This is a genomic window from Sphingomonas liriopis, assembly GCF_024211255.1.
GTDB classification, from domain to species: domain Bacteria; phylum Pseudomonadota; class Alphaproteobacteria; order Sphingomonadales; family Sphingomonadaceae; genus Sphingomonas; species Sphingomonas liriopis.
In genome coordinates, this window is record NZ_JAMLDY010000008.1 from 109,152 (window position 1) to 164,929 (window position 55,778).

Sequence of the window (55,778 nt, forward strand, 5' to 3'; positions counted from 1 at the left end):
AGCTCGACGCGCATACGCTCTACATCGGCGCCTCGGTCGGCCTGGCGATCGGGCCGCGCGACGGCCGGACCTCGGAAATGCTGATCCGCTCCGCCGATCTCGCGCTCTACCGTGCCAAGGATGCCGGTCGCGGCGTCTATCACGCCTACGAACCCGAGCTGCACGTCCAGGCGGAGGAGCGCCGCGTCCTCGAAATGGCGCTGCGCCAGGCGCTCGAGAAGAACGAGATGCACCTCCACTACCAGCCGGTTGTCGATGCCGGCACCGGCAACCTCAAGGGGTTCGAGGCGCTGCTGCGCTGGCACAATCCGCAGTTCGGCAACGTCTCGCCGGTCAAGTTCATCCCGCTCGCCGAGGATGCGCGGCTGATCCAGCCGATCGGCGAATGGGTGCTGCGCACCGCCTGTGCCGAGGCGGCGCAATGGCCCTCGGAGGTGCGCATCGCGGTCAACGTCTCGCCCGACCAGCTGCAGAACCCCAATTTCGTGACCGTCGTCACCTCGGCGCTCGCCAGCTCCGGCCTGTCCGCCGAACGGCTGGAGCTGGAGGTGACGGAAAGCGTGTTCATGCACGAAGGCCTCGGCGCGACCAAGGTGCTCGAACGCATCCTCGACCTCGGCGTGCGGCTCAGCCTCGACGATTTCGGCACCGGCTATTCGAGTCTCGGCTATCTCAGCCGCACGCGCTTCTCGTCGATCAAGATCGACCGCAGCTTCGTCCAGGGCGCGTCGCAGGGCGTCAAGGAAGCGATCGCGATCATCCGCGCCGTCGTCGCGCTCGCGCAGAGCCTCGGCATGGCGACCACCGCGGAAGGGGTCGAAACCGAGGCCGAACACCGGATGGTGCAGGACCTCGGCTGCACCAAGGTGCAGGGCTATTACTTCGGCCGCCCGCTGCCGGTCGAGGAAGCCCGCGCGCTGGCCAGACGCGGCTGGGATACCTCCGCCGCAGCGTGAGGGAGATCGGGGCAGGCCCCCGCCCAATCCCTCCGTCACCCCGGACGTGTTCCGGGGTCCACCCCGCGGCGAGGCGCACGGCTGGAGATTGCAGACATACGCCTGCGGCACCGTGGACCCCGGAACAAGTCCGCGGTGACGAAGATTGACAGGAAGACGCCCCTCACTTCTCCGGGTCGTGGCCCCAGTTCATCAGCGAATAGCGCCAGTCGCTGTGCGCCTTGTCCCTGGCGGGGCCGCCCTGCGCCAGATGGCGGCGGACATAGGCGACCACCTTCTTCATATGCGCATAATCGTCGTCGGTCAGGTCGGCCTTCTTCGTCCGCTTGATCGTAACGATGCGCTTGCCCGACTTGTGGCCGACGCTCTCGCCCGATCCCTGGCCGTCCTCACCCTTCCACCCGACGCGCTTGCTGTCGTCGGTGTCGAGGAAGCGTTCGAGTTCGGCGGGCGCCATGTTCACTACCTCGGCGAAATCCTGATAGATCGTCTCGTGATCGTCGGCCATCGCATCGCTCTCCTGTCCCACCGCCAACGATTGCGCGGAACCGTGGTTGCGCGTCAGCCGAGCATCCCGGCATAGGTCTGTGGCGCGACCGGCAGGATCAGCCGCGCTGCGGTCCCGGCGGCCAGCACCATCAGCAGCGCGATGCCGATCGCCCACCCGCGCGGGCGCCGGCCGAGCACCACCCAGCCGATCGCCACCGCGGTCATCGACCACAAATGATAGCGCAGGTCGGACGCGATGCTTACGACGGCGAAGCTCGCCTCCTGCGCCAGCGCCGATGCGAACAGTGCGGTCGCGAGGCGCGCGCCGCCGCTTTCGCCGGGCAGCGCCGCCACGAACCCTGCTACGCCCAGCACGACCCACAGGATCGGCCAGCCGAGCGGCGTTTCGATCAGCCATGCCGCCAGCCGTTGCCAGCGCCGCGCGCGCGGCCCCGGCTCGCCGAACCGATAGGCATTGGCCTCGCTCGCCTCGGGCGGCGCGGCGCCGTACCAATGCGCCGGCACCAGCCACCGTTCGGTCGAGTTGAGATGCGCCAGCCGATGCGCGGCATAGGCCAGCGGGTGATGCAGCGCCGCACCCGCCCACAGGCCGTAGAGCGTCCCGACCGACATCGCCCGCAACCCCGCCACGCCGGTCGCGCACGCTCCCGGCCCGCCGAGCGGATCCCAGAAGAACGGGCGGACGCATCGCCCGGCGCGCAGCCGGTCCAGCGCCGGCGCGGCGATTCCCGTCGCGGGATCACCGGTGCGCACGCCGATACCGGCAAGGTCGTAGATCGCCTGCGTCCGCTCGACCCCGCTCGGCGCGGCGCCAAGCAGGCGATGGTTGACCGGCCCGGCAAGGCCGATCGCCAGCACGACACCCGCCGCGGTAGCGAGCAGCCGCGGCCACCATCGGGGCGTGCGACAGGCCAGCATGACGACGAGCGGCACCACCGCGAACGGTGCATTGGCGCGGACGAGCAGCGCATAGCCGAACGGCAGCGCCGCCACCGCCCACGCGCCCGCCGGCACCGCGCGCTCGCGCAGCAGGAACCAGCCGACGATCCCCGCCCCGGCGAGCAGCGCTGCCAGCATCTGCGTGTCCTTGAGCACCACCGCCTGCCAGCCGAGCAGCGGCGGCCACAGCGCGACGATCAGGATCCCGAACGCGGCATGGCGTCGCCTGCGCAAGGTCAGCGCCACTGCCAGCGCGCCGAAGCCGGACCAGTAGAGACCCATCTGCACAAGCAGCATCGGCGCCGGCCCCGCCGCGCCGAACAGCGACCACAGGTGAGCCATCACCGGCGGATGCCAGTCGTCGTACCGCCCGCTCAGTGCCTGGTGGTATTGGGCGAGGCTGTCATAGGCGACATAGCCCGGCCAGAAGAGCGCGAGCGACGCGGCGAGCAGGACGAACGCCGCAAGGGCGACGCGCGTCGCTACAACACGATCGAGAGGGCCCGTCACCCTCACCCTTCGCCGCCTGCGGCGGCTCTTCCCTCTCCCGCCGGGAGAGGGAGGGAGCGGCAAAGCCGCGGAGGGGTGAGGGCGAGCGCGAGACGCCTAGAAATGGATCGCCCGGCCATAGGCGCTGAGCGTGCTCTCGTGCATCATCTCGCTGAGCGTGGGATGCGCGAACACCGTCTCCATCAGCTCGTGCTCGGTCGTCTCCAGCTGACGCGCGATGACATAGCCCTGGATTAGCTCGGTGACTTCCGCGCCGACCATGTGCGCGCCGAGCAGTTCGCCGGTCTTGGCGTCGAACACCGTCTTGACGAAACCCTCCGCCTCACCGAGCGCGATCGCCTTGCCGTTGCCGATGAAGGGGAACTTGCCGACTTTCACGTCATGCCCGGCTTCCTTGGCCTTCGCCTCGGTGAAGCCGACGCTGGCGACCTGCGGACGGCTGTAGGTGCAGCCCGGGATGTTCCACGTCTCGAACGGATGCGGATCGCCGCCCGCCAGCTTCTCGATGCAGACGATGCCTTCGTGGCTCGCCTTGTGCGCCAGCCACGGCGCGCCGGTGACGTCGCCGATCGCGTAGATGCCCTCGACGTTCGTCCGCCCGAAGCCGTCGACCTTGATCTGGCCGCGCTCGGTCTCGACGCCCAGCGCCTCCAGCCCGATATTCTCGGTGTTCGGCACGATGCCGATCGCGACGATCGCATGGCTGAACTCGGTGCTCGTGACCTTGCCGTCGGCGCCCTTGATCGCCGCGGTGACGCCGTTGGCGCCGGGCTCCAGCTTCTCGAGGCCCGACTTGGTGAGGATCTTGATCCCCTGCTTGGACAGCGCCTTGGTCATGAACTCGCTGACCTCGGCATCCTCGACGGGCAGGATGCGGTCGAGCATCTCGACGATCGTCACGTCGGCGCCCATGTCGTTGTAGAAACTGGCGAACTCGACGCCGATCGCGCCCGATCCGATGACCAGCAGCTTGGTCGGCATCACCTCTGGCACCATCGCGTGGCGATAGGTCCAGATGCGCTTGCCGTCGGCCTTGGCGAACGGCAGGTCGCGCGCACGCGCACCGGTCGCGATCATGATGTGCTTGGCCTCGAGGTCGAGCGTCTTGTCGCCCTGCGTGACCTGCAGCTTGCCCTTGCCGGTGAGCGCGCCGACGCCCTCGAAGACCTGGACCTTGTTCTTCTTCATCAGCCCCTTGACGCCGGCATTGAGCTGGCCCGCCACCTTGCGGCTGCGATCGACGATCTTGCCCAGGTCGAAGCCGACATTGTCCGCCTTCAGCCCGTACGAATCGGCGTGAGTCATGTAATGATAGACTTCCGACGTGCGCAGCAGCGCCTTGGTCGGAATGCAGCCCCAGTTGAGGCAGATGCCGCCGAGCCGCTCACGCTCGACGATGCCGACCTTGAGGCCGAGCTGGCTCGCCCGGATCGCCGCGACATAGCCGCCCGGGCCCGAACCGAGGATGAGAAGGTCGAAGGTGTCAGCCACGTTTGGAGGTCCTTACCGGGGGAGGTTCAACAGGAATGTCAGGGCAGCGGCGCGACGCGGCGGGGCGCGCGATCCGCGTCGGTGGCGACGAAGACGAAGCGCGCCTGCGTCACCTTGCACGCCGAATCGAGGTGACGCGCCCGACGCCATGCCTCGACCTCGATCGTCATCGACGTATTGCCGACCGCGACCAGCCGCGCATAGACCGACACCTCGTCGCCGACGAGCACGGGAGCATGGAACTTCATCGCGTCGCAGGCGATCGTCACCGCCCGGCCGCCGGCATGGCGCGAGGCGACCGAGCCGGCGGCGAGATCCATCTGCCCCATCAGCCAGCCGCCGAAGATGTCGCCATAGGGATTGGCGTCGGCGGGCATCGCCGTGACGCGGATCGTCGGCGATTCGTCGGGCAACGCGGTCATGCGCGCTGCCGATCATGCGCGCGGGCGCGGCGCAGCGGGCCGACGCCCATCAGCACCGTCGCCACCATCGCGCCCGCACCGCACCACCAGATCACGTCGCGCCCGAGCGGATAGGCCCAGGCGGCCGCCCACGTCATCGCCGCCGCGACGACGAGGCCGGCGACGATGTGCAGCGTCTCGACCGCCGTCCGTGGGATTGGCGTCCGCGCCACGTCGCGCCTCAGGCGAGCATGCCGAGCGGATTCTCGACCAGCGCCTTGAACGCCTTCATCAGCTGCGCGCCGTCGGCACCGTCGATCGCGCGGTGGTCGAAGCTGCCGGTCGCGGTCATCACCGTCGCGACGCCCAGCTCGCCGCCCACGATATAGGGCCGCTTCTCGCCCGCACCGATCGCCATGATCATGCCCTGCGGCGGGTTGATGACCGCCTCGAACTGCTTGATCCCGAACATGCCCATGTTGCTGATCGACGCCGTGCCGCCCTGAAATTCCTCGGGCTTCAGCTTGTTGTCCTTGGCACGCGCCGCGAGGTCCTTCACCTCGGTCGAGATCGCCGACAGGCTCTTGCCGTCCGCACCGACGACGATCGGCGTGATGAGCCCCGACGGCGTCGACACCGCGACCGAGATGTCGGCGCGCGTGAAGCTGATGAGCTGGTCGGGGGTGAACATCACGTTGCACTTGGGCACCGCGATCAGCGCGGCGGCGAGCGCCTTCACCAGCATGTCGTTGACCGACAGCTTGACGCCGCGGCTCTCCAGCGACGCGTTGAGTTCGCCGCGCAGCTTGAGCAGCGCATCGAGCTGGATATCCACCGTCAGGTAGATGTGCGGCACCGTCTGCTTCGATTCGGTCAGGCGGCGCGCGATCGTCTTGCGCATGTTGCTGAGCTTGGTCGCCTCGTGCGGAATATCCGGCACGGCGGCGGGCTTCGCCGCGGGCGCCGGGGCAGCAGCCGCGAGAGCAGAATCGCTCTTGGCGACTGCCGGGGCAGCGGCGCCCGGCTTGGCGCCCTCGACGTCGGCCTTGACGATGCGGCCGTTGGGACCCGATCCGGTCACGCCCGACAGGTCGACGCCCTTGTCGGCGGCGATGCGGCGCGCGAGCGGGCTCGCCTTGACGCGATCGCCCGCTTTGGGCGCCTCGCCCTTGGCGGCCGGCTTGCCGTGATCCTCGGCCTGCTCGGCCGTACGCTCGGCGGGCTTGCCCTCGCTGCCGGTCTTGTTGGGATCGGCGGCATCGGGCTTGGCCTCCGATTCCTTCGCGGCGGGTTCGGGCGTGTCGCTCTTGCTCGGCGCCGACACGGCAGAGGCATCCTCGCCTTCCTCGGCCAGGATCGCGATCACCGCGCCGACCTTCACGCCGTCGGTGCCCTCGGGAATCACGATCTTGGCGATGACGCCCTCGTCGACCGCCTCGAATTCCATCGTCGCCTTGTCGGTCTCGATCTCGGCCATGATGTCGCCGGACTTGACGCTATCGCCTTCCTTGACGAGCCATTTGGCGAGCGTACCCTCTTCCATCGTCGGCGACAGCGCGGGCATCTTGATCTCGATCGACATGCAGGTCCTCTTGCCTGGGGAGCAGCCTGCTCCTTCGCCCCCCGAGCGCGGGGGGTCAAGCCTTGCGCGACGTTCGACCGCGCGGCACGTAGCGCAAAAGGGGCGAAGACATGCGTATCTATCTGGTGGTGGTGGACGACAGTCCCGAAGCGGAGATCGCGCTGCGCTTCGCCGCGCGGCGCGCGGTCAAGACCGGCGGCGGCGTCGAGATCCTGACGCTGATCCCGCCGCAGGAGTTCATCGCGTTCGGCGGCGTCCAGGCGACGATCGAGGAAGAGGCGTTCCTGCACGCCGAAGGTCTGGTCGCGGCGGCGGCGGGCACGCTGATCGCCGAATCGGGGCTGAAACCGGCGATCACGGTGCGACAGGGCGACGGGCCCAAGATCATCCGCGAGATCATCGCCGCCAATCCAGACATCGCCGCGCTGGTGCTGGGCGCGGCTCCCGGCGGCGCGCCGGGCACGCTGGTGTCGCATTTCGCCGGCACCGATGCGGGCGCCTTGCCCGTGCCGATGATGATCATCCCGGGTTCGCTGACGCGCGAGGCGATCGACCGGCTGAGTTGATCCATACCGGATTTTTGATTGCAATCGTTACCGATATACCGCATTTTTCGGGCATGCCCATGAACCGGTGCGTTTCGTCGCAATATTTCACGACGCTCACTCTCCTCAACCAGGCGCTCGATGCACTCGACGAACTGGGCGAGGGCATCGCGGCGGCGCATCTGAGCAGCGTGATCGATCTGGTCGCGGCGCGCATCGGTGAACCCAGCCGCTCGCAACATTGACCCCGCGCCGGTCGCGCCGGCGTATCTTTCGCGATGACAAGCACTTGAGCCGCACGACGCATCGCGCCACACGGTTACGATGCTGACCACCCTCCTCCTCGCCGGCGCCGCTGCGGCCACCGCCCCTGCCGTGCCCACCCCCGATCCCGCCCAGCTGCGGGCGAGCGTCACCGCGCTCGTCGGCTTTGGCACGCGCCATACCCTGTCGTCGACGACCGATCCGAAACGCGGCATCGGCGCCGCGCGCGACTGGGCGGCCGGCCAGTTCGCGGCGATCGGCCGCAGCTGCGGCGGCTGTATCAAGGTCGAGCGGATCAGCCGCCGCTTCACCGGCCCGCGCGCGCCGGACGGCGTCATGGTCGAGGACGTGCTCGGCATCCAGCCCGGCCGCGATCCCAACCGCGTCATCATCATCGGCGGCCATATCGACAGCCGCGTCAGCGACGTGATGGACGCGACCAGCGACGCGCCGGGCGCCAACGACGATGCCTCGGGAGTCGCGCTGGTGCTCGAAACCGCGCGATTGCTGTCGAAGCGGCGGTTCGACGCGACGATCGTCTATGTCGCCTTCTCTGCCGAGGAACAGGGGCTGTGGGGCGCCGAACTGCTCGCCGATACCGCCGCGACGCGCGGGTGGCAGGTGACGGCGATGCTCAACAACGACATCGTCGGCAATTCGGTGGGCCAGGGCGGCGTGCGCGACGCCGGCCGCGTGCGGGTCTTCTCCGAAGGCATCCGCGCATCGGAGGACCTGCCCCAGCAACAGCGCCGCCGCGGCGAAGGCGGCGAGGACGACGGCCCCAGCCGCGCACTCGCCAAGACGATCGATGGTATCGCCGATGCGATCCCCGGCGGCCTCGACGTCGCGATCGACCGCCGTCCCGACCGCTTCGGCCGCGGCGGCGATCACGAACCGTTCCTGAAGCGCGGCTATCCGGCGGTACGCTTCTCGGTGGGCGCAGAGAATTGGGACCGCCAGCATCAGAACCTGCGCACCGAGAAGGGCGTCGTCTACGGCGACACGATCGAGGGCATGGACTTCGCCTATCTGGCCAAGGTGACCGCGATCAACGCCGCAACGATCGCGCGGCTGGCCGCAGCCCCGGCGGCCCCGGCGAGCGTCGGCCTGGTCGGCGACCTGTCGCGCGACACGCAGGTCAGCTGGACGCCGGCGCCGGGCGCCACCGGCTATCGCATCCGCTGGCGGGCGAACGATACCGCCGCGTGGGCGAAGGCGCGCGACGTGCAGGGGACCAGCGCGACGCTGGCGCAGGTGCCGGTCGACGACACCTTCTTCGCGGTATCGTCGCTGGGCCCGGACGGCAGCGAGAGCCTGCCGACCTTCGGCGGCCGCGCACCGCGGCGGTGAGGTGGTGGTGGTTGGGACGGACGCCGCCATCGCCCCCCAAACAAGCAGCCGTCACCCCAGCGAAAGCTGGGGTCTCCCAGTGGGTCGGTTGCCCTTCCCTCGCGGAAGACCCCAGCTTTCGCTGGGGTGACGCCTGTTGGAGGGGTGTAAGGGGGGAGCCGTAAAACCAGCACACCCGCACTACCCCCCCTAATCCGCCGGCGGCCCCTCGCGCCCGCCGCCCAGCCATTCCTCCAGCGTATCCGGAATCGCCGTCTCGCGCCCGCCCGTCGCAAAGCCCTCGGTCAGCATTTTCGCCACCCGCCGATCGCGCAGCTGGATCGAGCGTTCGCCGATCACCACCGCGATCAGCCGCCGATGCCCGCGCTTTGCCGACGCGGCGAGCGCGAAGCCGGCTTCCGCGGTATAGCCGGTCTTGATCCCGTCGGCGCCGGGATAGGCGCCGAGCAGATGGTTGTGGTTCTGCACCCGCCGTCCGCCCCAGCTGAACGACCGCGTCCCGAACGCCGCATAGCGCCCGGGATGTTCACGCAGCAGCGCCAGCGACAGCCGCGCCATGTCCTGCGCGGTGGTTAGGTTCGCGCCCGGCAGGCCGGTGGCATTGGTGAAGGACGTGTCGTCGAGGCCCAGCGCGCGCGCCTTTTCGGTCATCATCCGCGCGAAGCGGTTCTCGGTGCCACCCACCGCCTCGGCCAGCGCCACCGCGACGTCGTTGGCGGAGACGACCGCGACGGCGCGGATCGCCTGATCGACCGTCATCGTCGTACCGGGACGCAAGCCGATCCGCGACGGCTTCTGGCTGGCGGCGTAATGCGAGATGCGGATCGGATCACCGGGGCGCAGCTTTCCCGCATCGAGCGCGTCGAAGGTCAGGAACAGCGTCATCATCTTCGTGAGCGACGCCGGCCGCCGGACGATGCCGGCATTTTCGGCATACAGGATGCTACCGTCGCGCGCGTCCATCAGGATCGCCGACACCGGGCGCGCCACCGCCTGCGCGGGCGCGCCGGTCATCTCGCACAGCAGGGCCAGGGCACCGCCCCACAAAGCGGCGCGGCGCGTCACCGTCGTCATCGCCAACGCGCCTTATTGCGGGGCCGGGTCGTTCGCCGGCTGATCGGACGGCGGCACCTCGTCGCGGGTGACGCGCGCGGTCATGCCCGTGGCGTCGGCATCGTCGAGCACCTGCACGTCGGGCTTGACCGGCGCTTCGGGCGGGACGTCGATCGCGGCGGTGTTGGCATCCGGCAGCGGCGACGGCTCGGCGACGGGCGCCTCGACGGGTTCGACCTCGGTCGCCGCATTGGCCATCGGTTCGACCGATTCGAGTGTGTTCGTGTCCTCGACCGGCTGTTCGGGCTCGGACCGCGAACAGGCGGCGAGCAGGACCGGGGCGAGCAGCAGCGCCGCGATCGTCTTGGTACGCTTGGTCATCGTGTCCCTCGTCATCGTGCCGCCAGTGCCTGTCGCGCCGAACGCGCCTCGATCTTCGCCGCCAGCGTGGCGTCCCAGCCATAAGGATCGTCGCGGAAGTTCATCTGGCCGTTGCCGCTGGCGAACGCGGTCCAGTAGAGCAGATAGACGGACACCGGCTTGGGTAACCGCGCGCGCACCGTATCGCCCTTGTCGACCGCCGCGGCGATCCCCTCCGGCGTCCAGGTCGGATCGCCCTTCAGCAACAGCTCTGCCAGATCGGCGGGCTTCTCCAGCCGCACGCAACCGTGGCTGGCGAGCCGGCTGAAGCTCGCGAACTTCGCGCGCGACGGCGTGTCGTGGAGATAGACCGAAAAGGCGTTGTCGAAGTCGAATTTGTAGCGGCCGAGCGCGCTCTGGTCGCCCGCCTGCTGCTGCAGCCGGGTGCCGCCGATCACCTTGAACCCGTTGCGGCGCAGGTAGCCCGGGTTCTTCTTCTCCTTCGGCCACAGTTCGTTGGTCGCGATCGAGGTCGGCACGTTCCACGGCGGGTTGATGACCACCGAATGGATCGTCGAGGACAGCATCGGCGTCTCGTCGCCCGGCCGGCCGGTGACCGCGCGCATCGACATCACCGGCTGGTCGCCGTCGAACACGGTCAGCACCGCGGCGGCGATGTTCACCTGGATACGATCCTTGGGCAGCTGCTGCGGCAGCCAGCGCCAGCGTTCCATATTGGCCATGATCTGGCGCACCCGCGCGGTCGCCGGCACGTTGAGCGCGGCCAGCGTCTGCGCAGCGAGGTTGCCCGTCGGATTGAGGCCATAGCGCCGCTGCGCCCGCCGCACCGCCTCGAGCAGCGTCAGGTCGAAGCGGTCACCGGTCGTCGCGACGTCGCGATCCTCGACCGCCAGCCGCTGGCGCAGCGCGATCACCCGCTCGCCGGTCGCGCCCAGCGTCAGATCGGGGCCGGTGGCGAGCACCGGCCAGCCGCCCGCCGCGGCGATCGCGCGATAGCGTTCCAGCCCCGCCTTCAGCCCGTCGTAGCCGGCATAGGGCGGCGGCAGCGCGGCGAACCAGGCGGCGATCCGGTCGCGCCGCACCGCGTCGGCGAAGCCCGGGAGCGGATCGAACGTCGGCGGCCGCAGCCCCCAGTCGCGCTGGAAATCCGCCTCCGCCAGCCGTCCGGCATGGACGGCGCGGGCATGGTCGAGCGCATCGCGGACCAGCTGGTCGCGCGCCGCGGCGGTCATCGGCGGCGGCGTCGCGAGCGTCAGCCCCTGCGCCAGCGTGTCCTTCGACAGCAGCGCGGCAAGCTGCGCCGCCTGCGCGTCGGTCAGCTGCGGCAGGGCGAGCGTCGGCAACGCCGGCGGCGCGAGCTGCGGCACCGCCACCACCGGCGGCGCCAGCTGCGCCGCAGCCGGCATCGCCGGCAGGAGCAGGGCCGCTATGGCAACCGTCGCGATCGTTCGTGTCATGCTGTTCCCCTGGGCGGATCGACGCCCATTCACGCTATGCGGCGCTGTCGCACCGGCCACCTCGCTCTAGGCTGAACGAAGGACTGCTGCCACCGCCAAGCCACAGAAATTTTTGCTGGATCGGGTTACCCAAAGCCCCCGTCACCCCGGACTTGTTCCGGGGTCCACTCTGCGGCGAGTGACAGCCCGGGCGCTTCGAGCCGCCGCGCTTGCCGCGCGGTGACCCCGGAGCAGGTCGAGGTCTCTGCGAAACCTCCAGTGCTCCCGCGCAGGCGGGAGCCCAGGAGTCCCGAGCCCCATAAACCGTTGTTTTGCTTGGCTCTGGGCTCCCGCCTGCGCGGGAGCACTGGAGGGGATGCGGACGTTCGCAGAGGCCTCGAACACGTCCGGGGCGACGGCGGGAGTAGGGCGAGGTTGAACGCGCCTCAATACCCCGCGTAATCGCTGAACTTGGTGATCGTCGGATCGAACTTCAGCACGACCTTGCCGGTCGAACCGTGGCGCTGTTTCGCGACGATCAGCTCGGCGAGGCCGTAGACGCGCTCCATGTCGCTCGCCCAGCGGGCGTGATCCTCGAAGACCTTGGCCTCGTCGCCTTCCATCGGGCGCTTGGGTTCGCGCTGGCCGGTGTAATAATCCTCGCGGAACACGAACCAGACCATGTCGGCGTCCTGCTCGATCGACCCCGATTCGCGCAGGTCGGAGAGCATCGGGCGCTTGTCCTCGCGGCTTTCGACCGCACGGCTGAGCTGAGACAGCGCCAGCACCGGCACGTTCATGTCTTTGGCCAGCGTCTTCAATCCGCGCGAAATCTCCGAGATTTCCTGGACGCGGTTTTCCTTCGACCCCTTGCCGCCGCTGGTCAGCAGCTGGAGGTAATCGACCACGACCAGCCCGATCTGGTTGTTGTGCCGCCGCTGCAGCCGGCGAACGCGGGTATGCAGCGCGCTGATCGACAGGCCGCCGGTGTCGTCGATGAACAGCGGCAGATTCTCGAGCTCCGCCGCGGCGGCGGCGAGCTGGCCGAACTCGGCCTTGCTGATCTTGCCCATGCGCAGCGATTCGGAACTGATTCCCGATTGTTCGGCGAGGATACGCGTCGCGAGCTGGTCGGCGCTCATTTCGAGGCTGAAGAAGACGACCTTGGCGCCGACCGAATCGGCGGGCGCGATGCCGTCCGCCTGATCGCGCATCCAGCGCCGCGCCGCGTTGAACGCGATATTGGTGGCGAGCGAGGTCTTGCCCATGCCGGGACGGCCGGCGAGGATCATCAGATCGGAATGGTGCATGCCGCCGATCTTGGCGTTGACGCTGTCGAGCCCGGTGGTGACCCCCGACAGATTGCCGCCCGAATTGAGCGCGCGTTCGGCCATCTTGACCGCCATCGTCGTCGCCTGCGCGAAGGTCTTGGTCGCATTCTCCGCGCCGCCGTCGCCGGCGACCTTATAGAGCTCCTCCTCTGCCGCCTCGATCTGTGCGCGCGGATTGACCTCTTCCGATGTGTCCATCGCGCGTTCGACCAGCGTCCGCCCGACGCTGACCAGCGCGCGCAGCATGGCGAGGTCGTAGATCTGCGTCGCGAACTGGCGCGCGCCGATCAGGCCGGCGCCCGATCCGGTCAGGCTGGCGAGGTACGACGGCCCGCCCAGCTCCTTCATCCCCTCGTCCGCCTCGAACATCGGGCGCAGCGTCACCGGCGTCGCCAGCATGTCGTTGACGCGCAGCGTCTTGATCGCGGCGAAGATGCGGCCGTGAACGGGTTCGTAGAAATGCGCCGGCTCCAGCCGGTCGACGAGGTCGTCGGCGAGGCGGTTGTCGATCATCATCGCGCCGAGCATCGCCGCCTCCGCCTCGACGTTGCGGGGCAATTGCATCGGTTCGGCAGGAGCCGCCGGAGTCGGGAATGCGAGAGTGGCCATGGCCGCCGCTATAGCGCCGGCGCGCGCCTGCCGACAAACTCGGAATTGTAGTGGAAGGGTTAGCCCTATATCGGACGACGATGGCCGACCCGCGGATCATCGACGTGCACCTCGACGAGCACAGCATCGGCTGGCGCTCGGCCGACGTCGAGCAGGAGCGGCGGATCGCGATCTTCGACCTGCTGGAAGGCAATCATTTCGCGCCCCAGCGCGTCCATGCCGACGGCTATGCCGGGCCGTACCGGATCAAGCTCGAATCGGCCGAGGGGCGATTGGGCATCCACATCCATCGCGAGGACGACAGCCACCTCGAGACGCTGGTGCTGGCGCTCGGCCGCTTTCGCCGGTCGATCAAGGACTATTTTGCGATCTGCGACAGCTATTACCAGGCGATCCGCGCTGCGACCCCGCAACAGATCGAGACGGTCGACATGGCACGCCGCGCCGTCCACAACGATGCCGCCGAACTGCTGCGCGAACGGCTGGAGGGGAAGATCGAGGTCGATTTCGATACCGCACGCCGCCTGTTCACGCTGATCTGCGTGCTGCACCTGCGCGGCTGATGGCGTACGGCGTCCTCAAGGCGGCGGGCGTGCTGGTCGCGGCCGGAGCGCTCGGCATCGGCGGGTGGAGCTTCGCCACCGGCTGGCATCCCGCGCCCAGCCAATATCCGTTACAGGGCCTCGACCTCGGCGAGAATCCGGGCGCGATCGAATGGGGCACGGTGCGCGCGCGCGGCGCCGACTTCGCCTATCTCGTCGCCACATCAGGCGCCGATCGCCGCGATCCGGGGTTCGAGGCGAACTGGGCGGCGCTGCCCGAGGCGGGGCTGCGGCGCGGGGCGGTGCATCTTTTCTCGCTGTGCCAGCTCGCCGCGGACCAGGCCAATGCCTTCAACGCCTTCGTACCGCGCACCGCCGACGCGCTGCCCGTGGCGGTCGACATCGGCTTTCGCGCCGATTGCACCGCGCGGCCCGATCGCGCGGTGCTGGTCGGCGAGGTGCAGACCTTCGTCCGCATGGTCGAGGCGCATACCCGCAAGCCCGTGCTGCTGCGGCTGACCAAGGCGGTCGAGCGCGAATATCAGCTGTCCGGCGCGATCGACCGCCCGGTGTGGGCGATCGGCAATCTGTTCGTTCCGGCCTATGCCGCGCGGCCGTGGCGGCTGTGGCGGGCGAGCGATATCCGCCGCATCGACGGCATCACCGGCCCCGTAAACTGGAACGTCGTCGCCCCATGACCGATACCGCCGTCTCCCCTGCCGACCTGATCGCCGCCGCGCGCGCGGCCGCCCGCCATGCCCACGCGCCCTATTCGCGCTTCGCGGTGGGCGCGGCGCTGCTGATGACCGACGGCACATTGGTGACCGGCGCCAATGTCGAGAATGCGAGCTATGGCCTGTCGCTGTGCGCCGAGACGGTGGCGATCGCGACGGCGAGCGCAGCAGGGCGGCTGCGCGAGGTGGTCGCGGTCGGCGTGATCGGGGGCGCGATGGATGCCGATGGCCGTGCGACCGGCACCGCGCCGGTCTCCCCCTGCGGGCGGTGCCGACAGGTGCTCAACGAAGCGGCACAGCTGGGCGGGCGGGACCTTGCCGTCCATTGTGGCGCGGCGGAGGGGGATGCGATCGCCAGCTATCGATTGTCCGAGCTGCTACCGCAGGCGTTCGGACCGGCGGATCTGGGGATCGGCTGAAGCCGATCGCCCTCACCCTCACCACCCGGCTGCGCCGGGCGGGCCCCTTCCCTCTCCCGATGGGAGAGGGAAAAGACACCGGAGGCGAAAGGGTGAGGGTGAAGGCCGGTTCGGCCAGATACCACGACGCCGCCCCGCACGCTCGCACAGGACGGCATCTGCCCCCGGGGTAACCGATCAGCCGATCAGCGGCACGCGCACTTGGGTGCCGGGCGCCACACGCGCTTGGTCTTGGTGTGGACCACGGGCCGGCGGGTGTAGGTCACCGCATCCTCGTAGATTTCGGTCGTGGTCGTCGTCACCACCGGCGCGGTCTGCACGACGACGGTCGTGGTCGAGGCACCCGGATAGTAATAGCCGCCGCGATAGTAACCGCCGGCGCCGTTGGTGGTAGTCACCGTCGTCGTGCCGTCGGCCGAACGCCACGCCGGATTGCCCGGCGCATAGCCGACGGGCGGCGGCGGAGGCGGCGCATAGGCCGGCGCGACGGGGACGTCATAGCCACGATCGCCACGATAGACCGGCGGAGGCGGCGGGGGACCGCGGCGATCCTCGGCCTTGTCGATCGCATAGCCCGCGGCCGCGCCGACGCCGGCGCCGATCAGCGTGCCGCCCAGCCGGTTGCCCCGCCCGGCGATCAGATTGCCGGCGACGCCGCCGACCACCGCACCCGTGACCGCGCCGCCGACGCCATTGTCGCGGCGGGCGTAGCGCGCATCATAGCCGCGATCGTCATAGCCACGGTCGTCGTACCCGCGATCGTCGTAGCCGCCATCGGCATAGACACGGTCGTCGCCCGCATAGCCGGCATCGTCATAGCGATCCCAGTCGATTCCGGCACGCGTATCGTAGACCGAACCGCGCCCGTCGACGAGCACCGCGTCGTCGTAATAGCGCACCCAATTGTAGCCGTAGCTCGGCTGGGTCAGGCCATAGGTCTGCCAGTCGTTGATGTAGAAGCGCGGCGCGATCCAATAGCTCGGCAGCGCATAGCCGCGATACGGACGGTGATAGGCGTTCCAGCCGCCCGGCGCGTTGGCGCCGCCCCACCAGCGACCGCCGACCTTGCTGCCCCAGCGCGAACCGCCGCCGGGATGGACGATCGGCGGGCGCGCGCCATTGCCCTGCCAATGCTGCGGCACCGGGCGGACCGGCTGGCCGGGGACGCCGTGCTGCCACGAACCCTGCTGGACGCTGCCGTGCTGGACGCTGCCGCCCTGCCAACCGCCACTCTGGCTGCTGTGCTGCCAGGTGCCGCTCTGGCTCTGGCTCTGGCTGCTCTGGCGCTGCCCCTGCCACTGGCCCTGCCTCTGCCCCTGCCAGCTGCCGCCCTGCCAATTGCCACCCTGACGGTGGATCACCGGTGCCGGCGCCATGCCGCCGCGCGGTGCGGGGAAGCTTGCGCCGGGGCCGTGCGCGACGACGCGTTGCTGCGCATCGGCGGTTCCGGCCCCGGCGAGCGCCAGTCCGGCGGCCGCGATCAACATATTCCGCATCGTCTTCTCCCTGTCGTCGGCACGCCGCCCCGTATGCCGACAGTTAACGCCATATTGACGAACGGCGTATCACCAGGACAAGCGAGTCGCCAGAGCGCGGGTTCCGACCGGCCTGTCCCGTTTCGGATCAGGCCGATTGCGAATCACGCCAGACGCGGGGCGAGCAGCGCGCACAGTGCCTCGCACCCGGCGGCGTCCTCCGCATCGAACCGGCCGGGCTGCGGGCTGTCGAGGTCGAGCACGCCGATCAGCCGGCCGTCGTGGACGATCGGCACGACCAGTTCCGACGCGCTCGCCGCGTCGCAGGCGATGTGGCCGGGAAAGGCGTGGACGTCCGCCACCAGCTGCGTCGTGCGCGTCGCCGCGGCGGTACCGCACACCCCCTTGCCGAGCGCGATGCGAATGCACGCCGCCTTGCCCTGGAACGGCCCCAGCACCAGCGCGTCGCCGATCAGGCGATAGAAACCGGCCCAGTTGAGGTCGGGCAGATACTGCCAGACGAGCGCCGCGGCATTGGCCATGTTGGCGATGGCATCGGGCTCGTCCGCGGTCAGCGCGTCGAGCGCGGCGTGGAGGTCGTGGTACAGGTCGGCCTTGGTGCCGGCGGCGATGTCGAACTGGTACATGGGGTGCGATGTAGGGGCGGCGCGGCGGCGCGTCACCTATGGAAGGTGCTGCCGTTGCCACGCATTCCTCGTCACCCCGGACTTGTTCGGGGGTCCACCGAGCCGCAAGCGACGCACTTGCCGCTCCAGCCGTTTGCCTCGCCGCGGAGTGGACCCCGGAACAAGTCCGGGGTCACGAAGCGATTTTGCCCCCCTCAATCCAGCCGCACCTTGCCCCGCCCGGCTTTCACCGTGCTGCGCCCCTTCTTCTCGTCCACCCGCCGCGCCTTGGCCGACTTGCTCGGCTTGGTCGGGCGGCGCTGCTTGGGGACGATCGTCGCTTCCTGGATCAGCGCGACCAGCCGTTCGCGCACGTCGCGGCGGTTCATCTCCTGCGATCGGCCCGCCTCGCTGCGCAGCGTCAGCACGCCCTCCTTGCTGAGCCGCGAACCCGCCAGCACGGTCAGCCGCTGCTTGACCAGATCGGGCAGGCTGGGCGAGCCCCAGACATCGAAGCGCAGCAGCACCGCGCTGTCGGTGGTGTTGACGTGTTGGCCGCCGGGGCCGGAGGCGCGGGTGAAGCTCTCCTCGACCTCGCGCTCGTCGATCGCGATGCCTCGGGTCACCTGGATCAGCGGCATGCGCCCGCCGCCATGATTATGCGGGCGCGAGCGACGGCCAGTCGCCGAACCGTTCTGGCAAGGGCGCCTCCGCGACGATCGGGTCCTTCGCCCCGCGCGGCACGGTGAGGCCCGCGGCGTGGAGCAGCATGCCCCCCGCCTCGCCGCCGCCGTAGACGGGGTCGCCTACCACCGGCAGGCCCAAGCCGGTCGCGGCATGGACGCGGATCTGGTGCGTGCGCCCGGTCGTCGGGCGGAATTCGACCAGCGCCTGCCCGTCGCGCGTCGCGAGCAATCGCCATGCGGTGCTCGACGCCTTGCCGTTCGGGTCCTCGACGATCCGCCAGCCTTCCTCGCGCGTGCTGACCTTGCCGAGCGCCATGTCGATCCGGCCCTCCGCCTCCGCCGGGATACCGGCGAGCACCGCGAGATAGCGCTTCTCCACCTCGCCGCGCTCGAACGCCTGCTGGAAACGCGCATGCGCCTTCGGGTTGCGCGACAGCAACAGGCAGCCGCTGGTGTCGCGGTCGAGCCGGTGCACCGCCGCCGGCCAGCGCTGGAAGCCGAACTTCAGCGAATCGAGGTGGTTCTCCAGGCTGAGGGAGCCGTCGCGCGGCGTGTCGACCGGCAAGCCGGCGGGCTTGTCGATGACCAGAGCCTCGCCGTCGATGAACAATACGCGGTCGCCATGCATGCGAAACGCCTTGCCACTCCCCGTGCTCTCGCGCCAGAGGCTGCGGCGATGCGCCGGATCGCCCCCGCCCTGCTGCTGTTCGCGACGCCTGCGGGCGCGCAGGTGTGCGCCGGCGCCTCGGCGAGCATGGCGAGCGATGGGCGCGCGTTCGGCCATTTGCCCTATGGCGACGCGCCGCCGGATGACCTCGTTGCGGCGCCGGCGGGCTTCGCGCTCAACGGCTGCCAACTGCGCCGCGACGTGATCCCCGACCTCGAACGTCTGCTCGCCGCGGCGCAGGGCGATTCCCTGGTGATGGGGCAGCTGCGCGCGCTGTCGTGCCACCGCTCGATCATCCGCCAGGCGAGCGTCTTCTGCCGCGCGCATCCCGGCGCGCCGACCGACGCCGACGCAACCCGCGCGATCTCGGTCGCGCCGCCGGGGCACAGCGAACATTCGACCGGCTATACGCTGGATTTCGCGATCCGCCCGGCGAACGGCTGTCCCGATGCGGAGGCGTGCATGGCCGCGACCCCGGCGGCGCGCTGGCTGGTGAAGAACGCGCCGCGCTTCGGGTTCGAGATGTCGTTTCCCGGCGGCAACAAGCAGAACGTCAAGTGGGAGCCGTGGCACTGGCGCTGGGTCGGCACCAGCGCGACCGCGCCGGGCGCGGCGCGTGCGCGCTTCGTGTTCGCACGGGCGCGCGACCAGTTCCCCGCCGATCCCGCGGTTGATCGGGTGGTGACGATCGCGAACGTCGTGCCGGTGGCGTTCGTCAGCGTGCCGGCGTGGGTGGAACCGAAGGTGTCGAAGAAGAAGCGGCGGCGTTAGACACTCGCCGATCCAACGCATCCTTCCTTTCCGGCGAAGGCCGGGGCGGGGATGGTGTGGGGGGATTACTGCCGGATATACCGGAAGTACCACACCTCATGCCCCTGCCGCCGCGCCTTGCGCTCGTAGCGCGTCTCGGGCCAGTCGTCGGGGCGGGTCAGGAAGTCTGCCGGCTCCCGTGCGGTCCAGACGAAGTCGCGGCGCTGGTTCATCACCATCATCGCATGCGCGCAATAGGTGGGGTCGTCGGTGCCGAGGCGGAACTCAGCGCCGGGTTTGAGCTTGGCGGCGATCGCGTCGAGCGGGCCGTGGTTGACCATGCGGCGCTTGGCGTGACGCGCCTTGGGCCACGGATCGGGGTGGAGCAGGTAGACACGGTTGAGGCTGGCGTCGGGCAGCCGCTCGATCACGTCGAGCGCGTCGCCCATGTGCAACCGCACGTTGGCGAGGCCGCCGTCGCGGATATGCCCCAGTGCACCGACGACGCCGTTGAGGAAGGGTTCGCAGCCGATGAAGCCGGTATCCGGCCGCATCGCCGCCTGTCCCGCCAGATGCTCGCCCGCGCCGAAGCCGATCTCCAGCTCCAGCGGGCGCCCCTGCCCCTCGGCGTCACCGAACAGCACCCGCGCGTCGAGCGGCCCCGCTTCGGGGACGCTCAGCGCCGGCAGCGTCTCCTCGACCAGCGCGGCCTGGCCGATGCGCAATTTGTGGCCCTGGCGGCGGCCGTACAGCCGGCGGATGGTGGCGGGATCGTTCATGGTGGCGCGCCCTAGAACACAACGCCCGACAGGGAAACGGCACAATCGCAAGGCGGCGGCGGAGCAAAGCGCGGCGCTGATCCGTTGCACTGCCGTAATGGCCGATACGACCCCCGACACCGACAGCGACGACGATCTGGAAGCGGCCGACGCCAAGGACCTGCATCGCGTCGTCCGCGAAGAGGGCGAGGCGGAATTGCGCCGCCCGGCGATGTCGCTCGGCTGGTCGGGCTTCGCCGCGGGGCTGGCGATCAGCATCTCGCTGGTGACCGAGGCGGCGCTGCATGCCGCACTACCCGATGCGCCGTGGCGCGATCTGGTGGTGGGCCTGGGCTATCCGGTCGGCTTCCTCGTCGTCATCCTCGGGCGGATGCAGCTGTTCACCGAAAGCACGATCACCGCGATGCTGCCGCTCGTCACGCGGCCATCGCGCTGGGCGCTGGCGCGGACGCTGCGGCTGTGGGGCATCGTGTTGACCGCGAACCTGTGCGGCACCGCGCTTGCCGGACTCGCCATCGCCAGCGGCGCGCTGGGCGATACGGAAATCCGCGAGGCGGCGCTGACGATCTCCGCCGGGATCACCGAATTGTCGCCGGGGCGCACCTTCGTCAACGCAATCCCCGCGGGGTTCATGATCGCGATCCTCGCCTGGGCGCTGCCCAATGCGCGCGAACAGAGCGTCGCGGTGATCGTCGCCTTCACCTATGTCCTCACCATCGCCGGGTTCAGCCATTCGATCGTCGGATCGGATCAGGCGTTCCTGCTGCTGTTCGCCGGGCAGACCGGGATATGGCAGACGTTCGGCCAGCTGGTCGCGCCTGCGGTGCTCGGCAATCTTCTGGGCGGGGCGGGCATCTTCGCGCTGCTCGCCCATGCGCAGGTCCGCGGCGAGATGCCGTCCACGAGCACCGGGAAAGACGACCGATGAGCAAGACCGCCAAGGCCGCGAAACAGACCGCGAAGGCGGATCGCGACGTCACCCACCGCGCGGCGGAGCACCGCGACGCGCTGCCGGTGCGGATCGCCGGTTTCCTGGGCGAGGCGGCGGACCAGCCGCAGCTGATCGCCGCATCGATCGGCACGATCGCGATCGGACTGATCGGCCGCCGCCCCGACCTGGTCCGCGGCGGCGCACGGATGCTGGCCGCACATCTGGTGGCGACCGCGACCAAGGCGACGATCAAGCACACGATCGACCGCGCGCGCCCGGCCAAGGCGCTGGCCGACGGCAAGACGCAATTCCACCGCGGCGACAGCGACGACCACGCGCTCAATTCCTTTCCCTCCGGCCATACCGCCGGCGCGGTGGCGGTGGCGCGCGCCGCCTCGCGCGAGATCGACGGCGCCGCCGGCCCTGCGGCGCTCGGCGTCGGCGCGGTCGCGGCGATCCAGCCGGTAGCGGGCAACCATTATCTGTCCGACGTCATCGTCGGCGGTGCGATCGGCTGGGCGGCGGAGGCGCTGGTCGATGCCGTCTTCGACCGGATCGCCCCCAAGCGTCCTGCCTGACCTGAGGCATCGCCGTCGCGGGTCTTCACGTTGCGGTCATACTTTCGTGCGATGATCCGGCCATGGAAGACGCCGCCGATTTTCAGCGTGAAGCGCGTCGCAGCGTCATCGTGCGCGCGCTCGTCACCGCACCCGGGGGACAGCCGGTCGAACGCCGGGTGCGCAACCTGTCGCGATCGGGCGGCTGTATCGAACAGTTCGGCGAGCTGGCGATCGGCATGACCGTGACGTTGCACATGGGGACGTTCACCGCGCTCGGCGCGCAGGTGCAATGGGTCACCGATCGCCTTGCCGGGCTGCAGTTCGACGAGACGATCGACCTCGACGAGGCGCGCAAGCCGCGCGGCACGGGCGTGGTCGCCAAATCGGGGTGGATGGCCGATATCAACGACGCCTATCGCCGCTGAGCCACCGCCCACCCCTGTCTCTCAGCGCGCAATGCCCCCTGCGGCCAGCACCGCCAGTGTCACCAGCTCGCTCGCGGTCGAGGTCATCGGCGCGATCTGCACCGGTTTCTCCATGCCGACCAGCATCGGCCCGATCACGCTGTCGCCACCCAGTTCACGCAGCAGCTTGGCGGCGATATGCGCCGATTGCAGGCCGGGCATGATGAGGATGTTGGCAGGACCCGACAGCCGCGCGAACGGATAGTTCGCCAGCTGCCTGGGATTAAGCGCGACGTCGGGCGGCATCTCGCCTTCATATTCGAAGCCGACGTTGCGCCCATCGAGTACCGACACGGCATCGCGAATATTGTCGACCCACGCGCCCTTCGGGTTGCCGAAGGTCGAATAGCTCAGCATCGCAACACGCGGTTCGTGACCCATGCGGCGCGCGACCTGCGCGGTCTGTTCGGCGAAATCGGCGAGTTGTTCGCCGGTCGGGCGTTCGTTGACCGTGGTGTCGGCGATGAACACGGTATGGCTCTGGCCGACCAGCACGTGGATGCCGAACGGGGTGCGGCCCGGCTCGGGATCGATCACACGCTTCACCTGCCGCATCGATTCGGCCCAGGTCCGGGTGATCCCGGTTATCATCACGTCCGCCTCGCCGAGCTGGAGGAGTGCGGAGCCGAAGACGTTGCGATCCTGGTTGATCATCCGTTCGACATCGCGGCGCAGGTAACCGCGACGCTGGAGCCGCGCGTAGACGAAATCGACCATCTTCGGGACCAGCGGCGAATGGCGGCTGTTATGGACTTCATATTCCTGCGGATTGGCGACGCCCAGCGCCTTCAGCCGGTCATACACGTCGTCGCGTCCGACCAGCACCGGCGTACCATAGCCGCCCTCCTTGAACGAAATGGCGGCGCGCAGCACGACTTCTTCCTCGCCTTCGGCGAACAGCACGCGCTTCGGTCGCGCTCGCGCGCCCTCATAGGCGAGGCTGAGCACCGACGTCGTCGGATTGAGCCGCGCGCGCAACGTCTGGCGATAGGCGTCCATGTCGAGGATCGGCCTGATCGCCACCCCCGAATCCATCGCCGCCTTGGCCACCGCGGTCGGCACCAGTTCCATCAGCCGCGGATCGAAGGGCGACGGAATGATATATTCGGGGCCGAAGCTGTGCTGCACGCCATAGGCGACCGCGACCTCTTCGGGCACGCGCTGGCGCGCCAGTTCGGCGATCGCATTGGCGGCGGCGATCTTCATCGCGTCGTTGATCCCCGTCGCGCGCACGTCGAGCGCACCGCGGAAAATGAACGGGAAGCAGATCACGTTGTTGACCTGATTGGGATAATCGGACCGTCCGGTGGCGACGATCGCATCGGGCCGCGCGGCCTTGGCCAGTTCCGGGCGGATTTCCGGCTCGGGATTGGCCATCGCGAAGATGATCGGCGACGGCGCCATGTCCTTGACCATCTCCGGCTTGAGCGCACCCGCCGCCGACAGTCCCAGGAACATGTCCGCGCCGTGCAGCGCCTCGGTCAGGGTGCGGCGGTCGGTGACCGCGGCATGCGCCGACTGCCACTGGTTGACGTCCTCTCGCCCCTGATAGATCACGCCGGTACGGTCGCACATGATGACGTTGTCGTGGCGCACGCCCATCGCCTTCATCAGCTCGGTGCACGCGATCGCCGCCGCGCCCGCGCCGTTGACGACGATCTTCACCTCATCCAGCCGGCGGCCGGTCAGCAGGCAGGCGTTGATGAGCCCCGCGGCGCAGATGATCGCGGTGCCGTGTTGGTCGTCATGGAAGACGGGGATGTTCATCCGCTCGCGCAGCGTCTGCTCGATGATGAAGCATTCGGGCGCCTTGATATCTTCGAGGTTGATGCCGCCGAAGGTCGGCTCCATCAGCTCGACCGCGTCGATGAAGCGGTCGACATCCTCGGTCTTCAACTCGATATCGATCGAATCGACGTCGGCGAAGCGCTTGAAGAGCACCGCCTTGCCCTCCATCACCGGCTTCGACGCCAGCGCGCCGAGATTGCCCATGCCGAGGATCGCGGTGCCGTTGGAGATGACGGCGACGAGATTGCCCTTGGCCGTATAGTCGTACGCGGTGGCGGGATCGTCGGCGATCGCCTGCACCGGCACCGCGACACCGGGCGAATAGGCGAGCGCGAGGTCGCGCTGCGTCGCCATCGGTTTCGACGCGATGATCTCGATCTTGCCCGGACGCCCCTCCGAATGGAACAGCAGTGCCTCGCGCTCGGAGAACTGGATGGACGCTTCGTCGGACATGGGACCTCGGCTGCCGGAAGGACACTACGGCTCTTGACCGGTTCGGGCCGGGCTTTCAACCCAAAGGCGGAATGGTTATGGTCGCGGCATGAAGCATGAAGCCGACATCGCCTCGCGAACGCGTCGCCTTCCCGACGCGAAAGATTTTGCGCGCGCGAAGGCAATGCATGCCGCCGGCGAGGGCGTCGAGCATATCGTCGTCGGACAATGGCTGCTGACGTGGGGAAAGCCGGGCCGCAAGGACTTCGAGGATTGGCTTCAAGACCAGAATGGCTGACGTCATCTGGGATCGCGCTGCTCTGGCGGACCTGAACCAAACCATCGCATATATCGAGCAATTCGATGCCGAGGCCGCCGACCGGATCGGTACGCGCCTCTTCGACCTTGGCGAGAGCCTGGCACAATTTCCGCATCGAGGACGAAGAGTGGGACGCACGCATCGCGAGATGACGAACGTGCCGCCCTATATATTACGCTACACCGTGAAGGGTGATCTGGTCACGATCCTCGGCATTCGGCATGGCGCCCGCCAACCCGATACAGACTGAATTTCATGACATCCACCCCCACCCCGATGATGGCGCAATACCTCAGCCTGAAGGCGGAGGCGGAAGATTGCCTGCTGTTCTACCGCATGGGCGATTTCTTCGAAATGTTCTTCGAGGATGCACGGATCGCGGCGCAAGTACTCGACATCGCGCTGACCTCGCGTGGGGAGCATGACGGCGACAAGATCCCGATGTGCGGCGTGCCGGTCCATGCCGCGACCGCGTATCTGCAGCGGCTCATCAAGGCGGGGCATCGCGTCGCGATCGCCGAACAGACCGAGACGCCGGCGCAGGCCAAGGCGCGCGGCGGGTACAAGGCACTGGTCGCTCGCGGGATCGTCCGTGTCGTTACCGCGGGAACGCTGACCGAAGAAGCGCTGCTCGACGCGCGATCCGACAATTGGTGCGTCGCGGTCGGCGAGGCGGCGGGGGCGGTGGCGATCGCCGCCGCCGATGTCTCGACCGGGCGGTTCGAGGTGATCGACTGTTCCGTCGATGCGCTCGGAGCCGAGCTGGCGCGGCTCGGCGCGGCGGAGGTGGTGGCGTCGGAGGCGGGGGAGCAGGCGGGTGCGGCGACGACGCTGCGCCCCAGACAGACGTTCGAGAGCGGCAACGGCGAGACGCGGTTGAAGGCGCTGTTCGGCGTCGGGACGCTCGACGGGTTCGGCCAGTTCAGCCGCGCCGGGCTCGCCGCCGCCGGTGGGCTGGTCGCCTATCTGGAGCATACCGCCAAGGGCGCCCTGCCCTTCCTTCGCCCCCCGCGGCTCAGCCAGGCCGCCGAGACGATGGCGATCGATGCCGCGACGCGCGATAGCCTGGAGCTGACCTGCACCACCGGCGGGCAGCGCAAGGGCAGCCTGCTCGACTGTATCGACCGCACGGTGACGGGCGCGGGCGCGCGGCTGCTGGCGAGCGACCTCGGCGCGCCGCTGATGGACAAGACGGAAATCGACGCGCGGCTCGATCTCGTCCAGCATTTCCATGACGCCGCCGGCCAGCGCGAACAGGTCCGGGCGGCGTTGCGGGCGCTGCCCGATATCGGCCGGGCGCTGGGGCGGCTGGCGGCGGGGCGTGGCAGCCCGCGCGATCTCGGCCAGCTGCGCGACGGGCTCGACGGCGCATGGCATCTCGGTGAGCGGCTGGCGCAGATCGATGCGCCGCTGGCGCTGCTCGACCGGATCGCACCGCGGCTGCGCGGGCATGGCGCGCTGATCGACCTGCTCAAGCGCGCGCTCGTCCCCTCGCCGCCGATCGAGGCGAGCGACGGCGGCTATATCGCCGCGGGCTATGACGTCGCGCTCGACGAGCTGCGCGATACCGGCGCCGGCGGACGGCGCGCGATCGCCGCGCTTGAGGCGGAGATGAAGGCGGCGACCGGGATTGCCGCGCTCAAGATCCGCCACAACAACGTGCTCGGCTATCACGTCGAGGTGCCCGCGCGCTCCGCCGATCCGCTGATGAAGCCCGACAGCGGCTTCACCCATCGGCAGACGCTGGCGGGTGTGGTCCGCTTCAACACGCCGGCGCTGCACGACGTCGCCACGCGGGTGTCTCAGTCCGGGGCGCATGCGCTCGCCGCCGAGGCTGCGCATTTGGAAGAGCTGACCGCCGCAGCACTGGCGCACCGCGAGGCGATCGCTGCCACCGCCGACGCGCTCGCCAGGATCGACGTCGCCGCGGCACTGGCGGAGCGCGCCGCGGAGGGGCAATGGGCGCGGCCGGCGCTGGCCGACCATCCCTGTTTCGACGTTGTCGGCGGGCGGCATCCGGTGGTCGAGGCGGCGGTGGCGCGATCTGGCGACCGGTTCGTCGCCAACGACTGCACGCTGACACCCGACTCGCGGCTGTGGCTGGTGACGGGGCCGAACATGGGCGGCAAGTCGACCTTCCTTCGCCAGAACGCGCTGATCGCGGTGCTGGCGCAGGCGGGGAGCTATGTGCCCGCGACCAGGGCGACGCTCGGGCTGGTCGACCGATTGTTCAGCCGGGTCGGCGCGTCGGACAATCTGGCGCGCGGGCGATCGACGTTCATGGTCGAGATGGTCGAGACCGCCGCGATCCTGGCGCAGGCGACGCCGAACAGCTTCGTCATCCTCGACGAGGTCGGTCGCGGCACCTCGACCTATGACGGGCTCGCCATCGCCTGGGCGGTGGTCGAGGCGATCCATGAGGATAATCGTTGCCGCTGCCTGTTCGCGACGCATTACCACGAACTGACCCGGCTGGCGGAGCGCTGCGAGGCGCTGACGCTGCACCACGTCCGCGCGCGCGAGTGGAAGGGGGAGCTGGTGTTGCTCCACGAGCTTGGCCGGGGGCCGGCGGACCGCAGTTATGGGCTCGCCGTGGCGCGGCTGGCGGGGATGCCGCCGGCGACGGTCGCGCGGGCGAAGGCGGTGCTGGCGAAGCTGGAGGCGGGACGGGCGAAGACCGGCGGGCTGGCGGCGGGGCTGGACGACCTGCCGCTGTTCGCCGCCGCGCAGGTGGCGGAAGAGGAGACGTGCGATGCGATCAGGGCCGAGGTGGAAGGGCTGGACGTCGATGCGCTGACGCCGCGGGAGGCGCTGGAGACGCTGTACCGGTTGAAGGCGTTGGCGCGGGAGGGGTGACGGCTCCCCTGTTGTCGGGTGGAGCCGTCTCACCTGCCCCTCGACAGACTCAGGGCGAACGGGGGGTGGCGGGGTTGGCGAAACCCCAACATCCTTCGTCACCCCGGACTTGTTCCGGGGTCCACCCCGCGGCGAGGCATGAAACAAGAGGCTCAAGCCGTTACGCCTGCGGACGAGTGGACCCCGGAACAAGTCCGGGGTGACGAGGGAATGGGGGAATGCGGATCTACAGCACGAAGCGGCTGAGGTCCGTGTTGCGGGCGATGCCGGCGAGTTGCCTGTCGACGTACGCCGCGTCCACCGTCACCGGATCGCTGCGGTCCTCGGCGTCGAAGCTGACCTCCTCGAGCAGCTTTTCCATCACCGTCTGCAGGCGGCGGGCGCCGATGTTCTCGACCTGGCCGTTCACCTCGGCGGCGATGCGGGCGATGGCGGCGATGCCGTCTTCGGTGAAGCTCACCTGCGCGCCTTCGGTCGCCAGCAGCGCCTTGTATTGCGCGGGGAGCGACGCCTTGGTGTCCGACAGGATCGCGATGAAGTCCGCTTCGGTCAGGCCCTTCAATTCGACGCGGATCGGCAGGCGGCCCTGCAGTTCGGGGAGCAGGTCGCTCGGCTTGGCGACGTGGAAGGCGCCGCTGGCGATGAAGAGGATATGGTCCGTCTTCATCGGCCCGTATTTGGTCGCCACCGTCGTGCCCTCGATCAGCGGCAAGAGGTCGCGCTGCACGCCTTCGCGGCTGACCGATCCGCCGCGCACGTCGCTGACCGCGATCTTGTCGATCTCATCGAGGAAGACGATGCCGTTCGCCTCGGCGTCCGCCAGCGCGGTGCGGCTGACCTCGTCCTGGTCGAGGCGCTTGTCGGCCTCCTCCTCGACGAGCTTGTCCCAGGCGGCACGGACGGTGAGCTTGCGGCGCTTCAATTGCTGGCCGCCGCCGAACGACTTCATCATCTCGCCGAGGTTGATCATCTGCGGGCCGGCGCCGGGGATCTCGAACGGGGTGGCGGGGGCCTGTTCCAGCTCGATCTCGATCTCCGTCGCATCGAGATGACCGTCGGCGAAGCGCTGCTTGAAGCTCTCGCGCGTCGCCTGGCTGCTGTCCTTGCCGACGAGCGCGTCGAGCAGGCGCTTCATCGCCGCCTCTTCCGCCTTGTCCTTCACCGCGATGCGGCGGCGTTCCTTCTCCAACCGGATCGCCTCCTCGACGAGGTCGCGGGCGATCTGTTCGACGTCGCGGCCGACATAGCCGACCTCGGTGAACTTGGTCGCCTCCACCTTCACGAAGGGCGCGTCGGCGAGCTTGGCAAGGCGGCGGCTGATCTCGGTCTTGCCGCAGCCAGTCGGCCCGATCATCAGGATGTTCTTAGGCGTCACCTCGTCGCGCAGGTCGGCGGACAGCTGCTGGCGGCGCCAGCGGTTGCGCATCGCGACCGCGACCGCGCGCTTGGCGTCGGACTGGCCGATGATATGCGCGTCGAGCGCGGCGACGATCGCCTTGGGGGTGAGGTTCTGGTTCATACTCTGCTTGCCCTCCCCGGTCGGGGAGACTGAAAGGTCACAAAAGTCACGCACATGCGGGTGTGCGTCAGGTCGTGCTGTCCATCACCTCGATCGTGGTGCGATCGTTGGTGTAGACGCAGACCTCCGCGGCGATTCCCATCGCCTTGCGGCAGACGGTCTCAGCATCGGCCTCGTAGTCGACCAGCGCGCGGGCGGCGGCGAGCGCGTAATTGCCGCCGGAGCCGATCGCCGCGACGCCCGCCTCGGGTTCCAGCACGTCGCCGTTGCCGGTAAGGATCAGCGTGACGTCCTTGTCGGCGACGATCATCATCGCTTCGAGGTTGCGCAGGTATTTGTCGGTGCGCCAGTCCTTGGCGAGCTCGACCGCGGCGCGCATCAGCTTGCCCTGATGGCGTTCGAGCTTCGCCTCGAGCCGTTCGAACAGCGTGAAGGCGTCGGCGGTGGCGCCGGCGAAACCGCCGATCACCTGTCCGTCGGCGCCGAGGCGGCGGACCTTCTTCGCATTGGGCTTCATCACGGTCTGGCCCATCGAGACCTGGCCGTCGCCGATGACGACGACCTTGCCGTTGCGCCGGACCGACAGGATGGTGGTGCCATGCCAGACGGGCATGGAGTGGGAATCGCTCATGGCTCGCGATGTAGGGTGTCGTTGCGGCGGGGCAACGGGGTGGGGCTTATTGGATTCACGCGAAGGCGCGAAGAGGTTGGTTCACGCGGAGGCGCAGAGAGCGCAGAGGGGATTAGCCCGGCGCGTAGCGCCTTTCGTTCCAGTCATCGAGTAAGGATAGCCGCTTCGCGCCAAACCCTTCTTCTCCGCGCCTCTGCGCCTCCGCGTGAACATCTTCTCTTCGCGTCTTCGCGTCTTCGCGTGAACCATCACTTTTCTACGCCGCGCACCTTACCCCACGCCCGCGCCGCGGTGTAGCCAAGGTAGCCGGTGCCGAAGAGCGCGTAGAGCGGTTCGGGGATCGCCGACAGGTACGCGCCCATGCCCCGCGCCATCGCCGCGGCGACGTCGGGGCGGAAGGCGGCGACGATGCTCATCGGGATCGACCAGAGCAGCAGCAGGTACATGACGTAGAGGAAGGTGGGCCGCGCACGGGCGGCCCAGGGATCGCGCGGCGTCATGCGATGCGGCCCGCGAGCCAGCCGTACAGGAACGCCTCGTTGGCGGGGCGGCGCTCGGCGAGGCTGAGGTAGCGTTCGCCCTGCAATGCGTCGACCGCCTTGACCAGCACCCCCTCCCCCGCGCCGCCGCGGCGGGCGAGGAAGGCGTCGAGCGCGGCGAGCGTGCGCGCGCCGATCGCGGCGTCGAGCGCGAGGTCGGGATAGTCGCTCTGGCCGCGGTTGAGCGCGTTGAGCGCGCGCTGGAGGAAGAGGATCGCGGTGGCGGTCCCCATGTTGACGCCGGTGTCGAACAGTTCGGCGGCGAGCGCCGGCGCGCGGGTCGCGATCCGGTCGAGGCCGGGCTGGCGCCAGTAGACACTTTCGTAGATCGCCGCGGCGACGGCGCGCGGCAGGGTGCGGATCGCGCCGTGATAGCCGTTGGCGCGCGCGACCGCGGTGGTGATCCCCCAACGCGTCGCGCCGCCGCGGTCGGCGGGGTGGTCGACGTAATCGCCTTCGCGATCGATGAGGTCGTCGATGAGGGTGTGGATGGACATGGTTCGCGCTCCCCGGCTGTTGCGGCGGGAGGCGGATCATGGCTTTTCCAAATAGGACAGCGGATTTTGCGGGGCGGCAGATTGGCGTGCCGGTTCAGCGCGTTATCCCGTTCGGGTCCGACCACTCATCCTACACCTCCGTGCTTGCAGGACGGATGACGGTGCCCAACGCCCTTCGTCACCCCGGACTTGTTCCGGGGTCCACCGCTGGGCTGGCGTATCAGTCGGTTGTCTCGCCGTTCGCCTCGCCGCGGAGTGGCCCCCGGAACAAGTCCGGGGTGACGAAGGGCGTTGGGCGCGCGTCCATCAGACGCCGCAGGTTTGACCCGGATTGGTCGATGGGGGTCGCCCTCTCACCTTCCGATCGTCATTCCCGCGCAGGCGGGAATCCATACTGGCTGACCGTGCGGCCCTATCAGCGGCGCCAGTGACTATGGATCCCCGCCTTCGCGGGGATGACGATCCGTGTAAGGATGACGGTCGTGCTGGGTTGCCTCAATACACCCGCTTCTTGGGCTTGATGTACTCGACGTCGTCGGTGAGCGTGTAATCGTGCACCGGACGGTAATCGATCGCGGTGGCGCCGCCGACGCCGCCCCAGCCGGTGAAGGTGGTGATCGTGTGCTTCATCCAGTTCGCGTCGTCGCGGTCGGGATGATCCTCGTTGACGTGGGCGCCGCGCGATTCCTTGCGGTTGGCGGCGGAGTCGATCGTCACCACCGCCTGCGCGGCGAGGTTGTCGAGTTCCAGCGTCTCAATCAGGTCGGTGTTCCAGATCAGGCTGCGGTCGTTGATCGCGACGTCGGCGATCTGGCCGTAGATGTTCTTCATCAGCGACTGGCCCTCGGTGAGGAGCGCGTTGTCCCGGAACACCGCGCAATGCTTCTGCATCGTGCGCTGCATCTGGCCGCGGATCTCGGCGGTCGGGATGCTGCCGGACGCGTTGCGGAACGTGTCGAGGCGGGTCAGCGACAGCTCTTCCGAACCCTTGGGTAGCGGGTTGTGCGTGGTGTTGGGCTTGCAGATGTCGGCGATGCGCTTGCCGGTGGCGCGGCCGAAGACGACGAGATCGATGAGGCTGTTCGAGCCCAGGCGGTTGGCGCCATGGACGCTGACGCACGCCGCCTCGCCGACCGCGAACAGGCCGGGGACGACCGTATCGGGGTTGCCGTCGACGAGGTTGACGACCTCGCCGTGGAAGTTCGTCGGGATGCCGCCCATGTTGTAATGGACCGTCGGGGTGACGGGGAGGGGCTGGCGGGTCAGGTCGACGCCGGCGAAGATCTTGCCGGTCTCGGTGATGCCGGGCAGGCGTTCGTGCAGCACCTTGGGGTCGATATGGTCGAGGTGCAGGAAGATGTGGTCGCCGTTCTTGCCGACGCCGCGTCCCTCACGCATCTCCATCGCCATCGAGCGGCTGACGACGTCGCGCGATGCCAAGTCCTTCGCCGACGGGGCATAACGCTCCATGAAGCGCTCGCCCTCGGAATTGGTGAGATAGCCGCCCTCGCCGCGCGCGCCCTCGGTAATGAGCACGCCGGCGCCGTAGATGCCGGTCGGGTGGAACTGGACGAACTCCATGTCCTGCAGCGGCAGGCCGGCGCGCAGCACCATGCCGCCGCCGTCACCGGTGCAGGTGTGCGCCGAGGTCGCCGAGAAATAGCAGCGGCCGTAGCCACCCGTTGCGAGCACGGTGTTGTGGCTGCGGAAGCGATGGATGCTGCCGTCTTCCATGCACAATGCGACCACACCGCGGCACTGGCCGTTCTCCATGATGAGATCGAGCGCGAAATATTCGACGTAGAAATCGGCGTCGTAGCGCAGGCTCTGCTGGTAGAGCGTGTGCAGCATCGCATGGCCGGTGCGGTCCGCGGCGGCGCAGGTGCGCTGCGCGGGCGGGCCTTCGCCCATGTTCTGCATCATGCCGCCGAACGGACGCTGGTAGATGCGGCCTTCATCGGTGCGGCTGAACGGCATGCCGGCGTGCTCGAGCTCGTAGACCGCGGCGGGCGCTTCGCGGACCATATATTCGATCGCGTCCTGGTCGCCGAGCCAGTCCGATCCCTTGACGGTGTCGAACATGTGCCAGGTCCAGTGATCTGGACCCATGTTGCCGAGGCTCGCGGCGATGCCGCCCTGCGCGGCGACGGTGTGGCTGCGGGTCGGGAACACCTTGGTGATGCAGGCGGTCTTCAGGCCGTTCTGCGCGCATTCCATCACGGCGCGCAGCCCCGAGCCGCCGGCGCCGACGACGACGGCGTCATAGGTGTGATCGATGATCTTGTACGCGTCCGACATTATGCGGCGGCTCCGAAGGCGACCTTGAGGATCGCGAAGATGGCGGTCGCGGCGGTGGCGACGGTGAAGAAGTTGAGCAGCAGGATCGCGGCGACGCGCTTCTGTTCGTGCTGGTAATCCTCGATCACGACCTGGAGGCCCAGGCGGAAGTGATAGAAGACCGACACGACCAGCAGCAGCATCGGCACCGCGGCCCAGCCGTTCTGCAGCCACGTATGCACGCTGGCGTAATCGTAGCCTGGCATGCGCAGGATCGCGAAGACGAACCAGAGCGTCAGGAACAGGTTCGATCCCGCGGTGACGCGCTGGCGCCACCAGTGATGCGCGCCTTCCTTGGCGCTGCCGAGACCGCGGACGCGGCCGATATGCGTGCCCGAACCCATCACTTCATCCCCAGGTAGAGCCAGAACGCCGCGGTCAGGACGAACCCGCCGGCGATCACGATCAGGCTGAACATCTTGTTGCGCTTCAGTTCGAACGCCGCGCCCGCATCCATGACGAGGTGGCGGATGCCGTTCAGCATATGCGTGAAGAAGGCATAGGTGATGCCGACGAAGACCACCCAGCCGACGATGTTGAGGTTGCCGGCATCGGTGGTGAAGACATCCTGGAACGTCGCATAGGCTTCCGCTCCGCTTGCGATCGCGGCGAGCCACCAGACGAGCAGCACGGTGCCGACCGTCGCCATGCCCGAGCCGGTCGCGCGATGGAGGATGGAGACCAGCATGTGCGGCCCCCAGCTGTAGTGGAGCTTCAGGAAGCCCGAAAAGAGATGCGGGCTGCGCGGACGCGCCGGAGTACGGGATGCCATGAACGGTCCTCGGGCAAAATCGAATGCACGCCTATTAGGCCGGACGTGCTGCGATGCAACCCATGGCGTCGGCCGGCGGCGGCGGATACCCCTCCCTGCACCTAACCCGTCGTTAACCAGTCGCGCCTAAGCAGGGACCCAATTCCCACGTGACCGCTGAACGCCGGAGAGCCCCTTGTCCGACATCACCCTGCCCACGCCGGCCAGCATCGCCGCCGCGATCGACCTCAAGAGCCGCATCAAGGCGTTCGATGGCGGCGACGAGACGTTGGTGCGTCAGGCGGCCGCATTGTGGACGATCATCGAACCCGACGCGCCCGAGATCGTCGAGGCCTATTGGGCGCACTGGCGCCATGCCAACCCGGGTGCGCCCGAATGGACGCCGCTGGAAAGCGAGCGCCGGATCACCGCGGGCGTCAGCTATCTGCGCAACCGCTTCTGCCAGCTCGACGGACGGCTGTGGGTCGAATCGCTCGAGCGGGCCGTCGCGTCGGCCTATGCGGCCGGTGTATCGACGATGGAAATGCTGGCGATGTCCTGCGCCAGCGATCGTGCGGCGCTGAAGGCGCTGCTCGCCCGCCTGCCGTCCGACGATCCACGGCAGCACATGTTCATCGATACGCTGATGCGATTGTTCGGCATGGAGACCGAGTTGACCGTCGAGCTGTTCGCCGGCTTTGCCGCGCATACCGAACGCGCGTCGCGCGATCGGCTGGCACGGGAGTTCCGCGACGGTATCGCCAGCGCGGTCGAGACCGCGACCGAGGAAGGCCATGCGCTGCGCGAGCAGGCCGAGCGCAGCTCCGGCTCGGCGCGCGGCATGCTGGGCAAGGCGAGCGAGGTCGCCGCCGCCGCCGAACAGTCCGCGGTCGCGATGCGCGAGGCGGCGCAGACCGCCGCGGGCCTGATCCGCGCGATCGAGGATGCGCGTACCGAAGTGGAGGCTGCCGCCGAAATCGCCGCCCGCGCCAGCGTCCAGGCGACCGACGCGGTCGGCATGTCGGAAGCGCTGTCGGACCATGCCAAGTCGATCGAATCGATCCTGGGCCTGATCCGCGATATCGCCGGGCAGACCAATCTGCTGGCCTTGAACGCGACGATCGAGGCGGCGCGCGCCGGCGACGCCGGCCGCGGCTTCGCGGTGGTGGCGCAGGAGGTGAAGAGCCTCGCCAACCAGACCGCGCGCGCGACCGACGACATCGCCGCCAAGATTGCATCGATCCAGTCGGCGACGCGATCGACGGTCGACACCAACGCCAGCATCAAGGGCACCGTCACCGAGGTGCAGGAAAGCGCCGATCGCATCCGCTATGCGATGGAGGCGCAGGCGCAGACGGTGACCGCGATCACCGCCGCGGTGGACGAGACCGCGCTCGCCGCCGATTCGATGTCGCTGACGATCGCCGCGATCCGCGAGGACACCGAGACCGTCGCCGCAGAGATCGACGATGTCGGTCGCGGTTTCGACCGGCTCGACGGCCGACTTCACACGCTCAAGACCAGCGCCGGCGATTTCGTCGCCAAGGTCGCCGCATAACAGAACAACCGATACGGGAGAGGACCATGCCGGCGACAGCGATGCTGATCGAACGGACGATGGCCAAGCGCAGCATCGTCGAACATATGGGCGATTACGACTGGGACCATACGCTCGCGCAATCGTGCCGCGACATCGCCGCGTTGCTGACCGACGCGGATTATCGCGGCATCGCCGAACTGTTCTGGGATCAGTATCTGTCGCTGCCCGCGACGCGCCCCATCCGTCACCTGATTACGGGCGAGCGGCGGGCGCGTCGGGTACGCGACAGCATCGAATATGCGCAGCTGAAATATCGCACGCCGTTCGAGGACGGCTGGGTCAAGGTCGCATACGACCATGCCGTCCAGTCGACGCAGTCGGGCGTGCCGCTGCCGACGCTGCAGGCCGCGCTCGCCCATTCGCACAGCTTCACGCTGCACACGCTGGAGCGCTATTGCCACGACGATGCGCCGCGGCTGCGACGGTTGTGCGACGCGGTGCAGCGTATCTCGCTGGTCGAATCGGACCTGATGACCGGGCACCTCGCCACGCTGCGTGCCGACCAGGCGCGGCAGGAGCGGCAGGAGCGATCGGCGGCGTTTCGCGAGAGCATCGCGATCGCGATCGAGGGCACCGCCGCGCTGGGCGCGACGATCCGCGTACAGGCCGGTGCCGCATCGGCATCGACCCGCGACGTGCTGGGGAAATCGAGCGAGCTGGCCGCCGCGGCGGCGGAATCGGCGATCGCGATGCGCGAGGCCGCGCGTACCGCCACCGGGCTGACGGTGGTCATCGAGGAAGCGCGCAGCGACGTCGATGCCGCCGCCGGAATCGCGACGCGGGCGAGCGAGCATGCCGGCGATGCGGTGCGCGCGAGCGAGGCATTGTCCGATCATGCGCAGTCGATCGAATCGATCCTCGGGCTGATCCGCGCGATCGCCGGGCAGACCAACCTGCTGGCCTTGAACGCGACGATAGAGGCGGCGCGCGCCGGCGACGCCGGCCGCGGCTTCGCGGTGGTGGCGCAGGAGGTGAAGAGCCTCGCCAACCAGACCGCAAGAGCGACCGACGACATCGCCGGCAAGATCGCCGCGATCCAGGCGGCGACGCGGTCGACGGTCGAGACCAGTCTGGCGATCCGCACGACGGTGGACGAGGTGCAGCGATCCGCGGTGCGCATCCGCGACGCGATGGAGGCGCAGGCGCAGACGGTGACCGCGATCACCGCCGCGGTCGACGAAACCGCGCTCGCCGCCGACCTGATGGCGACGACGATCGACGCCATCCGCGTGGAGGCGGCGGGCGTCGCGGGCGAGATCGACAATCTGGGCAAGGGCTTCGGCGACGTCGGCGACCGGCTGGCACAGCTGCGCCAGTCGGCGGAGAGCTTTTCCGCCAGCGTGGGGTGAGGGCACGGGTTTCCCGCCTCATCCTCCGTTCGCCCTGAGCTTGTCGAAGGGCCTGCTTCCACAGGCGATGACGGTGCTCGTGGCAACGGGTGCTTCGACAGGCTCAGCACGAACGGACGGGAACGGCAGGTAGAGCGCCAAACCCTCCCCGTTCGCCCTGAGCTTGTCGAAGGGCTTGCTTCCACAGGCGATGACCATGCTTGTGGAGACAGGTGCTTCGACAGGCTCAGCACGAACGGGCTGTTGGGATAGACGTATGGGGATGCCGCGGCGGGCTCGCCCCCGCCCCGCCCCACGCCTCGAGCCCCACGCCCCCCCGGCCACCACGCGACCACCGCGGTTGCGAGCGCCCCGCGCGCCGCCTAATGGCCGGCGATGACCATCCTTCTGACCGGATCGAGCCGCGGTATCGGCGCGGCGATCTTCACGAGCCTGCAAGGCGCGGGCGCGACCGTGATCGGCCACGGCACGGCGAGCGGGATCGCCGCCGACTTCGCCGATCCCGCCGCGCCGCGGGCACTCTGGGACGCGGCGCTCGAGCAGGCGGGCGGCGCGATTGACGTGCTGGTCAACAATGCCGGGGTGTTCGAGGCCAATCCACTGACCCGCGACCATGACGACTGGGTCGCCGACTGGGAGCGGACGCTGCGCATCAACCTGACCGCGTCGGCCGAGCTGTGCCGGCTGGCGGTGCGGCACTGGGAGGAGCGGGGCACCGGAGGGCGCATCGTCAACATCGCCAGCCGCGCCGCCTATCGCGGCGACAGCCCGGCGCACTGGCATTATGCCGCGGCCAAGGCGGGCATGGTCGCGATGACCAAGACGATCGCGCGCGGCTATGCGAAGGAGGGCATCCTCGCCTTCGCCATCTGTCCGGGGTTCACTATGACCGGCATGGCGGACGATTATCTCGCCAGCCGCGGCGGCGACAAATTGCTCGCCGACATTCCGCTTGGGCGTGTCGCCGATCCCGAGGAGGTCGCCGCCGTCGCGCGCTTCTGCGCGCTGGAGGCACCGGCGTCGATGACCGGCGCGGTGCTCGACGTGAACGGGGCCTCCTATGTCCGCTGACAGCTGGAAGATCACCCTGCCCTGCACCCGCGCCGAGGCGGAGGCGATCGACAGCGCGTCGGACCTCGCGATCGAGGCGGTGCTGATGACCACCGAAGAGGTCGAGGACGACGTCGAACGCTGGCGGCTCGACGCCTATGTCGAGCACGAGCCCGACGCGGCGCTGCTCGCGACGCTACATGCGCTGGTGCCGAGCGCGAGCGGGCACGATCCGGTCGTCGAGCGCCTGTCCGACGAGGATTGGGTGGCGATGAGCCAGGCGGGGCTGGAGCCGATCCGCGAAGGGCGCTTCGTCGTCCATACCAGCGCGCATGCGATCGAACCGCCTGCGGGTGGCCGCGCCTTCCTGATCGATGCGGGGCAAGCGTTCGGGACGGGGCATCACGGGACGACCAGCGGCTGCCTGGCCATGCTCGACGCGCTGGCGGTCGCCGGCAAGCAGTTCGCCAAGGTAATCGACGTCGGCACCGGCACCGGGCTACTCGCCTTCGCCGCGGTCGAATTGTGGCCCGAGGCGATGGTGGTGGCGACCGATATCGATCCGGTCGCGGTCGACGTGACGCGCGAGAACGCGGTGCGGAACGGGATCGAGGGCGTATCGCTGTTCGTCGCGGACGGCGCGCGGCATGCGGATATCGATGCGGTCGCGCCCTACGATCTGGTCATCGCCAACATTCTCGCCGGGCCGCTGGTGTCGATGGCGCCCGAGCTGGCGGCGATCGCCGATTCCGGCGCGACGATCGTGCTGGCGGGGTTGCTCGAGACGCAGCGCGAGACGGTGGTCGCGGCCTATGCGGCGTGCGGTTGTACGCTGGAGGCGATCGACCGGCGTGGCGACTGGACGGTGCTGCGGCTGACCGCGGGCATGGAGCGATACGTGCCGACCGCGCCGTTCGATCCCAAGGGCCGTGATGGCTGGGCGCTGGATCTGTAGCGGCACCCTCCCCCTCCATTCGTGCCGAGCCTGTCGAAGCACCTTTGGGGCACCCGTATGCGCTTCAAGGCACTTCGACAGGCTCAGTGCGAACGGTGGGAGGGTGGCACCGCCCTCCGCCCGCCCCCATCCGTCATCCCCGCGCAGGCGGGGATCCATAATCACTCCGGGTGGTGATCGATCCGCTAGGTCAGCCAGTATGGATTCCCGCCTTCGCGGGAATGACGGAGGGGGTTTTGGAGAGTGGAGCCCCTACCCCCGCGCCTTCCTTCGCGCATAGGCTTGCGTGCCCTGCGTGATAATCTCGTCGCCCGCGACGATCGCGGCGACCGGGATGTCGTCCTGCGCCTTCAATTGCTCATATAGCGGCGCGAAATCCGTCTCGACCGTAACGCGCAGCAGTTCGTCGAAACTCGGGATGACGAAGTAATTTTGCTGGAAATCGTCGATCCGATACTCCGTCCGCATCACGCGGGCGATGTCGAAAGCGATGCGGTTGGGGCTGGGATCGTCGAGCGCGAAGCGGGTTTCGGCGAAGCTCGACACGATGCCCGATCCGTAGATCTTGAGGCCGTCGCCCTCGCGGATCAGCCCGAACTCGACGGTGTACCAGTAGAGCCGGCCGAGATATTCCAGTGCGTCCAGCCCGAGCGCGCGCTGCCCGCCGCGGCCGTATGCCTCGAGGTAGTCGGCGAACACCGGGTCGGCGAGCATCGGCACATGGCCGAAGACGTCGTGGAAGACGTCGGGTTCCTGCAGATAGTCGAGCTGGTCCGGCCGGCGGATGAAATTGCCCGCGACGAAGCGGCGGTTGGCCATATGGTCGAAGAAGACGTCGTCGGGCACCAGCCCCGGCACCGCCACCACCTGCCACCCGGTCAGCTTCATCAGCCGCTCGCTGAGTTCGGCGAAATCGGGGATGCCGGGCTTGGACAGCTTGAGCACGTCGAGCCCGCGCAGATACGCCTCCGACGCGCGGCCGGGAAGCAGTTGGGATTGGCGCGCGAACAGCGTATCCCAGGTCGCATGATCCTGCGCGCTGTAATGCTGCCAGTTCTGGTCGATGGTCCAGTCCGCGGCGGCATCGGCCGGGGGAGTGGCGAGAGCGTGCGAGTCATCCATGGTGCATGGCCTAGCATAAGGTTTCGAATGATACGATATGGCGGCCGAACGACGATGGTGATGCGCTGGGTCCAGCGGGCGGCGATGCTGCTGGTGCTGGCGGGCCTGGGCTACGCGGCGGCGGGACTGATCGGCGGCGCGGTGCCGGCCAATGCGGCGTGGCGTGCGCCGGCGAAGGGCGTGCGCATCTACGTCGAATCGAACGGCATCCATGTCGGGCTGGTCGTGCCCAAGGTCGCGGCCGGGATCGACTGGCGCGGGATCGCGCCGGGAGCGGACCTCGCCGACCCGCGTTATGCGGGCTATGACCATCTTGCCATCGGCTGGGGCGAACGCGCCTTCTATCTGGAAACCGCGACCTGGGCGGACCTCAAGCTGCGCACGATCCTCGCCGCGGCGCGCGGCAGCGACGCGACGCTGATGCACGTCGAACATGTTCCCGCGCCGCGAACCGGACCCGACGTGCGTAGCGTCGTGCTGCGGCCGGAGGAATATCGCCGCCTCGTCGCCTATATCCGTGCGAGCTTCGCGCCCGCGCACCGGCGGGATCGCGGCTATGGCGCCAACGACGTCTTCTACGCGGGCCGCGGCCATTACAGCGCGGGGCGGACCTGCAACGCCTGGGCGGGCGACGCGCTGCGCTTCGCGGGCGTGCGGATCGGGCGATGGACGCCGTTCCCGATGACGGTGCTGGCATGGTTCTGACGCGCTGGCAGGAAGGTCTGGCACGGTGGCGCAGCGAACCGCCGCCGCATGCGCGGATCGGCACCGGCTTCTGCGCGCCGCCGCCACCGCCCAAGGCACTGGCGGCGAGCGAGGTGCCGCGCGTCGCGTGGATGCTGGCGACGCGCTGGCGCCATGCCGCCGCGCTCGCCGCGGTGCCGGCGGGGCGCGGCGGCACGGTGATGATCCTGCCCGGACTGTTCGACGCCGACGGATCGAGCATGGTGCTGCGCCGCTTCCTCGGCAAGCTCGGCTATCGTGCCGAAGGCTGGGGGCTGGGCCGCAACCTCGGCATCAAGAGCGTCGGCGCGGAGGCCGAGCGGCTGATCGCGCGGGTCGAGGCGCTGTACGACGAGGACGGGCCGGTGACGCTGGTCGGCGTCAGCCTGGGCGGGATCATGGCGCGGCTGGTCGCGCACCGCCGCCCCGATCTGGTGGCGCAGGTAGTGACGGTCAGTTCGCCCTATGCCGGCAGCGGCCGCGCGACCAACGTTTGGCGCGCGTTCGAATGGGCAACCGGCGAGCGCGTCGACGACCCCGCGGTGATCGCGCGCAGCGAGGCGATCGCGGCGCCGTTGCCGGTGCCCTGCACCGCGATCTGGAGCCCGCGCGACGGCTTCGTCAACGGCTTCATCTGCCACGACCCCAGCGCCGAGGCGGTCGAGGTCAACAGCGGGCATCTGGGCGTGCATATCCACCCGGAGGTGCTGATCGCGATCGCGGCGGCGCTGGCGAAGGATGCGGTGGCGCAGGATCGGTAGGGGTTATGGGGGTGCGGCGTTGGGGGACACATGCCCTTCAGCAGGTTCAAGGCGAGCGGGTTCGAGGGCGGAGTGACGCGCATTTAACCGTCATCCCGACGAAAGTCGGGACCCATGGATGCGCGCGGCTGATGGTCGTGCGCCGTCGCTGGTGGGTTGCGTCCATGGGTCCCGGCGTTCGCCGGGATGACGGGTGGGGGGGGTGGTCGCCTACCCTCTCTCCTTCGTCATTCCCGCGAAGGCGGGGATGACGAGGGGTGGGTGCGGGAGCCGCCTCAATACCCTGCGCGATAGCCCGAATACCGGCACGCCTCCTGATCGTCGGGATGCTTGCGGCATTGTTCCGCCGCCTTCTTGCGTTCGCGCCCTTCCCTGGCTTCCTGCTTGCGCATCTTGCGGCCGTAGTTGCGGTCGGCCTCGGACTGGCTGGTCGTGGTCCAGTCGACCGCCTTGCCGGCGACCTGGAACGGTGCCTTGACGATCGAGGTGGCGGTGCTGATGCAGCCGCTCGTCGCCAGCGCGAGCGGGACGAGGCAGAGAGGCAAGATACGCATTACGGAAGGTCCCTGGCGGCGTTACGGGTGTCGACGCCGATTAGCGGATAATCCGTGAAGAATCCGTCGATTCCAAGGCCGAGCGCGCGGCGGATCTCGCCGGCGATATCGCCATGCGTCGCGGGATCGTCGCCGCGGCGGAAGCGCGCCGGCAGGAAGACGTTCTCGGCGCGATAGGTCCAGGGATGGACGCGGAGCCCCGCGGCATGCGCATCGGCGACGAGCGTGGTGGCGACGTCGCCGTTCCACAACTGCGCCTTGTCCGGGCCGAGGCCATAGGCATAGGTTGCGACCTGCCGGAGCCCCACCGGGGTGAGCATCGCCGCATAGCTGGGCGTTGCGCCGTCCGCCGGGCCGCCCTCCCCCGCCATCAGCTGGATCAGGCGGATCTTGGTCAGGGTGTGGATATGCCGGAGGTTCTTCACCTCGAACGACTGGATGAACACCGGCGCATCGGCGCTGTCCCAGCCCGCCTTGCGCAGCGCCGCGACCAGCGTCGCGTCGGTCGGGTGGCCGATGCGCGCGAAATAGGTCGGGTGCTTGGTCTCCGGATAGATGCCGATCGTCCGCCCCGTCTCCCGCGTCCGCCGTTTGGCGAGCGCGATGATCTCGGCGAGCGTCGGGATTTCTAATTTGCCATCATAGGCGGTGTTGCCGGGGCGCAGCTTGGGCAGGCGTTCGCGGGCGCGCAGCGTCTTCAGCTCGGCAAGCGTGAAATCCTCGACGAACCAGTCGGTCAGCGTCCGGCCGTCGATCGTCTTCGTCGTGCGCCGGCTGGCGAATTCGGGATGCGCGGCGACGTCAGTCGTCTCGCCAATCGCATTCTCGTGCCGGGCGACGAGCACGTCGTCCTTGGTCGGCACCAGATCGGGTTCGATGAAATCGGCGCCCTGATCGATCGCGAGATCGTAGGCGGCGAGCGTATGTTCGGGCCGCGATCCGCTGGCGCCGCGATGGGCGATGACGATCGGGCGGGGCAGCGGGGCGGCGGTCATGCCGCGATCCTGCCCGCTCGCCGCGACGGGCGCCAGCAGCATGGCGGTGAGAGCGATTCGCAAAGCGGAAACCATCATGACCGCGTGCGTTACGGACGTAATCTGACAGGGGTGAGACGCCCCGTATCCAAGAGGGCGAGGCATGCACTTCACGATCAACGGCCAATCGTATCAGGCGGAGCCCGACATCCGTACCTCGCTGCTCGACCTGTGTCGCGAGCACCTGGGGCTGACCGGCAGCAAGAAGGGCTGCGACCACGGCCAGTGCGGCGCATGCACGATGCTGGTCAACGGCCGGCGGATCAACAGCTGCCTCAGCCTCGCGGTGATGCATCAGGACGACGAGATCGTCACGATCGAGGGGCTCGGCACGCCCGAGGATCTGCATCCGCTGCAATCCGCCTTCGTCCGGCACGACGGCTATCAGTGCGGCTATTGCACGCCGGGGCAGATCTGCTCGGCGGTTGGCATGCTCGACGAGGTCCGCAAGGGCTGGCCGAGCCATGTCACCGGCGATCTCGACGCGCCGCGCTTCAACGACGACGAGATTTCCGAGCGGATGAGCGGCAACATCTGCCGCTGCGCCGCCTATCCCAACATCGTCGATGCGATCCGCGAGGTCGCCGAGGCCGACGGCACGGTCGATATCGCCCTCCGCCAGACAGTAGAGGCAGGCGCATGAAGACCTTCACCTACGCCAAGGCGAACGACGCCGAGACCGCGGTGCGCGACGCACACGTCTCCGGCGCGAAATTCATCGCGGGCGGCACCAATTTGCTTGACCTGATGAAATTGCAGGTCGAGACGCCCGAGAAGCTCGTTGATATCAGCCGGCTGCCGCTCGGCGAGATCGAGGAGCGCGAGGACGGCGGCCTGACCATCGGCGCACTGGTGCCGAACTCGGACCTCGCCGCCGATCCGCGCGTCATCGCCAAATACGAGGTGCTGAGCCGCGCGTTGCTCGCGGGCGCCTCGGGCCAGTTGCGCAACAAGGCGACGACCGGCGGCAACCTGCTCCAGCGGACGCGCTGCTATTATTTCTACGACACCGCGACGGCGTGTAACAAGCGCGAGCCCGGCGCCGGCTGTTCGGCGGTCGGCGGGTTCAACCGCGTGCTCGCAGTGCTCGGCACGTCCGATCACTGTATCGCGACGCATCCGGGCGACATGCCGGTGGCGATGCGCGCGCTTGACGCGACGATCATCACGCTGAAGGCGGACGGCGACAAGCGGCGGATCTCGATCCACGATTTCTACCGCCTGCCCGGTGACACGCCGAACATCGAGACGGTGCTGGAACCCGGCGAACTCATCACGCATGCCGAACTGCCCGCCCCGCCCAAGGGCAGGCAGACCTATCGCAAGGTGCGCGACCGCGCCTCCTATGCCTTCGCGCTCGTCTCGGTGGCGGGTGTGGTGAGCGTCGAGGACGGCAGGATCGCGTCGGCGGCGCTCGCCTTCGGCGGGCTCGGGCCGATGCCGTGGCGGAACGCCGCGGTGGAAGCGGCGCTGGTCGGCAAGGCGCCGTCCGATGCGGTGTTCAACGCAGCCGCCGACATCCTGCTCGCCGACGCCAGGGGCTATGGTTCGAACGACTTCAAGATCCCGCTGACGCGCCGGGTCCTGATCGCCACCCTGCGCGATCTGACGGGAGAATGAGCATGTTCGGTTTCGGCAAGGGCGACACCAACGCGCTCACGATGAACACGGCGCATCCGGACAGCCTGCTCGACACCTCGGCGCAGGACGTGATCGGCAAGCCGCTCGACCGCGTCGACGGGCCAAAGAAGGTGTCGGGCCAGGCGACCTATGCGGCCGAATATGCGCTCGACGACGTCGCCTATGGCTATCTGGTGCGGGCCACGGTCGGCACGGGCAAGATCACCGACCTCGACGCGTCGGTCGCCAGGGCAATGCCGGGGGTGATCGACGTCATCACCGACTACGCCACCTTCCTGCGCAACCCGCAGCAGGGCGGCGAGACAAGCGCGCCGACGCAAGGGGTCGAGGACGTCGCCTATCACGGCGAGATCATCGCGATCGTCGTCGCCGAAAGCTATGAGGCGGCGCGCGACGCGGCGGAGCAGGTGAAGGTTACATATGCGCCCGGCGAGGGCCGCTACAGCTTCCTTGCGCATCGCGAGGAGGCGGAAAAGCCGAGCACGCAGCAGATCCCGCCGCACCACAAGCAGGGCGACGTCGACACGGCGATGGCGGAGGCGGTGCACACGATCGACGTCACCTATACGACGCCGAGCCAGAATTCGGCGGCGATGGAGCCTCACGCCAGCCTGGCGGTGTGGCAGGACGGCGCGCTGACGCTGTACGGCGCGTATCAGATGCCCGCGTCGGACAAATTGCAGCTCGCCAAGTCGCTCGGCGTGTCGGCGGACAAGGTGCGGATCGTCGCGGCGTTCGTCGGCGGCGGCTTCGGATCGAAGCTCGGCATCGCGCCCGAGAGCGTCGCCGCGGCGATCGCCGCCAAGCGGCTGGGGCGCCCGGTCAAGGCGGTAATGGCGCGCCAGCAGGTGTTCGACGCGACCGTGCGCCGCTCCAACACCGAACAGCGCATGCGGCTCGGTGCCGATGCGGACGGCAGGCTGACCGCGATCGGGCACGAGACGTTGGTATCCAATTTGCCCGGCGAGGATTTCTTCGAACCCGCCGGCGTCGCGACGCACTTTCTTTATGAGGGCGAGAACCGGCTGATCACGCACGATATCGTCCGGCTCGACTGGATGCTGGCGGGATCGATGCGCGCGCCGGGCGAGGCGGTCGGGCTGATCGCGCTGGAGGGGGCGATCGACGAACTGGCGGAGAAGATTGGCATCGATCCGATCGAGCTGCGCCGCCGCAACGAGCCGCGGGAGGATCCCGAGAAGAAGGTCCCCTATTCGTCGCGTGCGCTGATCCCCTGCCTCGAGCGCGGGGCGGAAAAGTTCGGCTGGGCGCAGCGCAAGCCCGCCGGCACCGACCGGCGCGGCGACTGGCTGTACGGCATCGGCGTCGCGTCGGCCGCGCGATCGAACATGCTGCAGAAGTCCGCGGCCAAGGTATCGATCGACGGCCAGGGCAAGGCGCATGTCGAGACCGACATGACCGATATCGGCACCGGCACCTACACAATCCTGGCGCAGATCACCGCCGAGATCCTGGGCCTGCCGCTGGAGGACGTCATCGTCCATCTCGGCGACACCGATGCGCCGCCGGGTGCGGGGTCGGGCGGATCGTGGGGCGCCGGTTCGTCGGGGTCGTCGGTCTATCTCGCCTGCGAGGCGCTGCGCGGCCAAATCGCCAAGGCGATGGGCGTTGCCGAGGATGCGATGACGCTGAAGGACGGCCGCGTGATCGCCGACAACCGTAGCGTGCCGCTTGCCGAGCTGGTCGGCGAGGGCATGGAGGCGACCGGGCAGATCGCGCCGGGCAAGCAGGAACAGTTGTTCAACCAGGCGAGCTATGGTGCGCATTTCGCCGAGGTCGCGGTCAACGTCGTCACCGGCGAGGTGCGGGTCAAGCGGATGCTCGGCGTGTTCACCGCGGGCCGCATCCTCAACGCGAAGACCGCGCGGTCGCAATGCCTGGGCGGCATGACCTTCGGCATCGGCTGCGCGCTGACCGAAGAGCTGGTCCACGACCCGCGCAACGGCAAGATCGTGAACCGCGACCTCGGCGAGTATCACGTGCCTGTGAATGCCGACGTGCCGCAACTGGAGGTCGAGTTCCTGCAGGAGCGCGACATCCACGCCAACCCGCTGCATGCCAAGGGGCTGGGCGAGGTCGGCATCTGCGGCGCGGCGGGGGCGATCGGCAATGCGCTGTACAATGCGACTGGCGTGCGGGTGCGCGACTATCCGTTGACGCTGGACAAGCTGCTGGAGGGGTTGCCGGCGGTGTGAGGCCGGCGTCGGGGGCGCCCCACCCACCCCGTCACCCCGGACTTGTTCCGGGGTGACGGGGGAATTGGGGCGCCCTTCACCCCGCCTTCGCTGTATCCTACATGTCACCCGCCCGGGCCGAGGATCGACGCGATGAACGAGATGACGATGGACCGTGCCTACCGCCCCGCGAGGCTGGCGCGGGCGCAGCAAAACGTGCTCGGTGCGCCGGTGCCGCGGATCGAGGGGCCGGCGAAGGTCAGCGGCACCGCGACGTACGCCTATGAAGGCGCCGAGGCCGGCACCGCCTATGCCGCGATCGTCGGCGCGCCGGTCGGCAGCGGCCGCGTCACCGCCATCGATACCGCCGCCGCGGAGGCGCTGCCCGGCGTCATCGCGGTGATCCACGGCGACCCGCGGATGGTCACCGGCGGCAGCAATTCGCAAGGGATAGCGCACAGCGGCACCGATCGCGTCTTCCATTACGGCCAGCCGGTGGCGATCGTCGTCGCCGAGGATCAGGCGATCGCCCGCGACGCTGCGGCGCTGGTCGTCGTCCATGCCGCGCCCGGCGCAGACCGCTTCGATCGCAACGCGCAGCCGGTCGAGCGCGACCATGACCTCGGTTTCCTGCCGGCGATCGATATCGGCGATCTCGATGTGGCGCTCGCCGCCGCGCCGGTGGTGGTCGACCGCAGCTATACGACGCCGGTGCATTTCCCCGCCGCGCTCGAACCCCATGCCAGCACCGTTTCGTGGGCCGACGGCAAGCTGCTGGTGCGCACCAGCAACCAGGTGATCGGCGGCGCGCGCGGTACGATCGCCAAGGCACTCGGCCTCGCCAAGGAGGACGTGCGCGTGCTCGCGCCCTATGTCGGCGGCGGCTTCGGCGGCAAGACCGGGGTCGGGCCCGAGGTGATCCTCGCTGCGATCGCCGCGGAGAAGGTCGGGCGGCCGGTCAAGATCGCGCTGCCGCGCGCGCAGACCGCCTATCTGGTCCATCACCGCTCGGCGACGACGCAGCGCGTGCGGATCGGCGCCACCGAGGACGGGCGGATCACCGCCTTCGCGCACGAGGGCGTCGCTGCGCAGAACGACGATGCCAGCTTCCTCGAGCCGATCCCGTTCGGCTCGCTGCCGCTCTATGCCGGCGAGGCGCGGCGGTTCCGCACCGATCTGGTCCGCGTCGACCTGCCCGCCACCGGCGCGGTGCGCGCGCCGGGCGAGGCGATCGGCACGTTCGCGGTCGAATGCGCGATGGACGAACTCGCCGAACGGCTCGGGCTCGATCCGGTCGAGCTGCGCCGGCGCAACGAGCCCGAGGTCGATCCGGTCAACGGCAAGCGGTTCTCGACGCGGCGGCTGCTCGATTGCTACGATGAGGGCGCGCGCCGCTTCGGCTGGGCCGACCGGCGCAAGGGCCGCGAGGGCGACTGGCTGATCGGCCATGGCATGGCGGCGGCGCTGCGTGGCAATTTCACCGTCATGGCGGAGGCGCGGGTGACGCTCGGCGCCGACGGGCGCGCGACGGTCGAGACCGACATGACCGATATCGGCACCGGCACCTATACGATCCTCGCGCAGACCGCGGGCGAGATGCTCGGCCTGGCCGTGGCCGACGTCGCGGTGCGGATCGGCGACAGCGACCTGCCCGCCAGCGCCGGTTCGGGCGGATCTTTCGGTGCGGGCAGCGCCTGTTCGGCGGTGGTGCTGGCGTGCGAGGATATCATCGCCGCGCTCGCGCTGCGGATGAACGCGTCGCCTGAGGAACTGACGCTGCACGACGGCTGCGTCGTCGCGGGCGGGCGCAGCGTCGCGCTTGCCGATCTGCTCCATGGCGAACCGATCGTCGCCACCGGCAAGACCGGTCCCGGCACCGAGACGCAGGCGACCAGCCAGGCGAGCCACGGGGCGCATTTCGTCGAGGTCGCGGTGAATGCGATCACCGGCGAGGTGCGGGTGCGGCGGATGCTCGGCGTGTTCGACGTCGGCCGCGTGCTCAACGCCAAGACCGCGGCGAACCAGCTGATCGGCGGCATGGTCTGGGGCCTGTCCTACGCGCTGGGCGAAGAGGCGGTGGTCGACACGCGCAACGGCCATTTCATCAATCCCGACTTCGGCGAATATCACGTCGCGGTGCACGCTGACGTGCCGCGCATCGAGGTGCATTTCATCGAGGAAATCGACGACAGCGCGAACCCGGTCGGGGCGAAGGGGGTCGGCGAGCTCGGCATCTCGGGCGCCGGCGCGGCGGTGGCGAATGCGATCCACGATGCGTGCGGGGTCAGGGTGCGCGACTTCCCTGTGACGCTGGACAAGCTGCTGGCGGGATTGCCGCCGCTGTAATTCCTCCCCGGCACGGGGAGGGGGACCGCGTCGCGAAGCGGCGTGGTGGAGGGGGCTCTCCACCTGCTGCATCGCCCGTGGAAGCCCCCCTCCACCAGCCTGCGGCTGGTCCCCCTCCCCGTGCCGGGGAGGATTTGAAGGATAAGATCATGGCCGAAAACGACTCCGTCCTCACCGCCGCCCAGCAATGGCAGGGCGAACCGCTCGCGCTCGCGACGGTGGTGTCCACCTGGGGCAGCGCGCCGCGGCCGCGGGGCAGCCATATGCTCGTCCACGCCGATGGCCGGTTCGAAGGATCGGTATCGGGTGGTTGCGTCGAGAGCGATATCCTGCAGACCGCGGCCGAGGTGATCGCGGGCGCACCGTTCCAGCTCAAGCGCTACGGCGTCGCCGACGATGCGGCGTGGGAAGTGGGCCTGCCGTGCGGCGGCGAGATCGCGGTGATGGTGCAGCCGGTGTCGGCGGCGGGATTCGATCCCGAATTGTTCGACCGGATCGCGGAGGCGCGCGAGCGGGGCGAGGCGCTGACCGTCATCACCGATCTCGCCACCGGGCATAGCGACCTGAAACCGCTCGAGACGGGCGAGGTGTTCGCCAACCGCTACGATCCGGCGCGACGGCTGCTGATCGTCGGCGCGGTGCAGATCGCGCAGGCGCTCGCCCAATTGTCGCGCACGCTCGGCATCGACACGACGGTGATCGACCCGCGCGCGCGTTTCCTGACCGAGGAACGCTTCCCCGGCGTGGCGCTCGACGACCGCTGGCCCGACGAGGCGATCGAAGCCTTGAAGCCCGGCCCCGCCACCGCGGTCGTGACGCTGAGCCACGATATCAAGATCGACGATCCCGCGCTGATCGCCGCGCTGGCGACCAACGCGCCCTATGTCGGTGCGCTGGGCAGCCGGCGCAGCCATGCGGCGCGGCGCGAGCGGCTCGCCGCGGCGGGGTTGAGCGAGGCCCAGATCGACCGGATCGACGCGCCGGTCGGGATCGATATCGGTGCGATCGGCCCGTCCGAGATCGCGCTGTCGATCGCCGCGGCGATGGTGGGGGCGTTTCACGGACTTGGCCATGATCGCGGTTGAGGATTGCGTGCTGGTGCTGCTCGCCGCGGGGCGGTCGCGGCGGATGGGCGATATCGGCAGCAAGCTCGATGCGCCGTTCCTCGGCCGGCCGCTGGGGCTGCACGTCGCGGTCGCGCTGGAGGACATGCCGTTCCGCGAGCGGGTCGCCGTCGTCGGCGGCGCGGACTGCGATTATGCCGCGCATGGCTTCACCATCGTGCGCAACGACGATCCGCAGCTGGGCATGAGCCGGTCGCTGGCGCTCGGCGTCGATTGCGCGCGGGCGCGCGGGGTCAAGGCGGTGGTGGTGGCGCTCGCCGACATGCCGCGGGTGACCGCGACGCATATCTACCAGTTGCTCGACGCCGCCGACGACGAGGACGCGATCGTGGCGTCGAGCGACGGTCATGCGGCCAAGCCGCCGGCGGTGTTCGGTGCGGGGCGGTTCGATGCGCTGGTGGCGCTGGAGGGCGATGCCGGCGCGCGCGACATGGTGCGCGCGGGCAAGCATGTCGTGACGACGCCGGCGGAGTTGATCGACGTCGATACGCCGGAGGAACTGGAGCGGCTCCGCGAGCTGGTCGGGGCACCGGAGGCCTATACGCGGCGGCGGCGGACGATCATGCAGTCGTGACCTGGGGCCGGAGATCCCACCCTTTCAAAACTCCTGCGTCACCCCGGACTTGTTCCGGGGTCCACCGTGCCGCAGGCTTAGGACATGAGCCTCTTGCCACACGCCTCGCCGCGGAGTGGACCCCGGAACAAGTCCGGGGTGACGGAGAAACTGGGCAACCCCAACCTACCTCACTCGTGCCTTAGCGCGTCGATCGGGTTGAGCGCCGCCGCGCGCCGTGCCGGGAAGTAGCCGAACACCACGCCGATCACCGCCGAGATGGCGAAGGCGATGATGTTGATCTGCGGATCGAACGTCCACGGCACCTGCATCAGCGGCACCAGCGCCAGGATCACGCCCTGTGCGATCACCAGCCCGATGATCCCGCCGAGGCACGACAGCGCCACCGCCTCGACGAGGAACTGAAGCAGCACCTCGCGCGCGACCGCGCCGATCGCCAACCGGATGCCGATCTCCCGCGTGCGCTCGGTCACCGACACCAGCATGATGTTCATGATGCCGATCCCGCCGACGACGAGGCTGATCGCCGCCACCGCCGCGACGATGCGGGTGAGCAGCGTCGTCGTGCCGGTCAGCGTGTCGGAAATCTGCTTGGTGTCGAAGATGTTGAAATCGTCGTCGCGCCCGCCGGTCAGGTGGCGACGTTCGCGCAGCAGGTCGGTGATCGCCGCCTGGACGGTGCTGGTCTGGTAATCGGTGTCGACGCCGACCAGCATCAGCCGCACGTCGCGGTTGCCGGTGAAACGGCGCTGCACCGTCTTGATCGGCATGACGACCACGTCGTCCTGATCGCCGAACCCGCCCTGCCCGCGCGTGCTCAAGGCCCCGATCACGTCGCAGCTGATATTGCCCAGCCGGATGCGCTTGCCGATCGCGTCGGCGCCGCGGAACAGGTTGGTGCGCACGGTATTGCCGATCAGGCACACCGCCTTGCCCGCCTCCTGCTCCGCCGGCGTCCAGTAGCGACCCGCGACCAGCGGCCAGGGCTGCACCGTCAGGAACGCGCTGGTCGTGCCGTTGATCGAGGTCGACCAGTTGGCGCCTTCGTAGATCGCGGTCGCCGAGGCGCTCGCCTGCGGCGCGACCGCGGTGACGCCGGCGACCTGCTGCGCGATCGCCTCGACATCCTCCGGCTTGAAGTTGGGCGGCTGCGGCCCGCCGCCGCCGCGGCCGAAGCCCTGGCCGGGGCGAATCTGCAGGATGTTGGAGCCCAGCGCGGAAATCTGCTGCTGCACGGCGGCGGTGGTCGCCTTGCCGAGCGTCACCATCGTCACGACCGCGCCGACGCCGATGACGATGCCGAGGATGGTCAGGAACGAGCGCAGCAGATGCCGGCGGATCGACCGCAGCGCGAGGATGAGCGTGGTGCCGAGCATCAATAGTCCTTCTTCCCCTCTCCCGCCGGGAGAGGGGCAAGCTGCCGAAGGCAGCGCGGGGTGAGGGTGAGGCCGGGTGAGCGTCGCACGATCACCCTCACCTTTCCGCCGACCTCCGGTCGGCTCCCTCCCTCTCCTGCTGGGAGAGGGACTGTCATGCCTCCACCGCCGCGCCCTGCTGGTGCTGCGCCTCGATCCGCTCGACCAGCCCGTCCTTGAAGTGGATCACCGTCCTGGCGAACGCGGCCATATCGGGTTCGTGCGTCACCATCAGCACGGTGATGTTCGCCGTCCGATTGAGGTCGGTGAGCAATTCCATGATCTCGACCGAGCGTTCGCTGTCGAGGTTGCCGGTCGGTTCGTCGGCGAGCAGCACGTCGGGCTGCGTGACGATCGCGCGCGCGATGGCGACGCGCTGTTGCTGGCCGCCGGACAGTTCGGCGGGCGTATGGTCCCACCAGCGATCGAGCCCGACCTTGGCGAGCGCCGCCATGCCGAGTTCGCGCCGCGTCTTCTTGTCCTCGCCGCGGTAGAGCAACGGCAGTTCGACGTTCTCGAGCGCGCTGGTGCGGGAGAGCAGGTTGAACCCCTGGAACACGAAACCGAGGTAACGGCGGCGGAGCAGCGCGCGCTGGTCGCGGTCGAGCGTCTCGACGTGATGGCCGCGGAACAGGAAGGTACCCGCCGACGGCACGTCGAGGCAGCCGAGGATGTTCATCGTCGTCGACTTGCCCGACCCCGACGGGCCCATGACCGCGACGAAATCGCCCGCCTGGATGTCGAGATCGACGCCCTTCAGCGCCTGGAACTGCGTCGCGCCGGTGCCGTAGACCTTGGTGACGCTGCGCATCGTGATGAGGGGGTCAGGCACGTCGCCAAACCTCTTCCGTCACCCCGGACTTGTTCCGGGGTTCACGGGGCGGCAGGCGCGTCGGCAAGAGGCTCACGCGATACGCTCGCGGAACAGTGGCCCCCGGAACAAGTCCGGGGTGACGATGGGGTTTACTGCCCACCGGCCGCACCCTGCCGCCGCTGGCCGCCTGCGCCGCTACGCCGGCCCGCGCCCGCGCCGTCGTTGCCGCTCGACAGCTGGCCGGTGATGACCTGCTGCCCCGGTTTCAGATCGCCGCCCAACACTTCGGTCATCGTGCCGTTGCTGTCGCCGGTCACGACCTGCACCGCCTGCGGCTTGCCCTCGGCGTCCTTGACGTAGACCGTCTGGCTGGCGCCGCGGCCGAGCTTGGCGGTGCGCTCGGGGCGATCGCGGCGCGGCCGGAAGGTCAGCGAACCGGCGATGCCGCCGCTCGATCCACCCGCGCCCGTCGCCGCCGGCTTGAAGCGCAGCGCCGCGTTGGGGACGAGCAGCACGTTCTGCCGATCCGAGGTGACGATATCGGCGGTCGCGGTCATCCCCGGGCGCAATTGCAGCGAGGGGTTGGCGACGGTCAGGTCGGCGGCATAGCTCACCACCTGTCCGGTCGCGGTCGTCGTGGTCGTCGTCGTCGAGCTCGCCGCGCTGACCGTCAGGTTCGACCCCAGGTCGACCCGCGTGATCGTCGCCGGGAAGGTACGCCCCGGAAAGGCGTCGACGGTGAAGTTCGCCTTCTGCCCGACCTTGACCTCGCCGACGTCGGCCTCGTCGATCGCGACCTCGAGCTTCATCTTGCTGAGGTCCTCGGCGATGACGAACAACGTCGGCGTGTTGAACGAGGCGGCGACGGTCGCGCCCGGATCGATCTGGCGCGCGAGCACGACGCCGTTGACCGGCGAGCGGATGACCGCGCGGGCGCGCTGCGTCTGGTTCTGCGCCAGCGCGGCGCGTGCCGCCGCGACATTGGCCTGCGCGACCTTCAGCGCGGCGATGCTGCGCTGGTAATCGGCGCGACCGGCCTGCAGTTCGGTGCCCGACGGCACGCGGCCGTTGGAGAGCTTGTAGACCTCCTCCAGCCGGGCGAGTTGCGCGCGGCTTTCGGCGACGGTCGCCTGCGCCTGATTGACCTGCGCCTGGTTGGCGGCGATCTGCGCCTGTTGCTGGCGGATCTGGTCGTCGATCTGCTGCGGGTCGATCAGCGCCAGCGGCTGGCCGGCGGTGACGCGGTCGTTGACGTCGACCACCACGCGCGTGACGAGGCCCGACAGCTGCGAGCCGACCGTCACCTGATTGGTCGGCGCGAGCTTGCCCGTCGCCGAGACGGTGACGGTGAGGTCGCCGCGCTCCACGCCCTGCGTCGCATAGCCGGCATCCGCCTTCGGCCCGAAACAGCTCTTGAGCAGCAGCGCGAGCAGGACGACGCCAATGCCGACGAACACCCATTTGAGATAGCGGCGCCACGCCGGCACCGGCTTCACGCCCAGAAAGTCGTCGATCGGTTCGGCCATCAGCGGGTCTCTGCGACAGGAGTTTGGGCGACAGGAGTTTGGGCCACCGGCGTCGTGCCGGGTTCGGGCGCGGTCGGAACGACACTCGCATCCCAGCCGCCGCCCAGCGCATTGTAGAGCGCGATCAGCGCGGTCGCCTGATCCGAGCGCGCCTGGACGAGGCCGTTCTGCGCGGAGAGCAGCGCGGTTTCCTGCTGGTTGAGCGTCGTAAAATCGGTGAGGCCGCTGCGATACTGGCTGCGGCTGAGGACCGCCGAGGCGCTGGCCGCATCATAGGCGATGCGGAACTGCGTCTCGCGCTGGCGCGCGGCATCGAGCGCGACGATCGCATTCTCGATATCCTCGAGCGCGGTCAGCACGATGCCGCGGTAATTGGCGAGCGCGATGTCGGTCGCCGCCTCGCTCGAACGGACCTGGCTGCGCAACCGGCCGCCGTTGAAGATCGCCTGCGTCAACCCGGCGAACAGGCCGCCGGTGATCGCGTCGCCCAGGCTGCCGATGCTGGTCGCATTGGTGTTGATGTTGCCGGTGATCGCGAGCGCCGGATACAACCGCGCCCTCGCGACGCCGATCTGCGCGGTCGCCGCGGCCAGCGCGCGTTCGGCGGAGCGGACGTCGGGCCGCCGCCGCAACGCATCCGCCGGGATGCCGACGCCGACCGTCGCCGGCCCCCGCGGGATCGGCGCGGTCGCGGCGAGCGCGGTGCGCAGCGCGCCCGGCGCCTGACCGGTCAGCACCCCGATCCGCGCGACCGCGGCGGCATATTGCTGCTCGATCTGCGGCACGGTGGCGGCGGTCTGCGCACGCTGGCTGCGCGCCTGTTCGGCATCGACCGACGAGACGAGCCCGGCTTGGACGCGGAACCCCGCGATCTCCAGATTGTCGTCCTGGATACCCAGGCTGGCGCGCGCATTGGCGAGCTGCGCCTGATAGGCGCGGGCGAGGACGTAATTGCGCGCGACCTCGCTCTCCACCGTCAGCAGCACGGTCGCATAGTCGAAGCCGCTGGCTTCATATTGCGCGCGGCTCGCCTCGACGGTGCGGCGGATCTCGCCGAACAGCCCGACCTGATAGCTGGCGGACAGGCCGGCGGAAAAGCTGTTGGTGCCGCCGCCGCCCGTATCGACCACGGTGCCGTCGGGCAGCGTGAACGACCGGCCGCCGCCGCGCAGATTCTCGTTGCGTTGATAGCCCGCCGATCCCGACAGCGTCGGCAGCAGCGACGCGCGGTTCTGCACCAGCGCCTCGCGCGCCTGCCGCAGCCGGCCGAGCGCCTGCGCGACATCGGTATTGGCGATCCGCGCCTGTTCGACCAGCCGGCCGAGCGCGGGATCG

At 69.0% G+C, this 55,778-nt stretch carries 56 protein-coding genes (2 of these 56 cut by a window edge); 26 read left to right on the top strand and 30 right to left on the bottom strand.

The genetic code is table 11. The annotated features are described in order from the left end of the window. Window positions 1-956: the 3' end of a putative bifunctional diguanylate cyclase/phosphodiesterase gene (locus M9979_RS08340; RefSeq protein ID WP_254288891.1), read on the top strand. 1,402 nt of this gene lie to the left of the window's left edge; the window shows 956 of its 2,358 coding nt (coding positions 1,403-2,358); its start codon lies beyond the left edge, outside the window; its stop codon occupies window positions 954-956. Between the two features lie 163 nt (window positions 957-1,119). Here M9979_RS08340 and M9979_RS08345 read toward each other — a convergent pair whose 3' ends face one another. The 6 genes from M9979_RS08345 to M9979_RS08370 form a co-directional block, all read right to left on the bottom strand. Further along, window positions 1,120-1,464, bottom strand: coding sequence for a DUF3140 domain-containing protein (locus M9979_RS08345; protein ID WP_254288892.1), 345 nt, complete (start codon window positions 1,462-1,464; stop codon window positions 1,120-1,122). A 53-nt stretch (window positions 1,465-1,517) separates the two neighbouring features. After that, a complete protein-coding gene (locus M9979_RS08350; RefSeq protein WP_254288893.1) occupies window positions 1,518-2,915 on the bottom strand; it encodes a hypothetical protein in 1,398 nt (465 codons plus the stop codon). A 96-nt stretch (window positions 2,916-3,011) separates the two neighbouring features. Further along, window positions 3,012-4,406 (bottom strand): dihydrolipoyl dehydrogenase, encoded by a 1,395-nt coding sequence (gene lpdA, locus M9979_RS08355; protein WP_254288894.1) that lies wholly within the window; start codon window positions 4,404-4,406, stop codon window positions 3,012-3,014. A 38-nt stretch (window positions 4,407-4,444) separates the two neighbouring features. Further along, window positions 4,445-4,828, bottom strand: a complete 384-nt coding sequence (locus tag M9979_RS08360) for an acyl-CoA thioesterase (protein WP_254288895.1) — start codon at window positions 4,826-4,828, stop codon at window positions 4,445-4,447. Then, a complete protein-coding gene (locus M9979_RS08365; RefSeq protein ID WP_254288896.1) occupies window positions 4,825-5,040 on the bottom strand; it encodes a hypothetical protein in 216 nt (71 codons plus the stop codon). Before M9979_RS08365 ends, M9979_RS08360 begins: the two co-directional genes overlap by 4 nt. 8 nt (window positions 5,041-5,048) lie before the next feature. After that, window positions 5,049-6,389: a pyruvate dehydrogenase complex dihydrolipoamide acetyltransferase gene (locus M9979_RS08370; protein ID WP_277998469.1), complete on the bottom strand. Its 1,341-nt coding sequence runs from the start codon at window positions 6,387-6,389 to the stop codon at window positions 5,049-5,051. 110 nt (window positions 6,390-6,499) lie between these two features. Between M9979_RS08370 and M9979_RS08375 the strand changes: the two genes are divergently transcribed. From M9979_RS08375 to M9979_RS08385, 3 genes are all read left to right on the top strand, one after another. Continuing rightward, window positions 6,500-6,955 carry a universal stress protein gene (locus M9979_RS08375; RefSeq protein ID WP_254288897.1) on the top strand — a complete coding sequence of 152 codons (456 nt, stop codon included), beginning with the start codon at window positions 6,500-6,502 and terminating at the stop codon, window positions 6,953-6,955. Between the two features lie 59 nt (window positions 6,956-7,014). After that, entirely contained in the window at window positions 7,015-7,179 is a 165-nt protein-coding gene (locus M9979_RS08380) for a hypothetical protein (protein ID WP_254288898.1), read from the top strand. 79 nt (window positions 7,180-7,258) lie between these two features. Beyond that, entirely contained in the window at window positions 7,259-8,548 is a 1,290-nt protein-coding gene (locus M9979_RS08385) for a M20/M25/M40 family metallo-hydrolase (RefSeq protein ID WP_254288899.1), read from the top strand. Between the two features lie 189 nt (window positions 8,549-8,737). Here M9979_RS08385 and M9979_RS08390 read toward each other — a convergent pair whose 3' ends face one another. The 4 genes from M9979_RS08390 to M9979_RS08405 form a co-directional block, all read right to left on the bottom strand. Further along, a complete protein-coding gene (locus M9979_RS08390) occupies window positions 8,738-9,622 on the bottom strand; it encodes a D-alanyl-D-alanine carboxypeptidase family protein (protein ID WP_254288900.1) in 885 nt (294 codons plus the stop codon). A gap of 12 nt (window positions 9,623-9,634) precedes the next feature. After that, window positions 9,635-9,982: a hypothetical protein gene (locus M9979_RS08395; protein ID WP_254288901.1), complete on the bottom strand. Its 348-nt coding sequence runs from the start codon at window positions 9,980-9,982 to the stop codon at window positions 9,635-9,637. A gap of 11 nt (window positions 9,983-9,993) precedes the next feature. Then, on the bottom strand, window positions 9,994-11,439 hold the full coding sequence (locus M9979_RS08400) for a L,D-transpeptidase family protein (protein ID WP_254288902.1): 1,446 nt from the start codon (window positions 11,437-11,439) through the stop codon (window positions 9,994-9,996). A 425-nt stretch (window positions 11,440-11,864) separates the two neighbouring features. Next, the gene (locus M9979_RS08405; RefSeq protein ID WP_254288903.1) at window positions 11,865-13,358 is read right to left on the bottom strand and encodes a replicative DNA helicase; all 1,494 of its coding nucleotides are present in this window, start codon (window positions 13,356-13,358) and stop codon (window positions 11,865-11,867) included. An 80-nt stretch (window positions 13,359-13,438) separates the two neighbouring features. Here M9979_RS08405 and M9979_RS08410 point away from each other — a divergent pair, with 80 nt between their 5' ends. The 3 genes from M9979_RS08410 to M9979_RS08420 are packed head-to-tail and all read left to right on the top strand — an operon-like array spanning window position 13,439 to window position 15,053. Then, window positions 13,439-13,921, top strand: coding sequence for a UPF0262 family protein (locus tag M9979_RS08410; RefSeq protein WP_254288904.1), 483 nt, complete (start codon window positions 13,439-13,441; stop codon window positions 13,919-13,921). Then, window positions 13,921-14,598: a GH25 family lysozyme gene (locus M9979_RS08415; protein ID WP_254288905.1), complete on the top strand. Its 678-nt coding sequence runs from the start codon at window positions 13,921-13,923 to the stop codon at window positions 14,596-14,598. The genes M9979_RS08410 and M9979_RS08415 overlap by 1 nt, the downstream gene beginning before the upstream one ends. Continuing rightward, window positions 14,595-15,053 carry a cytidine deaminase gene (locus M9979_RS08420; protein ID WP_254288906.1) on the top strand — a complete coding sequence of 153 codons (459 nt, stop codon included), beginning with the start codon at window positions 14,595-14,597 and terminating at the stop codon, window positions 15,051-15,053. The genes M9979_RS08415 and M9979_RS08420 overlap by 4 nt, the downstream gene beginning before the upstream one ends. 185 nt (window positions 15,054-15,238) lie before the next feature. On the opposite strand, the gene M9979_RS08425 is transcribed toward M9979_RS08420, so the two are convergent. From M9979_RS08425 to M9979_RS08440, 4 genes are all read right to left on the bottom strand, one after another. Then, window positions 15,239-16,549: an RcnB family protein gene (locus tag M9979_RS08425; RefSeq protein WP_254288907.1), complete on the bottom strand. Its 1,311-nt coding sequence runs from the start codon at window positions 16,547-16,549 to the stop codon at window positions 15,239-15,241. 143 nt (window positions 16,550-16,692) lie between these two features. After that, a complete protein-coding gene (locus M9979_RS08430; protein ID WP_254288908.1) occupies window positions 16,693-17,175 on the bottom strand; it encodes a GAF domain-containing protein in 483 nt (160 codons plus the stop codon). Window positions 17,176-17,369: 194 nt separating this feature from the next. After that, window positions 17,370-17,795 (bottom strand): alternative ribosome rescue aminoacyl-tRNA hydrolase ArfB, encoded by a 426-nt coding sequence (gene arfB / locus M9979_RS08435; RefSeq protein WP_254288909.1) that lies wholly within the window; start codon window positions 17,793-17,795, stop codon window positions 17,370-17,372. A gap of 16 nt (window positions 17,796-17,811) precedes the next feature. Then, window positions 17,812-18,468 (bottom strand): RluA family pseudouridine synthase, encoded by a 657-nt coding sequence (locus M9979_RS08440; RefSeq protein ID WP_254288910.1) that lies wholly within the window; start codon window positions 18,466-18,468, stop codon window positions 17,812-17,814. 48 nt (window positions 18,469-18,516) lie between these two features. Here M9979_RS08440 and M9979_RS08445 point away from each other — a divergent pair, with 48 nt between their 5' ends. Beyond that, complete coding sequence (locus M9979_RS08445; protein WP_254288911.1) at window positions 18,517-19,278, top strand: M15 family metallopeptidase; 762 nt, start codon at window positions 18,517-18,519, stop codon at window positions 19,276-19,278. 65 nt (window positions 19,279-19,343) lie between these two features. On the opposite strand, the gene trmB is transcribed toward M9979_RS08445, so the two are convergent. Next, a complete protein-coding gene (trmB, locus tag M9979_RS08450; protein WP_254288912.1) occupies window positions 19,344-20,036 on the bottom strand; it encodes a tRNA (guanine(46)-N(7))-methyltransferase TrmB in 693 nt (230 codons plus the stop codon). Between the two features lie 97 nt (window positions 20,037-20,133). Here trmB and M9979_RS08455 point away from each other — a divergent pair, with 97 nt between their 5' ends. From M9979_RS08455 to M9979_RS08465, 3 genes are all read left to right on the top strand, one after another. Further along, window positions 20,134-20,964: a formate/nitrite transporter family protein gene (locus M9979_RS08455; RefSeq protein ID WP_254288913.1), complete on the top strand. Its 831-nt coding sequence runs from the start codon at window positions 20,134-20,136 to the stop codon at window positions 20,962-20,964. Beyond that, a complete protein-coding gene (locus M9979_RS08460; RefSeq protein WP_254288914.1) occupies window positions 20,961-21,545 on the top strand; it encodes a phosphatase PAP2 family protein in 585 nt (194 codons plus the stop codon). Before M9979_RS08455 ends, M9979_RS08460 begins: the two co-directional genes overlap by 4 nt. Window positions 21,546-21,607: 62 nt before the next feature. Next, the gene (locus M9979_RS08465; RefSeq protein ID WP_254288915.1) at window positions 21,608-21,952 is read left to right on the top strand and encodes a PilZ domain-containing protein; all 345 of its coding nucleotides are present in this window, start codon (window positions 21,608-21,610) and stop codon (window positions 21,950-21,952) included. A 21-nt stretch (window positions 21,953-21,973) separates the two neighbouring features. On the opposite strand, the gene M9979_RS08470 is transcribed toward M9979_RS08465, so the two are convergent. After that, on the bottom strand, window positions 21,974-24,232 hold the full coding sequence (locus M9979_RS08470) for an NADP-dependent malic enzyme (RefSeq protein ID WP_254288916.1): 2,259 nt from the start codon (window positions 24,230-24,232) through the stop codon (window positions 21,974-21,976). A gap of 88 nt (window positions 24,233-24,320) precedes the next feature. Here M9979_RS08470 and M9979_RS08475 point away from each other — a divergent pair, with 88 nt between their 5' ends. The 3 genes from M9979_RS08475 to mutS are packed head-to-tail and all read left to right on the top strand — an operon-like array spanning window position 24,321 to window position 27,386. Beyond that, a complete protein-coding gene (locus M9979_RS08475) occupies window positions 24,321-24,509 on the top strand; it encodes a hypothetical protein (RefSeq protein WP_254288917.1) in 189 nt (62 codons plus the stop codon). Beyond that, window positions 24,502-24,780, top strand: coding sequence for a type II toxin-antitoxin system RelE/ParE family toxin (locus M9979_RS08480; protein ID WP_254288918.1), 279 nt, complete (start codon window positions 24,502-24,504; stop codon window positions 24,778-24,780). The genes M9979_RS08475 and M9979_RS08480 overlap by 8 nt, the downstream gene beginning before the upstream one ends. A 26-nt stretch (window positions 24,781-24,806) precedes the next feature. Beyond that, window positions 24,807-27,386, top strand: a complete 2,580-nt coding sequence (gene mutS, locus M9979_RS08485; RefSeq protein WP_254288951.1) for a DNA mismatch repair protein MutS — start codon at window positions 24,807-24,809, stop codon at window positions 27,384-27,386. A 226-nt stretch (window positions 27,387-27,612) separates the two neighbouring features. Here the strand turns inward: mutS and hslU are convergent, their stop codons facing one another. The 7 genes from hslU to sdhC form a co-directional block, all read right to left on the bottom strand. After that, window positions 27,613-28,905, bottom strand: coding sequence for an ATP-dependent protease ATPase subunit HslU (gene hslU, locus M9979_RS08490; RefSeq protein WP_254288919.1), 1,293 nt, complete (start codon window positions 28,903-28,905; stop codon window positions 27,613-27,615). A 67-nt stretch (window positions 28,906-28,972) separates the two neighbouring features. Next, window positions 28,973-29,518 (bottom strand): ATP-dependent protease subunit HslV, encoded by a 546-nt coding sequence (gene hslV / locus M9979_RS08495; RefSeq protein WP_254288952.1) that lies wholly within the window; start codon window positions 29,516-29,518, stop codon window positions 28,973-28,975. A gap of 266 nt (window positions 29,519-29,784) precedes the next feature. Continuing rightward, window positions 29,785-30,036: a 3TM-type holin gene (locus M9979_RS08500; protein WP_254288920.1), complete on the bottom strand. Its 252-nt coding sequence runs from the start codon at window positions 30,034-30,036 to the stop codon at window positions 29,785-29,787. After that, window positions 30,033-30,572 carry a glycoside hydrolase family 108 protein gene (locus M9979_RS08505; RefSeq protein ID WP_254288921.1) on the bottom strand — a complete coding sequence of 180 codons (540 nt, stop codon included), beginning with the start codon at window positions 30,570-30,572 and terminating at the stop codon, window positions 30,033-30,035. Before M9979_RS08505 ends, M9979_RS08500 begins: the two co-directional genes overlap by 4 nt. A 495-nt stretch (window positions 30,573-31,067) precedes the next feature. Beyond that, window positions 31,068-32,870 carry a succinate dehydrogenase flavoprotein subunit gene (gene sdhA, locus M9979_RS08510; RefSeq protein ID WP_254288922.1) on the bottom strand — a complete coding sequence of 601 codons (1,803 nt, stop codon included), beginning with the start codon at window positions 32,868-32,870 and terminating at the stop codon, window positions 31,068-31,070. Then, a complete protein-coding gene (gene sdhD / locus M9979_RS08515; protein WP_254288923.1) occupies window positions 32,870-33,253 on the bottom strand; it encodes a succinate dehydrogenase, hydrophobic membrane anchor protein in 384 nt (127 codons plus the stop codon). Before sdhD ends, sdhA begins: the two co-directional genes overlap by 1 nt. Further along, window positions 33,253-33,681 carry a succinate dehydrogenase, cytochrome b556 subunit gene (gene sdhC, locus M9979_RS08520; protein ID WP_254288924.1) on the bottom strand — a complete coding sequence of 143 codons (429 nt, stop codon included), beginning with the start codon at window positions 33,679-33,681 and terminating at the stop codon, window positions 33,253-33,255. The genes sdhD and sdhC overlap by 1 nt, the downstream gene beginning before the upstream one ends. Window positions 33,682-33,856: 175 nt before the next feature. Here sdhC and M9979_RS08525 point away from each other — a divergent pair, with 175 nt between their 5' ends. From M9979_RS08525 to M9979_RS08540, 4 genes are all read left to right on the top strand, one after another. Beyond that, entirely contained in the window at window positions 33,857-35,218 is a 1,362-nt protein-coding gene (locus M9979_RS08525) for a methyl-accepting chemotaxis protein (protein ID WP_254288925.1), read from the top strand. Window positions 35,219-35,244: 26 nt separating this feature from the next. After that, entirely contained in the window at window positions 35,245-36,609 is a 1,365-nt protein-coding gene (locus M9979_RS08530; protein ID WP_254288926.1) for a methyl-accepting chemotaxis protein, read from the top strand. Between the two features lie 375 nt (window positions 36,610-36,984). Further along, window positions 36,985-37,680 carry an SDR family NAD(P)-dependent oxidoreductase gene (locus tag M9979_RS08535; RefSeq protein ID WP_254288927.1) on the top strand — a complete coding sequence of 232 codons (696 nt, stop codon included), beginning with the start codon at window positions 36,985-36,987 and terminating at the stop codon, window positions 37,678-37,680. Continuing rightward, entirely contained in the window at window positions 37,670-38,614 is a 945-nt protein-coding gene (locus M9979_RS08540) for a 50S ribosomal protein L11 methyltransferase (protein ID WP_254288928.1), read from the top strand. The genes M9979_RS08535 and M9979_RS08540 overlap by 11 nt, the downstream gene beginning before the upstream one ends. 252 nt (window positions 38,615-38,866) lie before the next feature. On the opposite strand, the gene phhA is transcribed toward M9979_RS08540, so the two are convergent. Continuing rightward, entirely contained in the window at window positions 38,867-39,736 is an 870-nt protein-coding gene (gene phhA / locus M9979_RS08545; protein ID WP_254288929.1) for a phenylalanine 4-monooxygenase, read from the bottom strand. Window positions 39,737-39,763: 27 nt separating this feature from the next. Here phhA and M9979_RS08550 point away from each other — a divergent pair, with 27 nt between their 5' ends. Together M9979_RS08550 and M9979_RS08555 are read left to right on the top strand one after the other, a co-directional pair. Next, entirely contained in the window at window positions 39,764-40,441 is a 678-nt protein-coding gene (locus tag M9979_RS08550) for a TIGR02117 family protein (RefSeq protein ID WP_254288930.1), read from the top strand. After that, window positions 40,432-41,220 carry a lipase family protein gene (locus tag M9979_RS08555; RefSeq protein WP_254288931.1) on the top strand — a complete coding sequence of 263 codons (789 nt, stop codon included), beginning with the start codon at window positions 40,432-40,434 and terminating at the stop codon, window positions 41,218-41,220. The genes M9979_RS08550 and M9979_RS08555 overlap by 10 nt, the downstream gene beginning before the upstream one ends. Window positions 41,221-41,495: 275 nt before the next feature. On the opposite strand, the gene M9979_RS08560 is transcribed toward M9979_RS08555, so the two are convergent. Continuing rightward, window positions 41,496-41,774, bottom strand: a complete 279-nt coding sequence (locus tag M9979_RS08560) for a hypothetical protein (RefSeq protein ID WP_254288932.1) — start codon at window positions 41,772-41,774, stop codon at window positions 41,496-41,498. Continuing rightward, entirely contained in the window at window positions 41,774-42,811 is a 1,038-nt protein-coding gene (locus tag M9979_RS08565) for a glycerophosphodiester phosphodiesterase (protein ID WP_422921796.1), read from the bottom strand. Before M9979_RS08565 ends, M9979_RS08560 begins: the two co-directional genes overlap by 1 nt. A gap of 100 nt (window positions 42,812-42,911) precedes the next feature. Between M9979_RS08565 and M9979_RS08570 the strand changes: the two genes are divergently transcribed. The 6 genes from M9979_RS08570 to M9979_RS08595 all read left to right on the top strand — a co-directional run bounded on the left by M9979_RS08570 (window position 42,912) and on the right by M9979_RS08595 (window position 50,688). Then, window positions 42,912-43,451, top strand: coding sequence for a 2Fe-2S iron-sulfur cluster-binding protein (locus M9979_RS08570; RefSeq protein WP_254288933.1), 540 nt, complete (start codon window positions 42,912-42,914; stop codon window positions 43,449-43,451). Further along, window positions 43,448-44,428, top strand: a complete 981-nt coding sequence (locus M9979_RS08575) for an FAD binding domain-containing protein (protein WP_254288934.1) — start codon at window positions 43,448-43,450, stop codon at window positions 44,426-44,428. The genes M9979_RS08570 and M9979_RS08575 overlap by 4 nt, the downstream gene beginning before the upstream one ends. Window positions 44,429-44,430: 2 nt before the next feature. After that, on the top strand, window positions 44,431-46,665 hold the full coding sequence (locus M9979_RS08580; RefSeq protein ID WP_254288954.1) for a xanthine dehydrogenase family protein molybdopterin-binding subunit: 2,235 nt from the start codon (window positions 44,431-44,433) through the stop codon (window positions 46,663-46,665). Window positions 46,666-46,797: 132 nt separating this feature from the next. Then, window positions 46,798-48,990, top strand: a complete 2,193-nt coding sequence (locus M9979_RS08585) for a xanthine dehydrogenase family protein molybdopterin-binding subunit (protein ID WP_254288935.1) — start codon at window positions 46,798-46,800, stop codon at window positions 48,988-48,990. A gap of 149 nt (window positions 48,991-49,139) precedes the next feature. Beyond that, a complete protein-coding gene (locus tag M9979_RS08590) occupies window positions 49,140-50,075 on the top strand; it encodes an XdhC family protein (protein WP_254288936.1) in 936 nt (311 codons plus the stop codon). Beyond that, window positions 50,062-50,688 carry a nucleotidyltransferase family protein gene (locus tag M9979_RS08595; RefSeq protein ID WP_254288937.1) on the top strand — a complete coding sequence of 209 codons (627 nt, stop codon included), beginning with the start codon at window positions 50,062-50,064 and terminating at the stop codon, window positions 50,686-50,688. Before M9979_RS08590 ends, M9979_RS08595 begins: the two co-directional genes overlap by 14 nt. Before the next feature lie 170 nt (window positions 50,689-50,858). On the opposite strand, the gene M9979_RS08600 is transcribed toward M9979_RS08595, so the two are convergent. The 4 genes from M9979_RS08600 to M9979_RS08615 all read right to left on the bottom strand — a co-directional run. Further along, complete coding sequence (locus M9979_RS08600; RefSeq protein ID WP_254288938.1) at window positions 50,859-52,064, bottom strand: ABC transporter permease; 1,206 nt, start codon at window positions 52,062-52,064, stop codon at window positions 50,859-50,861. A gap of 154 nt (window positions 52,065-52,218) precedes the next feature. Further along, on the bottom strand, window positions 52,219-52,914 hold the full coding sequence (locus M9979_RS08605) for an ABC transporter ATP-binding protein (protein ID WP_254288955.1): 696 nt from the start codon (window positions 52,912-52,914) through the stop codon (window positions 52,219-52,221). Between the two features lie 152 nt (window positions 52,915-53,066). Next, entirely contained in the window at window positions 53,067-54,443 is a 1,377-nt protein-coding gene (locus tag M9979_RS08610; protein WP_254288939.1) for an efflux RND transporter periplasmic adaptor subunit, read from the bottom strand. Continuing rightward, window positions 54,443-55,778: the 3' portion of an efflux transporter outer membrane subunit gene (locus M9979_RS08615; protein ID WP_254288940.1), read on the bottom strand. Its footprint extends 167 nt past the window's final position; 1,336 of the gene's 1,503 nt are visible here — the last part of the coding sequence; the start codon falls outside the window, past its right edge; it ends in the stop codon at window positions 54,443-54,445. Before M9979_RS08615 ends, M9979_RS08610 begins: the two co-directional genes overlap by 1 nt.

Coding starts and splice junctions, on each gene's coding strand:
- M9979_RS08480 (WP_254288918.1), top strand. CDS start 24,502: ATGGCTGACGTCATCTGGGATCGCGCTGCTCTGGCGGACCTGAACCAA.
- M9979_RS08430 (WP_254288908.1), bottom strand. CDS start 17,175: ATGTACCAGTTCGACATCGCCGCCGGCACCAAGGCCGACCTGTACCAC.
- M9979_RS08610 (WP_254288939.1), bottom strand. CDS start 54,443: ATGGCCGAACCGATCGACGACTTTCTGGGCGTGAAGCCGGTGCCGGCG.
- M9979_RS08535 (WP_254288927.1), top strand. CDS start 36,985: ATGACCATCCTTCTGACCGGATCGAGCCGCGGTATCGGCGCGGCGATC.
- M9979_RS08460 (WP_254288914.1), top strand. CDS start 20,961: ATGAGCAAGACCGCCAAGGCCGCGAAACAGACCGCGAAGGCGGATCGC.
- phhA (WP_254288929.1), bottom strand. CDS start 39,736: ATGGATGACTCGCACGCTCTCGCCACTCCCCCGGCCGATGCCGCCGCG.
- M9979_RS08570 (WP_254288933.1), top strand. CDS start 42,912: ATGCACTTCACGATCAACGGCCAATCGTATCAGGCGGAGCCCGACATC.
- M9979_RS08605 (WP_254288955.1), bottom strand. CDS start 52,914: ATGCGCAGCGTCACCAAGGTCTACGGCACCGGCGCGACGCAGTTCCAG.
- sdhD (WP_254288923.1), bottom strand. CDS start 33,253: ATGGGTTCGGGCACGCATATCGGCCGCGTCCGCGGTCTCGGCAGCGCC.
- M9979_RS08575 (WP_254288934.1), top strand. CDS start 43,448: ATGAAGACCTTCACCTACGCCAAGGCGAACGACGCCGAGACCGCGGTG.
- M9979_RS08420 (WP_254288906.1), top strand. CDS start 14,595: ATGACCGATACCGCCGTCTCCCCTGCCGACCTGATCGCCGCCGCGCGC.
- M9979_RS08560 (WP_254288932.1), bottom strand. CDS start 41,774: ATGCGTATCTTGCCTCTCTGCCTCGTCCCGCTCGCGCTGGCGACGAGC.
- M9979_RS08445 (WP_254288911.1), top strand. CDS start 18,517: ATGCGCCGGATCGCCCCCGCCCTGCTGCTGTTCGCGACGCCTGCGGGC.
- M9979_RS08385 (WP_254288899.1), top strand. CDS start 7,259: ATGCTGACCACCCTCCTCCTCGCCGGCGCCGCTGCGGCCACCGCCCCT.
- M9979_RS08405 (WP_254288903.1), bottom strand. CDS start 13,358: ATGGCCACTCTCGCATTCCCGACTCCGGCGGCTCCTGCCGAACCGATG.
- M9979_RS08370 (WP_277998469.1), bottom strand. CDS start 6,389: ATGTCGATCGAGATCAAGATGCCCGCGCTGTCGCCGACGATGGAAGAG.
- M9979_RS08585 (WP_254288935.1), top strand. CDS start 46,798: ATGAACGAGATGACGATGGACCGTGCCTACCGCCCCGCGAGGCTGGCG.
- M9979_RS08375 (WP_254288897.1), top strand. CDS start 6,500: ATGCGTATCTATCTGGTGGTGGTGGACGACAGTCCCGAAGCGGAGATC.
- M9979_RS08415 (WP_254288905.1), top strand. CDS start 13,921: ATGGCGTACGGCGTCCTCAAGGCGGCGGGCGTGCTGGTCGCGGCCGGA.
- mutS (WP_254288951.1), top strand. CDS start 24,807: ATGATGGCGCAATACCTCAGCCTGAAGGCGGAGGCGGAAGATTGCCTG.
- M9979_RS08410 (WP_254288904.1), top strand. CDS start 13,439: ATGGCCGACCCGCGGATCATCGACGTGCACCTCGACGAGCACAGCATC.
- M9979_RS08555 (WP_254288931.1), top strand. CDS start 40,432: ATGGTTCTGACGCGCTGGCAGGAAGGTCTGGCACGGTGGCGCAGCGAA.
- M9979_RS08500 (WP_254288920.1), bottom strand. CDS start 30,036: ATGACGCCGCGCGATCCCTGGGCCGCCCGTGCGCGGCCCACCTTCCTC.
- trmB (WP_254288912.1), bottom strand. CDS start 20,036: ATGAACGATCCCGCCACCATCCGCCGGCTGTACGGCCGCCGCCAGGGC.
- M9979_RS08505 (WP_254288921.1), bottom strand. CDS start 30,572: ATGTCCATCCACACCCTCATCGACGACCTCATCGATCGCGAAGGCGAT.
- M9979_RS08425 (WP_254288907.1), bottom strand. CDS start 16,549: ATGCGGAATATGTTGATCGCGGCCGCCGGACTGGCGCTCGCCGGGGCC.
- M9979_RS08580 (WP_254288954.1), top strand. CDS start 44,431: ATGTTCGGTTTCGGCAAGGGCGACACCAACGCGCTCACGATGAACACG.
- hslV (WP_254288952.1), bottom strand. CDS start 29,518: ATGCCCGTCTGGCATGGCACCACCATCCTGTCGGTCCGGCGCAACGGC.
- M9979_RS08530 (WP_254288926.1), top strand. CDS start 35,245: ATGCCGGCGACAGCGATGCTGATCGAACGGACGATGGCCAAGCGCAGC.
- M9979_RS08540 (WP_254288928.1), top strand. CDS start 37,670: ATGTCCGCTGACAGCTGGAAGATCACCCTGCCCTGCACCCGCGCCGAG.
- sdhA (WP_254288922.1), bottom strand. CDS start 32,870: ATGTCGGACGCGTACAAGATCATCGATCACACCTATGACGCCGTCGTC.
- M9979_RS08360 (WP_254288895.1), bottom strand. CDS start 4,828: ATGACCGCGTTGCCCGACGAATCGCCGACGATCCGCGTCACGGCGATG.
- M9979_RS08550 (WP_254288930.1), top strand. CDS start 39,764: ATGATACGATATGGCGGCCGAACGACGATGGTGATGCGCTGGGTCCAG.
- M9979_RS08390 (WP_254288900.1), bottom strand. CDS start 9,622: ATGACGACGGTGACGCGCCGCGCCGCTTTGTGGGGCGGTGCCCTGGCC.
- hslU (WP_254288919.1), bottom strand. CDS start 28,905: ATGAACCAGAACCTCACCCCCAAGGCGATCGTCGCCGCGCTCGACGCG.
- M9979_RS08470 (WP_254288916.1), bottom strand. CDS start 24,232: ATGTCCGACGAAGCGTCCATCCAGTTCTCCGAGCGCGAGGCACTGCTG.
- arfB (WP_254288909.1), bottom strand. CDS start 17,795: ATGCCGCTGATCCAGGTGACCCGAGGCATCGCGATCGACGAGCGCGAG.
- M9979_RS08440 (WP_254288910.1), bottom strand. CDS start 18,468: ATGCATGGCGACCGCGTATTGTTCATCGACGGCGAGGCTCTGGTCATC.
- M9979_RS08400 (WP_254288902.1), bottom strand. CDS start 11,439: ATGACACGAACGATCGCGACGGTTGCCATAGCGGCCCTGCTCCTGCCG.
- M9979_RS08465 (WP_254288915.1), top strand. CDS start 21,608: ATGGAAGACGCCGCCGATTTTCAGCGTGAAGCGCGTCGCAGCGTCATC.
- M9979_RS08590 (WP_254288936.1), top strand. CDS start 49,140: ATGGCCGAAAACGACTCCGTCCTCACCGCCGCCCAGCAATGGCAGGGC.
- M9979_RS08600 (WP_254288938.1), bottom strand. CDS start 52,064: ATGCTCGGCACCACGCTCATCCTCGCGCTGCGGTCGATCCGCCGGCAT.
- sdhC (WP_254288924.1), bottom strand. CDS start 33,681: ATGGCATCCCGTACTCCGGCGCGTCCGCGCAGCCCGCATCTCTTTTCG.
- M9979_RS08395 (WP_254288901.1), bottom strand. CDS start 9,982: ATGACCAAGCGTACCAAGACGATCGCGGCGCTGCTGCTCGCCCCGGTC.
- M9979_RS08565 (WP_422921796.1), bottom strand. CDS start 42,811: ATGCTGCTGGCGCCCGTCGCGGCGAGCGGGCAGGATCGCGGCATGACC.
- M9979_RS08345 (WP_254288892.1), bottom strand. CDS start 1,464: ATGGCCGACGATCACGAGACGATCTATCAGGATTTCGCCGAGGTAGTG.
- M9979_RS08455 (WP_254288913.1), top strand. CDS start 20,134: ATGGCCGATACGACCCCCGACACCGACAGCGACGACGATCTGGAAGCG.
- M9979_RS08380 (WP_254288898.1), top strand. CDS start 7,015: ATGAACCGGTGCGTTTCGTCGCAATATTTCACGACGCTCACTCTCCTC.
- M9979_RS08595 (WP_254288937.1), top strand. CDS start 50,062: ATGATCGCGGTTGAGGATTGCGTGCTGGTGCTGCTCGCCGCGGGGCGG.
- M9979_RS08475 (WP_254288917.1), top strand. CDS start 24,321: ATGAAGCATGAAGCCGACATCGCCTCGCGAACGCGTCGCCTTCCCGAC.